Below are 50,394 nucleotides of genomic sequence, written 5' to 3'. Positions count from 1 at the left end.
GGGTCTCCCCATGTGAGAGTAGGGAACTGCCAGGCATCAAACACGGATTATTAGAGTGACATCTGATAATCGACGGGCTCGAAAAATGAGTCTGAGCAACGGAATGCAGGCCCTGATGGGCAAAGTATCAGGAAGATACGCGTAAAAGAATCGGTGGAGCGGTAGTTCAGTTGGTTAGAATACCTGCCTGTCACGCAGGGGGTCGCGGGTTCGAGCCCCGTCCGTTCCGCCACCCTATTTAGGGGCGTAGTTCAATTGGTAGAGCACCGGTCTCCAAAACCGGGTGTTGGGAGTTCGAGTCTCTCCGCCCCTGCCAGATAAAAACCCTTCACCTTATTGTGAAGGGTTTTTTTTGCTGTGCTTTTCTCGCCCCATTCACATTATTTATCTGTTCGTAAAAGATTAAAACATGCTCAGGTTAACCGGAGCATGTTTAAAACCCCCACCGATTTCGTACTCAAACAAATATTATAATGCGACTTCGATGGGGTTTTTTAGTAGCTGCCGAATCAGCGCCTGCTGGTCGCTGTTTTGCAACCAGACCGCATAAAACGGACGAACAACCACAGGGGTATCCTCTAATACTTTCAGGTGAGTGTATTGTTGTGCCCAGTGGCTGGGTAAAAAGGCACAGCCACCGATTGTTGCCAGTAACTGACGGGTCAGATGGGCTGATGTTGTAGTGAGTGTTGGGAGCTGCTCACTGGCCAACAGGCGACTTTCCTGCTGATTGAAATCAGCTCCCCATTCTAGTTTGATGTAAGACAACTCCTGATTTGTCTCGTTTTTTTCTGAAGCAAAAAGGGATAATGAGAAATTTCCGAGAAGCTGGCTCGCTAGCTCCTCCATTTTGGGTTGTTCGGTTGTGATAAGCAGATCCAACTGACGTTCATGCAGTTGCTTTACCAGCGAATGGCGTAGTGCAATACGTGCTTCCAACTGTAGTAATGGCCGTTGTTTATAAAGCGCCTGCAACCACTGTGTTAGATACGCTTCCCACAACGAGGCGGTTGCTCCAATCGAAAGGAGGCTATGCTGCTGCGATCGAACGACCTCTTTTTTGGCAAGCTGCCAGGTGCCAATCAGGCTTTCTGCATAGGGTAAAAGTCGCTCTCCTGCTGGCGTTAGGCGAATGTTGTTGCGATGACGGGTGAATAAATTTGCACCAAGTTGAGTCTCTAACTGACGGATGCGAAAACTGACCGCTGACTGTGTCAGGTAGAGTGATTCTGCGGCGCGACCAAAGTGTCTTGTCCTGCTGACTTCCAGAAAGGTTTTCAGTAATTCGGTATCCACGCCTATCTCCAAAAAAATTTGTCGTAATGATTTAAATGTTTTGTTTTACACAATGTCAAGCCTATCTAATACTCCGCGCCATAAACAGCACGACCATAAGAGAATTAGGAGCGTGTAAGATGGCGGAAAGCTTCTTTACCAATAATCGTTTTTTTGATAACAAGTTTTACCCACGTGGTTTTTCCCGGCATGGCGACTTTACTATTAAAGAAGCACAATTGCTGGAACGACATGGTTATGCTTTTAACGAACTTGATCTGGGTAAACGCGAACCAGCCACTGAGGAAGAAATACAGTTTGTTGCGATGTGCCGCGGTGAACGTAAGGCTGAAACGGACATGGAAAAGATATGGTCTAAGTATATGGATCGTATTCGTCGTCCTAAGCGCTTCCACACGCTGTCAGGCGGTAAGCCGCAAATGGATGCGGTTGAAGAATACACCGAGAGTGATGATTAATGAAAATGGGGCGAAAGCCCCTTTTTACTGTCAGGTTACAATCCCCGCTCAATAAGGGTTTTGATTTTTGCTTTTTATGCCAGTTGCCAAACTGTGCTTGTCTTTATTCCAGATTTTTGTGGAGTTGAATGAGCAGGCGATCCATACATCGGTAACTCAGTGCTTCCGCAAGATGTTTTCGATGTATATCCGTTTGCCCGCCAAGATCGGCGATGGTACGGGCGACCTTCAGTATTCTGTGCCAGGCACGTACGGATAACCCCAGTTTGCTCATCACCTCTTCCAGATAGACCGCATCATCCGGCCCTAGCTGACAATATTTTTCTATTTCACTGGGTTTTAACAGTGCGTTAATTTTATTGGCCCGCTGAAGTTGTTTCTGTCGTGCGGCGAGTACACGTTCCCTCACGGCTGCGCTGCTTTCGCCCTGACAAATCTGCTGGCGTAATATACCGGGTGGCAACAAAGGAACTTCAATAGAAATATCAAAGCGATCCAAAAATGGGCCAGAAAGCTTACTGAGATAGCGTAAAATCTGCCGTGCAGGCAGACGATTATGAATTCCCTGATAATGGCCGGAAGGACTGGGGTTCATCGCAGCAACCAATTGAACTCTGGCTGGGTAGCATACTTTTGCCCGGGTACGGGAGATGATGATTTCTCCTGCCTCCAATGGTTCGCGCAGTGAGTCTAAAACTCGGCGCTCAAATTCGGGTAGCTCATCGAGAAACAGTACGCCGTTGTGCGCCAGAGAAATTTCACCTGGTTTAGGCAGCGAACCGCCGCCAACCAGAGCCGCCATGGAGGCGCTATGATGAGGCGCCCTGAATGGCCTGGTTCGCCACCGTGTCATAGTGGCGTCAATATTTATCAGGCTATTGATCGCAGCGCTTTCCAGTGCCTCTTCATTGCTTAACGGAGGCATCAGGTTGCCAAGCCGGCTGGCTAACATCGTTTTCCCCGTCCCTGGCGGCCCAAGTAATAGCAGGTTATGACCGCCGGCTGCGGCGATCTCCAGTGCCCGCTTTGCCTGCTCCTGACCAATAATGTCTTTCAGGTCAGGTTCGTCACTATCTATCTGCGCTTCCTGTGGAATATTGCTGCAACGGGTCAGTTCTTCTTCACCTTGTAAAAACGCACAAACTTGCAGCAGATGTCCTGCCATTAGTGCTTCTCCATGAGGGATCAGTGTCATTTCCTGCTTATTGCCGTCGGGCAGGATTAACTGGCGGCCTGATTTTATGGCTTCCAACGCTGCCGGAATGGCTCCGTTGACCGATCGTAGAGCGCCTGAGAGGCCCAGTTCGCCGAGAAACTCATAGTGCTTTAACCTTTCCCCTTTGATTTGTTCTGAGGCCGCGAGAATGGCTAAGGCGATGGGGAGGTCATAACGGCCTCCTTCTTTTGGAAGGTCGGCAGGAGCCAGATTGACGGTAATACGTTTGGCCGGGAATGAAAACCCACAATTGATGAGTGCGCTGCGTACGCGATCGCGAGCCTCTTTGACGGTGGTTTCTGGCAAGCCGACCAGCGTGAGGGCAGGTAATCCGTTGCTGATATGTACCTCAATGGATACATCCGGTGCCTGTACGCCTATCATTGCCCGTGTGTAGGTAACTGCCAGTGACATACTGTTCCTCCTTAACCAAGGGTAGGCATGATGCGTAATAACTGACAAAGAAGGGATAAGACGATTGTGCTTTTGTGCAGCGGTATTGGAAAATAGTCTATTTTCTCAATATATTGCCTGTTGAGTGCGTAGCTTATCGCAAAAGCAGCTTATGGCATTGGCCTATTGGGGCGACTTGCTTCTATTGCACTGCCCGGAAATTGGCACCTACGCTGAAAGAACTGATATAATAATCAGACACCGCTCTGGCCAGCTGATAACGTTCGCTGACAGTGAAACGTTGTTACCATCAGCTTGCTAGTTAATCGCCGAACTGCCCAAATTTACGGTTGTGACGAAATTAACCAGAATATCTGCTACCTTATGATTACACTCTATTTTTTAGCAGTTATTATTCTGCGTTATAGAAAAATGCCGAAAATATTGTTGTCATATCGTGCCTGACTGTGATAACTCTGTAGGCATTCGTTCGACAGTAGATTAATGAACACTCTATTTATGAAAGCATTCTCTCTAGTGATTAGCCTAGTCGTGATTAGCGTGGTGGTGATTATTATCCCACCGTGCGGGGCAGCACTTGGACGACGAATGGCTTAGAAATCAGGCCCGAATTCAAGAAACCCCCCGCACCGAAAGGTCGGGGGTTTTTTTGTTGGGTATAATATATAAGGTAAGGGAACAGAAGATGGTTAGTAGTAGAGAATTTTGTTATTCGCACAAGATGTTGGGGAAATAACGATGAATGGGGCTCAGTGGGTGGTACAGGCGTTGCATTCGCAGGGAGTGGAGACCGTTTTTGGTTATCCTGGAGGCGCGATAATGCCGGTCTATGATGCACTTTATGACGGAGGCGTAGAACACCTGTTGTGTCGCCATGAACAAGGTGCTGCAATAGCAGCGATTGGCTATGCCCGTGCAACCGGCAAGGTTGGGGTATGTATCGCGACTTCTGGCCCTGGCGCGACGAACCTGATCACCGGGCTGGCTGATGCGTTATTGGATTCTGTTCCCATTGTTGCTATTACGGGGCAGGTGGGTTCTGCCCTTATCGGCACGGATGCGTTTCAGGAGATAGACGTATTAGGTTTGTCTCTGGCCTGTACGAAGCACAGTTTCCTGGTTGAATCGCTGGAGTCTTTGCCGGATGTGATGGCTCAGGCGTTTGCTATTGCCAGTAGCGGGCGTCCGGGGCCTGTTCTGGTTGATATTCCTAAAGATATTCAACTGGCGGTGGGGGATTTTGCTCGGCATTTTTCGCCTGTTGAAAACGGCGTTGATTTCCCCAGACAGGGTATTGAACAGGCCCGCGATATGCTGGTGAAAGCGCAGAAGCCGGTGTTGTACATTGGCGGTGGTGTGGGTATGGCGCAGGCGGTTCCCGCTTTGCGTGAGTTTATTTCCACGACCGAAATGCCTTCCGTCGCCACGCTGAAAGGGTTAGGTAGCGTAGATGCCAATCATCCCTATTATCTGGGTATGATTGGTATGCACGGTACAAAAGCGGCAAACCTGATGGTTCAGCAATGTGACCTGTTGATTGCCGTAGGCGCCCGTTTTGACGATAGGGTGACGGGTAAACTGAATACGTTTGCGCCGAATGCCAAGGTGATTCACATGGATATCGATCCTGCCGAGCTGAGTAAACTGCGTCAGGCGAATGTGGCGCTGCAAGGGGATTTGAAAGCGTTGTTGCCTGCTTTGCAGCAGCCGCTGAACATTAAAGTATGGCAACAGTGTGCTGTTATGATGAAAGCCGAACACCCCTGGCGCTACGATCATCCCGGACAGGCGATTTATGCCCCTGCATTATTGAAAGCTATCTCTGATCGCAAGACGGTGGATACGGTTGTGACGACGGATGTTGGTCAGCACCAAATGTGGGCGGCTCAACATATGACATTCAGCCGTCCCGAAAATTTCATCACCTCCAGTGGCCTCGGCACCATGGGGTTTGGCGTACCCGCCGCCGTGGGGGCGCAGGTTGCCCGCCCTGATGATATGGTCATCTGTATTTCGGGGGACGGTTCTTTTATGATGAATGTTCAAGAGTTGGGCACCATCAAGCGAAAACGGTTGCCGCTGAAGATCGTTCTGCTGGATAACCAACGATTAGGCATGGTTCGACAGTGGCAACAACTGTTTTTTGATGAACGCTATAGTGAAACCAACCTCTCCGATAACCCTGATTTCTTGACGCTGGCCAGTGCTTTTGATATTCCCGGCCAGCGTATCACCCGTAAAGATCAGATTGATGCCGCACTGGATGCCCTATTTAACAGCAAAGGGCCATATTTACTGCATGTCTCCATTGATGAATACGAGAATGTCTGGCCGTTGGTGCCACCCGGCGCCGGTAATGAAACGATGTTGGATAAAACAGAATAATAGCCGGAGAAAACACAATGACACACCATCAGCTTTCGATTCAGGCCCGCTTCCGCCCAGAGATTCTGGAGCGTGTATTGCGCGTAGTCCGTCACCGTGGCTTCCAGGTTTGTGCTATGAACGTGGCACAAACCACCAGTACTGACGATCGCATTAATATTGAGCTGACCGTCGCCAGTCATCGTCCGATAGATTTATTGTCGGCGCAATTGAGTAAATTGCTGGATATTGCTTATGTTGAAATTCAGCCAATGACAACATCACAGCAGTTCAGCGCCTAACATAGAGAGTAAGGAAAATAAAAAATGACCAAGAAAGCTGATTACATTTGGTTTAACGGGGAAATGGTTCCGTGGGCGGAAGCTAAAGTTCATGTTATGTCACATGCCTTGCATTATGGGACATCCGTATTTGAAGGCGTTCGTTGCTATAGTTCTCACAAAGGGCCGGTGGTGTTCCGTCACCGTGAACATATGCAGCGCCTGCATGACTCGGCGAAAATCTACCGTATGCCACTGCGACAGAGCGTTGATGAACTGATGGAAGCGTGCCGTGAAACGCTGCGCCGGAACAACCTGTCCAGCGCCTATATTCGTCCGCTGGTGTTTGTTGGTGATGTCGGTATGGGCGTAAACCCGCCGGACGGCTATGAAACGGATGTGATCATCGCCGCGTTCCCGTGGGGGGCTTATCTGGGTGAAGAGGCGCTGGATCAGGGGATCGACGCTATGGTGTCGTCATGGCACCGTGTCGCGGCGAATACGATTCCGACTGCGGCGAAAGCCGGGGGGAATTACCTTTCATCGCTGCTGGTGGGGAGTGAAGCCCGTCGTCATGGCTATCAGGAAGGAATTGCGCTGGATGTGCATGGTTACGTTTCCGAAGGCGCGGGTGAAAACCTGTTTGAAGTGAAAGACGGCATCATTTTCACGCCGCCGTTTACCTCTTCCGCGCTGCCAGGTATTACGCGTGACGCCATTATCAAGCTGGCAAAAACGTTAGGTTTCGAAATCCGTGAGCAAGTGCTATCGCGTGAGTCGCTATATCTGGCTGACGAAGTCTTTATGTCCGGCACCGCCGCTGAAATTACGCCGGTGCGCAGCGTTGACGGTATTCAGGTCGGTATCGGCAAATGCGGCCCGGTAACGAAAAAACTGCAACAGGCATTCTTTGGTCTGTTTACCGGTGAAACCGAAGATAAATGGGGCTGGCTGGATCCAGTGAACCGTTAATCGACCCATTATGGCAGACAGATTCAGGTGATGGCGCGTTTTGCCATCACCCATTAAGTTAATACTGGAGTAATAAGAGAATGCCTAAGTACCGTTCAGCCACAACCACGCACGGACGTAACATGGCCGGTGCCCGAGCTTTGTGGCGAGCCACCGGAATGACCGACGACGATTTTGGCAAGCCGATTATCGCGGTGGTTAACTCATTCACCCAGTTCGTTCCTGGCCATGTGCATTTGCGCGATATGGGAAAACTGGTTGCAGAGCAAATCGAAGCGTCCGGCGGCGTGGCGAAAGAGTTCAATACTATTGCGGTTGATGACGGTATTGCGATGGGGCATGGCGGTATGCTCTATTCTCTGCCTTCGCGTGAACTGATTGCCGATTCGGTTGAATACATGGTTAATGCGCACTGCGCCGATGCTATGGTGTGTATTTCCAACTGCGACAAAATTACCCCAGGAATGCTGATGGCTTCGCTGCGCCTGAATATTCCGGTGATCTTTGTCTCCGGTGGGCCGATGGAAGCCGGGAAAACCAAGCTTTCCGATCAGATAATCAAACTCGATCTGGTGGATGCCATGATTCAGGGGGCGAACCCGAACGTCAGCGATGCCGACAGCGATCAGATTGAGCGTTCAGCCTGTCCGACCTGCGGTTCCTGTTCCGGTATGTTTACCGCCAACTCCATGAATTGTCTGACCGAGGCGTTGGGCCTTTCGCAGCCGGGCAATGGCTCGCTGCTGGCGACTCACGCCGATCGTAAGGATCTATTCCTGAATGCCGGCAAGCGCATTGTCGAACTGGCTAAACGCTATTACGAACAGGATGACACCCGGGTGTTACCGCGCAACATTGCCAATAAAGCCGCGTTTGAGAATGCCATGACGTTGGATATCGCTATGGGCGGCTCGACTAACACCGTACTGCATTTGCTGGCGTCGGCGCAGGAAGGGGAGGTCGATTTCACCATGGAAGATATTGACCGTTTGTCGCGCAAGGTTCCGCATCTGTGCAAAGTTGCGCCGAGTACGCAGAAATATCATATGGAGGATGTGCACCGTGCCGGCGGGGTGATTGGCATTCTGGGCGAGCTGGATCGTGCCGGCCTGCTGCACCGTGATGTATACAATGTGCTGGGCAAAAACCTGCCGGAAACGCTGGCGGAATATGACGTGATGCTGACCCGTAACGACGATGTGAAAAAGATGTTCTCTGCGGGGCCAGCCGGTATCCGCACCACGCAGGCGTTCTCGCAGAATTGCCGCTGGGATTCGCTGGATGTCGATCGGCACGAAGGCTGTATTCGTTCCCGTGAGTTCGCCTATAGTCAGGATGGCGGTCTGGCCGTGCTGTACGGTAATCTGGCGGAAAACGGCTGTATTGTGAAGACGGCGGGTGTGGATAAAGGCAGCCTGGTGTTCCGTGGCCCGGCCAAAGTGTATGAAAGCCAGGATGATGCGGTAGAGGCGATTCTCGGCGGTAAAGTGGTGGCGGGCGACGTGGTGGTTATCCGTTACGAAGGGCCGAAAGGCGGGCCGGGAATGCAGGAAATGCTTTATCCCACCAGCTTCCTGAAATCGATGGGGCTGGGTAAGGCCTGTGCGCTGATCACCGACGGTCGTTTCTCTGGCGGGACGTCCGGCCTGTCTATTGGTCATGCTTCCCCTGAGGCTGCCAGTGGCGGCACCATCGGTCTGGTGGCGGATGGAGATATGATTGCCATCGATATTCCTGGTCGCAGCATTGTACTGGACGTGGCGGAAAGTGAATTGGCACGCCGTCGTGAAATTGAGCTGGCGCGTGGAGACGCGGCCTGGACGCCACGTCAGCGCGATCGTCAGGTGTCTTTTGCGTTGCGTGCTTATGCCAGCCTGGCAACCAGTGCCGATAAAGGCGCAGTTCGTGATAAGAGCAAGCTGGGAGGCTGATAATAATGGCTGTGTCACAACCTCTTCCTTCCGCCCCCTGTGGCGCGGAGTACCTGCGGGCCATCCTGCGCTCGCCGATTTATGAAGTTACGCAGGTTACGCCGCTGGAGAAAATGGACAAACTTTCTTCACGGCTGGGTAATGTCATTCTGGTCAAGCGTGAGGATCGTCATGCGGTGCACAGCTTTAAGCTGCGCGGTGCTTACGCGATGATGGCCGGATTGAACGACGAACAGAAATCACACGGCGTGGTGACCGCATCCGCCGGTAACCATGCGCAGGGCGTGGCGCTTTCCGCCAGTAAACTTGGTATTAACGCATTGATTGTCATGCCGGTCGCCACGGCAGATATCAAAGTCGATGCGGTGCGTGGTTTTGGCGGTGAAGTGCTGTTGCATGGTGAGAACTTTGATGAAGCAAAAGCCAAAGCGATCGAACTGTCCCGGCAGCAGCATATGACTTTTTTGCCGCCGTTCGATCACCCGGCAGTCATTGCCGGGCAGGGCACGCTGGCGATGGAACTGCTACAGCAGGACGCGCATCTGGACCGGGTTTTTGTGCCGGTCGGCGGCGGCGGTCTGGCGGCGGGGGTCGCGGTGTTGATCAAGCAGCTTATGCCGCAGATCCAGGTCATCGGTGTGGAGGCGGAAGACTCTGCCTGTCTGCGGGCGGCGTTGGACGCCGGTCATCCGGTTGATCTGGCGCGTGTGGGGCTGTTTGCCGAAGGGGTGGCGGTTAAGCGTATTGGTGATGAGACGTTCCGTCTCTGCCGGGAATATCTGGACGATGTGATCACCGTGGACAGCGACTCTATCTGTGCGGCGGTAAAAGATCTGTTTGAAGATGTGCGTGCCGTTGCCGAGCCGTCTGGCGCACTGGCGCTGGCGGGGATGAAAAAGTACATCCAGCAGCATCAGATTCAGGGTGAGCGTTTGGCGCATGTGTTGTCTGGCGCCAACGTCAATTTTCACGGTTTGCGCTACGTTTCTGAACGCTGCGAGTTGGGCGAGCAGCGGGAAGCCTTGCTGGCGGTCACTATCCCGGAGGAAAAAGGCAGCTTTCTGACATTCTGCCAACTGCTGGGCGGTCGTTTCGTCACCGAGTTTAACTACCGCTATGCAAATGCCAAAGATGCCTGCATTTTTGTTGGCGTGCGCCTGACGCGTGGCCACCCGGAACGCAAAGAGATCATTGCCGAGTTGTCTGCGGGCGGCTATGAAGTGGTGGATTTATCCGATGATGAAATGGCTAAACTGCATGTGCGCTATATGGTGGGCGGACGGCCATCGAAACCGCTGACGGAAAGGCTGTATAGCTTCGCATTTCCTGAATCGCCGGGGGCACTGTTGAAATTCCTGCATACGTTGGGTACACACTGGAATATTTCATTGTTCCACTATCGCAGCCACGGCATGGATTTTGGTCGGGTGCTGGCGGCATTTGAGCTGGGAGCGCGCGATCCAGAATTTGAGCAACATTTACAGGCGCTGGGCTATGAGTGCCATGATGAAACCAGCAATCCATCATTCCGCTTCTTTCTGGCGGGCTAATGGTTGACGTTGTTCCGATAACGCTCTTTTCCGTGGATAAATGGTTTGAACGCCAGGCAAGGAGCGATTCCTGTTCCATTTAGTGCGTCTGGCGGTATACCCAGGGGGCTTGAGGATGGGGGTGACGCCACAGGCCCAGCCGTTGCTGGCGAGCCGCGTTTTCATAGCGCATTAACTCGCGGTTGTGGCGGTGTTGTTTGTATACCCACACCTCGCCGTTGCGCAGCAGGTTAAGGTTGATATTGTTATTCCGGTAATAGACCGTACCCAAATAGCGATCGTACCGATCCTTTTCATCATATTGTACCGTCACCCGTTTCCCGCCAATCTGCCTATCTAGCGCCCGGCGGGAATCCTTACCGTAAGGCTGATGATATTCCGGCGCATCAATGCCCAACATACGGATACGATAGCTGACGCCGTTTTGACGCACCACGATGGTGTCGCCGTCAATGACTTTCACCACCTTGCCGTTGAGCGTGGCCGCCAGGCCGGGGCCGGAGAACAACAATATCACTGCCAGTAAATACGATTTCATCCATACTTTCCCGCAAAGCGATCCGACCACCAGCGTGTGCAGTCGGGCTGATAAATATCACGATTTACCCGGTAGCGTTTCCCAGAAGGCGGCGATTAACGGTTCGTTTAGCCGTTTTTTCTGCACGCAGACGCCCAGCGCCAGCGGTTCCATTACATGTTCGGCAAAAACAGACACGCGGTTACGCACCGGTTCCGGGCTGTTCTCCAGCACCACATCCGGGATCAGCGCAATGCCGCAGCCCAGCGCCACCATTGACACCATTGCCTCATGGCCCGATACGGTGGCATAGATTTGCGGGTTAGTAAGATGCTGACGACGAAACCACAGGTCGATGCGCTTACGTACCGGACCGTGCTCCGGCAGAATAAACGGAATTTCCGCCCAGTCAGGGTGAGGTTGCTTCACCTGTGCCTGAACCGGGCAGGGTAGCGCAGGGATAATGAGCACCAGCGGAATTTTACCGATCGGCATGAACTCTACGCTGGCTGGCAGGGTTTCAGGGTGCCCGGCGATCCCCAGATCAGCATCGTTTGACTGGACTTTCTCGACGGCATCGGCGGCATCGCCGGTCGTCAGCTTGATCTCTACCAGTGGATGTTCGGCCCGAAAACGATCCAGAATCGGCGGTAAATGGCTGTAAGCGGCGGTGACAGAGCAAAAAATACGCAATTCGCCGCTGAACGATGGCCCGCGCTGGCCAATGGCGTGCCGCAATTGCTGGTATTGCAGCAGCGTTTGCTGGGCGAACAGTTTCAGGTGTTCTCCCGCATCGGTTAATAGTACGGTGCGGTTGTCGCGTTGAAACAGGGTTTGGCCAATCTCTTGCTCCAGCCGTTGAATTTGCCGCGACAGCGTGGACGGACTGATATGCATCGCTTTGGCCGTGCGGCCAAAGTGCCGACTTTCGGCCAAATGGAGAAATAATTTGAGATCACGTAAATCCATGCAATGCGAGCCTCATTTTAACCTTGCAGATCTTGCAATATGACGTTGTTAATATATCAATTTAAGCAATGCATTTCCTGTCATATCATGACGACATAATAGTTTCCCGCTAGTGGGGAACCTTTTTCTGCCTAACAGACAAACAAAACATTATACGGAGTACCACATGGCTAACTATTTCAACACATTGAACCTGCGTCAGCAGTTGGCGCAATTAGGTCAGTGTCGTTTTATGGGACGTGACGAATTTGCCGATGAAGCGGGCTACCTGAAAGGTAAAAAAGTGGTGATCGTCGGCTGTGGCGCACAGGGCTTGAACCAGGGACTGAACATGCGCGATTCCGGCCTGGATATCGCTTATGCACTGCGTCAGGAAGCGATTGCCGAGAAGCGTGCCTCATGGCGTAAAGCAACCGAAAATGGTTTTACGGTCGGCACCTATGAAGAACTGATCCCACAGGCGGATCTGGTGGTTAACCTGACGCCGGACAAACAGCACTCCGCCGTGGTTCAGGCCGTTCAACCGCTAATGAAACAAGGCGCTGCGCTGGGTTACTCGCACGGTTTCAACATTGTTGAAGTGGGTGAGCAAATTCGGAAAGACATCACTGTCGTCATGGTGGCGCCGAAATGTCCGGGCACGGAAGTGCGTGAAGAATACAAACGTGGATTCGGCGTACCGACGCTGATCGCGGTTCACCCGGAAAACGATCCGAAAGGTGAAGGTATGGCGATTGCCAAGGCCTGGGCTGCGGCGACCGGCGGTCACCGTGCTGGCGTGTTGCAATCCTCTTTCGTTGCCGAAGTGAAGTCTGACCTGATGGGTGAACAGACTATCCTGTGCGGTATGTTGCAGGCGGGTTCGTTGCTGAGTTTTGATAAACTGGTGGCTGATGGCGCGGATGCCGCCTACGCGGAAAAACTGATTCAGTTTGGTTGGGAAACCATTACCGAAGCGCTGAAACAAGGCGGTATTACGCTGATGATGGACCGGCTGTCCAACCCGGCCAAGCTGCGTGCCTATGCGCTGTCTGAGCAGTTGAAAGCGATTATGGCGCCGCTGTTCCAGAAACATATGGATGACATCATTTCTGGTGAATTCTCCAGCGGCATGATGGCAGATTGGGCGAACGATGACGTCAAATTACTGACCTGGCGTGAAGAAACCGGCAAATCGGCATTTGAAAATGCGCCGCAGTTTGACGGTAAAATCTCTGAACAGGAGTATTTTGATCACGGCGTGCTGATGATTGCAATGGTCAAAGCCGGGGTTGAACTGGCGTTTGAAACTATGGTCAGCGCAGGTATCATCGAAGAGTCCGCCTACTATGAATCACTGCATGAACTGCCGCTGATTGCCAACACCATTGCCCGTAAGCGTCTGTATGAAATGAACGTGGTTATCTCTGATACGGCGGAATACGGCAACTACCTGTTTGCCAACGCCGCCGTACCATTGCTGAAAGAGAAATTCATGGCATCACTGCAACCGGGCGATTTAGGTAAAACCGTTGCGGCGACAGACGTGGATAACGCGCAACTGCGTGATGTCAATGAAGCCATCCGCAACCACCCGATCGAAACCGTTGGCCGCAAACTGCGCGGTTATATGACTGATATGAAACGTATCGCCGTCGCTGGTTGATTTCCCTGTAGTTATACTCTAAATAATTCGAGTTTCAGGAACGCGGCCAACGCACATGCAACTTGAAGTATGACGAGTTATATATGCCAAAAAGGCACAGCGTCGCGCTGTGCCTTTAATTTTATTAGACGGTTTTGAATTCCGCTTCCGCCTGGTGGAAACGTTCGGTGACCGCGTTTGATGGTGAGCGGTCCAGCAGGCTGACGACAAAAATAGTCAGGCTACCAAACAGGAACCCGGGGATGATTTCATACAGATCCAGCCAGCCATATTGTTTCCAAACCAGCACGGTCATGGCGCCGACCAACATACCCAGCAGTGCGCCGTTACGCGTCATTCTTGGCCAAAGTAAGGAGATCAGGATCACCGGGCCAAAAGCGGCGCCAAAACCCGCCCAGGCATAGCTCACCAGGCCAAGAACGCGGTTTTCTGGATTCGCCGCCAGCACAATGGCAACGATTGCGACTAACAACACCATTCCCCGGCCTACCCACACCAGCTCTTTCTGCGTGGCTCTTTTACGCAAAAATGGACGGTACAAATCTTCGGTGATGGCGCTGGAGCACACCAGCAACTGGCAACTCAGCGTACTCATTACCGCCGCCAGAATCGCCGACAGCAATACGCCGGCAATCCACGGATTAAACAACAGCATGGATAGTTCAATAAACACCCGCTCGCTGTTATGCGACACGTTGCCAGCCTGTTCCGGGTGGTTGGTGAAATAGGCGATGCCGAAGAAGCCGACGGCCACCGCGCCTGCCAGACACAGGATCATCCAGGCCATACTGATACGGCGCGCGTTATGAATGGTGTGGTGTGAATCTGCCGCCATAAAGCGGGCCAGAATATGTGGCTGACCGAAATAGCCCAGCCCCCAGCCCAAAAGAGAAATAATGGCGATCGCATCCAACCCTTTAAACATATTCAGGTTGGCCGGGTTTTTTGCTTCGATGACGTTTACGGATAAATCCAGGCCGCCCAGCGACAGAATCACCATGACGGGCGCTAAAATAAGGGCGAAAATCATCAGGCTGGCCTGAACGGTGTCCGTCCAACTGACAGCCAGATAGCCGCCGATAAAGGTGTAGGCAATGGTCGCGGTGGCGCCCGCCCATAATGCGCTGGTGTAACTCATGCCGAAGGTGCTTTCAAACAGGCGTGCGCCTGCCACCACGCCGGAGGCACAATAAATGGTGAAAAACACCAGAATGATCAGCGCCGAAATGATCCGCAGCAGGTTGCTTTTGTCCTCAAAGCGGTGGGTAAAGTAATCGGGCAGGGTGAGGGCATTGTGGTTGACCTCGGTATGTACGCGCAGGCGTCCCGCTACCAGCTTCCAGTTCAGATACGCCCCGGCAATCAGCCCGATGGCGATCCAGCTTTCAGAAATACCGAAAAGGAAAATGGCGCCGGGTAACCCCATCAATAGCCAGCCGCTCATATCCGAAGCGCCGGCGGATAGCGCGGTGACCACGCTGCCCATTCTGCGTCCCCCCAGGATGTAATCACCAAAGCTGTTGGTGGCCCGGTAAGCAAATAAACCGATGAGAACCATCCCGAAAATATACACCAGAAAAGTCACCAGCATTGGTGTGTTCATTGTCATTCAACTCTCCGTTTTCATTATTATTCGCGCCGCCCTTTGTGGCGGCTCCAGGTTTTTATCTTCCCCATGACTGGCCGTAAGAATCTAACTTAATGACTTCATCTATACTGAAAATACACATGAAAAAGGCAAAACCTGTGCCGCGACGGTGGATTAAAAATAAAGGGAATGGTGTTTTTAACCCTTTTATTAGCAACCTGGCGGATACGGTTGTCTCTCTGGTGCGTACTTTTCAATCACAGGAGTGGAATGTATGGGCACAACCGCGCTGGGCGTGAAACTCGACGAGGCAACAAGTGACCGCATCAAAGCCGCTGCGCGGCGTCTCGATCGGACACCGTACTGGCTTATCAAACAGGCCATTTTTAGTTATCTCGAACGCCTCGAAAGCGGCACCGACACTCCTGAAATACCACAACCGGCTGTGTCCAGCCAAACTGAAGCGGAAGAGATTATGCCGCAATCTCAGCAAGAAGAAACCTATCAACCTTTCCTGGTGTTCGCTGAACAGGTCATCCCGCAGTCGGTTATCCGCGCCGCGATAACCTCGGCTTATCGCCGCCCTGAAACCGAAATGGTGCCGAAATTACTTGAAAAGGCGAGGTTGTGCGGAGAATTGTCGCAATCTATAGATAAAATGGCCAATCGCATTGCAGAACGGCTCCGGGCGGGAAAAGGCGCTAATGGGGAGGCGGGAATGGTTCAGGGGCTGCTGCAAGAATTTTCACTTTCTTCTCAGGAAGGGGTGGCGTTGATGTGTCTGGCTGAGGCTTTACTGCGCATTCCAGACACCCCGACCCGTGATGCCCTGATTCGCGACAAGATCGGCGCGGGTCACTGGCACGCGCATATTGGCCACAGTCCGTCACTGTTTGTTAATGCAGCCACCTGGGGATTATTGCTCACCGGCAAGCTGGTTGCCGCACAGGTAGTGGATAAAAACCATAAGGTTGGTTTATCGGGTTCCCTCAGTCGAATTATTGGCAGAGGCGGAGAACCGCTGATCCGCAAAGGCGTTGATATGGCAATGCGTCTGATGGGGGAGCAGTTTGTCACCGGCGAGACAATAGCACAGGCGTTGACCAATGCCCGTAAGCGGGAAGAGCAGGGGTTCCGCCATTCCTACGATATGCTGGGCGAAGCCGCGCTGACGGAGAACGATGCCGCCGCCTATCTGGAGGCTTATCAGCAGGCCATTGATGCGATAGGGAAAGCTTCCAATGGCCGCGGGATTTATGAAGGGCCGGGAATTTCCATCAAACTGTCTGCCCTGCATCCCCGCTATGGCCGGGCGCAGCATGAACGGGTGATGGAAGAACTTTACCCGCGCCTGCTGTCGCTCACGCTACAGGCCAGACATTACGACATCGGTATCAATATTGACGCAGAAGAGGCTGATCGGCTGGAGATCTCGCTCGATCTGCTGGAAAAACTTTGCTTCGAATCGCAACTTTCCGGCTGGAACGGGATTGGGTTTGTCATTCAGGCCTATCAGAAACGCTGCCCGTTGGTCATTGATGCGGTGATTGAAATAGCGCAACGCAGTCAGCGGCGGCTGATGATACGTCTGGTGAAAGGGGCTTATTGGGACAGTGAAATCAAGCGGGCGCAGGTGGAGGGGCTGGAAGGCTACCCGGTCTACACGCGGAAGGTCTATACCGATGTGTCCTATCTGGCTTGCGCACGCAAGTTGCTGGCGGCGCCTACGTTTATTTATCCTCAGTTCGCCACGCATAACGCCCATACGCTAAGTGCGATTTATTATCTGGCCGGTAACAACTACTATCCGGGGCAGTATGAGTTCCAGTGCCTGCATGGTATGGGCGAACCGTTGTACGAACAGGTGGTGGGAAAAGTGGCCGATGGCAAACTGAATCGCCCATGCCGCATTTATGCGCCGGTAGGGACGCACGAAACACTATTGGCCTACCTGGTTCGCCGACTGCTTGAAAATGGCGCCAATACCTCTTTTGTCAACCGTATTGCTGATACTTCCTTGCCGTTGGATAAGCTGGTGGCGGATCCGGTCAGTGAGGTTGACGCACTGGCGGCAATGGAAGGAAGGATAGGTTTGCCGCATCCCCGTATCCCGTTACCACGCCACTTGTACGGTGATTCACGCCGTAATTCCAGGGGGCTGGATCTGTCAAATGAACATCATCTGGCTTCGTTATCCAATGCGTTACTGAACGGTGCAACATCGCTGTGGCTGGCGGCGCCTGTCATGGAGGCCGAATCTGAAGCGAACGAGGCAAAACCGGTGATTAACCCCGCTGAATCGCGGGATATCGTCGGTTATGTTCGTGAAGCCAGTGAGCCGGATGTAGGGCGAGCGGTTGAGGCGGCGGTGCGTGCGGCGGCGGGTTGGCGAGCCACCCTGCCCGCGGAACGTGCGGCGGTGTTGAATAAGGCCGCCTCGCTGATGGAACGCCAATTGCCAAGCCTGCTGGGCTTGCTGGTTCGGGAAGCGGGTAAAACTTTCGGCAATGCGATCGCAGAAGTTCGTGAAGCGGTTGATTTTTTGCGTTATTACGCCAGTCAGGCGCATGAATTTACCCATGATGCCCATCGTCCATTAGGCCCCGTGGTTTGTATCAGTCCGTGGAACTTCCCGTTGGCGATCTTCACCGGGCAGGTGTCTGCGGCGTTGGCGGCGGGCAATAGCGTATTGGCAAAACCCGCCGAGCAAACGCCTTTGATCGCCGCTCAGGCGGTAGGTATCCTGCTGGAAGCGGGTATTCCCGCTGGCGTACTGCAACTTCTGCCGGGGGCGGGGGAAAGCGTCGGCGCGGCGTTGGTGAATGACAGCCGGATACGTGGCGTGATGTTCACCGGCTCAACTGAGGTCGCCGGTCTGTTACAGCGCAGTATTGCCGGACGGCTCGATTCGCAGGGGCATCTTATCCCGCTCATTGCCGAAACGGGAGGGCTGAATGCAATGATCGTGGATTCTTCCGCTCTGACCGAGCAGGTGGTTAGTGATGTGATTGCCTCGGCGTTTGACAGCGCCGGCCAGCGTTGTTCGGCGCTACGACTTTTGTGTGTTCAGGAGGACATAGCGGAACACACGTTGCAAATGCTGCGTGGCGCGATGGCCGAATATCGGATGGGAAATCCGCACCTTCTTGCGACCGATATCGGCCCGCTGATTGATGCGGAGGCGAAAAACACCGTTGAACGTCATATTCTGGTGATGCGGGCTAAAGGGCTTAAGGTTTTTCAGGCCGCACGACGACTGGCGCAGCAGGATGAGCAGGAATGGGCGCGTGGCACGTTTGTTATGCCGACATTGATCGAGTTGAACAGCGTTAACGAGCTACAAAAAGAGGTATTCGGTCCGGTACTGCATGTGGTGCGTTATCAAAGTCAGAACCTGAATAACCTTATCGATCAGATCAATGCCGCAGGATATGGTCTGACGCTGGGTATCCACTCCCGTATTGATGAAACCATCAGGCGCATTACCGCCAATGTCAGGGTGGGCAATCAGTATGTCAATCGCAATATGGTCGGCGCCGTGGTCGGGGTTCAGCCTTTTGGTGGCGAGGGGCTGTCTGGCACGGGGCCGAAAGCGGGTGGACCACTCTATTTGTATCGTTTATTGGCACATCGCCCGGAAGATGCGCTGTCGCAGGGATTGGCACGGCAGGATCACGACCTGGCGTTAGATACCACGGTTCGCACCGCGTTATTGCCTGCCTTGTATGCGCTGGAAAAATGGGCGATTACTGAACATCATGGCGATCTTGTGGTGTTATGCCAGCGCTATGCTGAACTGGAGTTAGGAGGAACCACGCGTCTGCTGCCGGGGCCGACGGGCGAGCGTAATACTTATACGCTGGTGCCTCGCGGGCGTGTGCTGTGTCTGGCGGATAATAACGATGATGCATTAACTCAGGTGGCGGCGGTGCTGGCGGTCGGCGGGCGAATTCTGTGGGAAGAAACGGCATGGCTGCGCGGGTTGTACCGCCGCCTGCCTGATGTCGTTCAGGCACGTATCGACTTCAGTAAAGACTGGCATAATCCTAAAGCAATGTTTGACGCTATTATTTATCATGGGGATGCCGACAACCTTCGTAACCTGAGTAAACAGGTAGCCGAGCGCCGTGGGCCGATTATTTCGCTACAGGGCTTTGCCCGTGGCGAAACGAATATTTTGCTGGAACGGTTGCTGAATGAACGCACTCTGAGTGTCAACACCGCTGCGGCGGGTGGTAACGCCGGTCTGATGACGCTCGGATAAGCCACGATATATCGGCGCCTTCCCATTGTCGGGGGGAAGGCCTGGGAATATCCTAATTACGGTACAGCACTTTAATCAGGTGATAGCCGAACTGGGTTTTCACCGGCCCAAAGGGTTTCAGCAACTCACAGGAAAAGACCGCTTTATCAAAGGCGGGTACCATGTCGCCTTTACGGAACTCGCCTAAATCGCCGCCATTACGCTTTGACGGGCAGGTTGAGTGTTGCTGCGCCAATTTCTGGAAATCTGCGCCTTGCTCCAACTGAGCCAGAATGTCGTTGGCCTGTTGCTCGGTATCCACCAGAATATGAAGTGCTGCTGCGGTATTCGCCATGTCGTTACCTTTTATGATAGAGATTCCTGTACGCAATGTAACACCTGTAACGCAGGATGTGGACTGCGGCGTGCTTTCCTGAAGTAAAAATCCCCGATCAGGATCGTGGAGGCTTTCTGCTACAATCGCCTCTTGTTTTATGAGTGAGCCATGCCGTTATGCGTTTAAATCCCAGCCAACAACATGCTGTCGAATTTGTTACTGGCCCCTGTCTGGTACTGGCAGGGGCAGGCTCAGGTAAGACTCGCGTCATTACCAATAAAATTGCTTATCTGATTCGACAGTGTGGTTATCAGCCCCGGCACATTGCTGCTGTGACCTTTACCAACAAAGCGGCGCGGGAGATGAAGGAACGTGTATCGCAAACGCTGGGGCGTAAAGAAACCCGCAGATTGACGATCGCCACATTCCATACGCTGGGGCTGGAGATCATTAAACGGGAATATGCCGCGCTGGGAATGAAAGCCAATTTTTCTCTGTTCGACGATCAGGATCAAATGGCTTTGTTGAAAGAGCTAACCGAGCAATGGCTGGAAAATGACAAAACGCTGTTGCAGCAGTTAACGTCAACGATCTCTGGCTGGAAAAATGATCTTATCGATCCCGCCGGTGCGGCAGCGGCGGCACGATCCGAGCGTGACAAACTGTTTGTTCATTGTTATGCGCTGTACCACGATCATCTTCGTGCCTGTAATGTGCTCGATTTCGACGATCTCATTCTGCTGCCTACTCTGTTATTAAAACATAACGATGAGGTACGCGAACGTTGGCAGAATCGCTTGCGCTATCTGCTGGTGGACGAATATCAGGACACCAATACCAGCCAGTATGAACTGGTTAAATTACTGGTGGGAAACCGTGCCCGCTTTACGGTGGTGGGGGATGACGATCAATCTATTTATTCCTGGCGGGGCGCACGTCCGCAGAATTTAATGCTGTTACAGCAGGACTTTCCGAAATTGGAAGTTATCAAGCTGGAGCAAAACTATCGTTCCTCCGGGCGTATTCTGAAAGCCGCCAATATTCTGATCGCCAATAACCCGCATGTCTTTGAAAAACGGCTTTTTTCAGAACTGGGCTATGGTGATGAGCTAAAAATTATCACGGCAAACAATGAAGACCATGAAGCCGAACGCGTGGTTGGCGAACTGATTGCCCACCATTTTATTAAAAAAACTCAGTATGGTGACTATGCCATTTTGTATCGTGGTAATCATCAGTCCCGTCTGTTTGAAAAAATGCTGATGCAAAACCGTATCCCTTATCGGATTTCTGGCGGCACCTCATTTTTCTCACGCCCTGAAATTAAGGATCTGTTGGCCTATCTGCGGGTATTAACTAATCAGGACGATGACAGCGCCTTTTTGCGCATCGTCAATACCCCCAGGCGAGAGATTGGCCCTGCGACACTGAAAAAACTGGGCGAATGGGCGAATCAACGCAATAAAAGCCTGTTCAGCGCCAGCTTTGATCTGGGGCTGGGCCAGTCCCTGACCGGGCGAGGTCTGGAGTCGCTGCAACGCTTTACTCAATGGATGACGGAGGTTGCCCGTTTGGCTGAACATGAACCGGTGGCGGCGGTGCGTGACCTTATCCGCGGGCTGGATTACGAAAGCTGGCTATACGAAACCTCACCCAGCCCAAAAGCCGCCGAAATGCGGATGAAAAACGTCAATCAGCTTTTTAGCTGGATGACGGAAATGCTGGAAGGATCGGACCTGGATGAGCCAATGACGCTGACCCAGGTGGTCACGCGTTTTACCCTGCGGGATATGATGGAACGGGGTGAAAATGAAGAAGAGCTGGATCAGGTGCAGTTAATGACATTACATGCTTCGAAAGGGCTGGAATTTCCCTACGTTTTTTTGGTGGGCATGGAAGAAGGGCTGTTGCCGCACCAGAGCAGCATTGATGAGGATAATGTCGATGAAGAGCGCCGTCTGGCGTATGTCGGCATTACCCGTGCCCAGCGCGAGCTTACGTTTACCCTGTGCAGGGAACGGCGTCAGTTCGGCGAACTGGTTCGTCCTGAACCGAGTCGGTTCCTGCTCGAATTACCGCAGGATGACTTGATCTGGGAGACCGAGCGTAAAGTCGTCAATGCGCAGGAGCGAATGCAGAAAGGACAAAGTCATCTGGCGAATATTCGTGCGCAACTGGCCAAGGCTAAAGATATCAGCAAGTAATTACCCAGGGCGGGGAGACCGCCCTGAACAGCGTTATGGATTGATTGCCATACCGTCGATGCTTACATTTTCCGTTGAGGTAAAATTCCACGGTGTTTCACTGCCTCGCAACTGGCTAAACACGATGCGATCGAACTGACTGTCGCGTAAGTCGCTGATCGCCACAGGTGGAACGTTATCCAATTTAACGTTATCGAAACGGATTTTACTGTGCCAGGCGTTTTTGGCGCTGTCTCCTTTGATTTCAATGGACGGCGCGTTGCCAGTTGTGCCCTGTACCGTGACATTCTTTATCAAGAAATCATGGAACTGGGCGGGCGTGTTTGACGGTGGATAATCGATTTTAGCATTGGGATCGGAGTAGTTTAGCGTAATCACCACCGCCTGCTTGGCAATGTCCTTCATGGCGTTGTTCCGAAACAGGATGTTGCGGGCGCCTCCGCCAATATCGGTAGTGCTTTTCGCCCGTAAGCCGACATCGGTGAAGTACATGACGTTATTTTCTGCGACGATATTCTCAATCCAGGCACCGGTGTGGCTGCCTGTCACAATCGCGCCATGCCCCATACGGAAGTAGTTATTGAACAGCCAGGCACCGTTCATGGGTTCCTGTTGACGGGCTTCTTCGCCCGTCCCGGCGGCGAAGTTAATGCTGTCGTCGCCGGTGTCGAAAAAATTATTAAAAACCATGACGTTTTGGCTATTGCCGAATTCTATACCATCACCATTGTTGGCATCATAGGTTTGATGGATCAAACCGTTGGCGACCACGTTATGGTTTTCCAGATTCATGATGCCGTGAAATGCGGGGTTACGAACCGTGAAGTCGGCCAGGTAGACATTTTCCACCCCGCGTAAGGTGATCAGGCTGGAGCGTTGTTGTCCATAAGCGGTCTTGAGATCCATTCCGTTGGCTACGGCCTGCGCGACCTGATTTTTAGCCAGAATGCCGTCTTCATGTACCTTGCTGTTTTTACTGGCGATATATTGCGGCAACGCATTGCCTGATTCGTCTTTGATTTCACCTTGTCCGGCCCGCTGCCAGCCATTGCCGTCAATCATTCCTTTACCGACGATACGAATATTGCGAAACGTGCCGGGGTGTGAACTGTTGGCATCAATGGCATTAATTAACGATGCCGGGCGTTCGCTGGTGGAGTAAGGGTAGAGCCGATAACCAGCCGGATAGTCGGCGGGATTATCTGAACCCAGCAGAACAGCACCTTCTTTCAGGTTCAGCGTCATATCGCTTTTTAACCAAATCGCGCCGGTTTTATAGGTTCCTGCGGGAATATCGACCCGGCAACCGGGTTTACAGGCATCAATGGCCTGCTGAATGGCCATGGTGTTAAGCGTTTTACCATCTGGTCTTGCGCCAAACTCATCGATATCAATAATCTGAGAGAATGTGGCGGTTTTAGCGCTCACGCGGTTACTGTCGGCAGAAAGCGAGCCATCTGCATATACCGCTTTAACGGTGAAATGGTATAACGTGCCGGGTTGCAGTCTCTCAACCTTAAAATTGTGTATCACGATGTTATGATGAAAACCGGCGCTATCGTTGGCGTAAAACGCATTGATATACGGCTTGGCTGGTGAGTATTTATCGTTATTTTGACGGGCAAGTCCTAAGGACTGCCCATCCTGATAAACGTGATAATCAATGATATTGTTTGTGTTTTCTGGTGGTTCCCAAACCAGAACGACACTGTGATCGTCATAGGCAAGAGTGGGGACCTGTAAATTCTGTGGCGCGGATAGCGGATCTGCTGCGAAAAGGGTAATGGGCGCAGCCATCAGGCTTAACATCACTGCAAACATACAGATATGGTAACGGATAGGAGATCGCATATTATTATCCTTAATGTCTTAGATGATATCTATTTTATAATGGGAACGATTTTTTATAAAAATACATCCATCGTTTCTTTTTTAATTGGAAGGGGATCACGGAATAACGGATGATCTTGAAAAGGGAGGGGAAATGCGGGCAGAGAGGATACTGCCCGGCGAGCATTAAAGACTATTTTCTTCCAGAGTCAGCGGCCAATGGACATAGCTTTGCCAGCGGCTCTCCTGTTCCAATGTTTCTGCCCGTAACGGATGCTGCGCCATCCAGCCCACAGGCAGAATCACGTTTAAGCTATCACCATTAGCCCGCAGGCGCACGGCGGGGAGCGTGTCGTCACGGCGGCGGCTGGCAAAAATAATCGCCAGACGCAGTAACCGGCATAAGCGCTGGGTCTGTATCACCGGCAGCGCGTTTTGCTGGTTGAGCAGCACCAGGTCGACTGGGTTGCTCTGGTTTTGCAGCAAGGTGGCTAACAGTTTCTTTTGGGCGGGGGTAAAGCCGGGGAGATCGCTATTGCGGATCAGATATGCCGCATGTTGAGGTGACTGGCGAAAATCGATACTCAGACCAATTTCATGCACCAGACAGGTATTTTGCAGGAGTTCACGACATCGGTTGTCCAACTGCCAGTCTCGGGCAACCTGCTGTAAAAAATTATCGGCCAGCGAACTTACCCGCTCGGCCTGTTCAATATCCAGCAGGTAACGGCGTTGCAGATTATGCAGCGTCCGGTGGCGAATGTCCCGTTCAATAGGCAAATGCAGCATTCCATACACTAAACCTTCGCGCAGTGCGCCACCGGCCAGCGTCATGGTTGTAATGCCGAGTTCCTGAAAAATCGCCAGCAGAATAGCAAGTCCACTGGGGAAAACCAGCGCCCGCTCCAGGGTCAGACCTTCAATTTCAAGCTCTTCCAACTTACTGCACTGAATTGCATGTTGTTTTAACTGCTGGAGTTTCGCCAGGGTAATATATTCATCCATGCCCTGAGCGACCATGATCTCCTGTAACGCCTGTACGGTGCCGGATGCCCCCACACAGATTTGCCACCCTTGTTCACGTAAGGTTGCGGCAACTGGCCGCAACATCTCGCGGGCGGCCTGTTCAGCCCGATCAAAATTACCGGCTTCCAGATTACGATCGCTGAAATAGCGCTCCAGCCAGGTTACGCACCCCATAGGCAAGCTGAATAACTGTGTGGCTTGTGCGCCGATACCGGTAGCCAGTTCGGTACTGCCCCCGCCAATATCGACCACCAGACGTTTTTCCGGGCCACCGGTGGTATGGGCAACGCCTTGATAGATAAGCCGGGCTTCTTCTTCACCGCTGATAACCTGAACCGGTAAGCCCAGTATCTGTTGGGCCTGCTGCAGAAATTCGTCAGCATTGGTGGCCAACCGCAAGGTTGCGGTTGCAACAACGCGCACCTGTTCACGGGGGATATCCTGCAACCGTTCTGAAAAAAGTTGCAGGCATTGCCAGCCTCGTTGCATCGCATCCAGCGATAACCGGTTTTGCTTATCCAGCCCTGCCGCAAGTCGGACTTTCCGCTTTATTCTTGCCAGTGTCTGAATGCTACCTGCGGTTTTCCTGACCACCAACATATGAAAACTGTTGGAGCCGAGATCGATGGCTGCATAAAGTGAAGAAGAGCTTGGCATTAGCGATCAACTCGGTCGTTTACGATTATTACGGGGCGCCCCGCTACGACGCTGCGAATTATGTCGGCGCGGGCCGTTACTCGAACGCGGAGGACGCGTTAAACGTTTCGGTGCCGGTAAATCGTTAAGCAAGGCATCACTGTTGTATTTACTGACCGGAATACCATGACCAATGTAGGTTTCAATGGCTGGCAGGTTCAGCGCATACTCTTCGCAGGCAAGGCTGATGGAGAAACCACTTTCGCCGGCACGGCCAGTTCGGCCAATACGGTGAACGTAATCTTCACAGTCATCCGGCAGATCGTAGTTGAATACATGGGTAACTAATGGGATATGCAGGCCGCGCGCCGCGACATCCGTCGCAACAAGAATGTCCAGATTACCATTAGTGAAATCATCCAGAATACGCAGCCGTTTTTTCTGCGCCACGTCACCGGTTAACAGACCAACACGATGACCATCGGCGGCTAAATGGCCCCAGATGTCTTCACAACGGTGTTTAGTGTTGGCGAAAATAATGCAGCGATCCGGCCACTCTTCCTCAATAAGTGTCTGCAACAGACGCATTTTTTCTTCATTAGACGGATAGAACAGTTCTTCTTTAATACGGTGGCCGGTTTTTTGGTTCGGTTCTACTTCCACGTATTCCGCATTATTCATTTGTTCAAACGCGAGTTCACGTACGCGGTAAGAAAGTGTGGCGGAAAAGAGCATATTCAGGCGCTGCGTCACGGGCGGCATTCGGCGGAACAGCCAGCGGATATCTTTTATAAAGCCAAGATCGTACATACGGTCGGCTTCATCCAGAATAACTACCTGGATCGCACCCAGGTTAATATGATTTTGTTTGGCATAGTCGATCAGGCGACCCGTAGTGCCAACCAGAATATCGACGCCGTTTTCCAGCACCTTGAGTTGTTTATCATAACCATCGCCGCCATAGGCAAGACCGAGTTTTAGTCCGGTCAGGCGGGAAAGGGCTTCTGCATCAGAGTGAATCTGCACGGCCAATTCACGGGTCGGCGCCATAATTAACGCACGTGGCTGATTGGTCTGACGCTCTGCATTGGCAGGGTGTGAAAGCAAATAATGGAAAGTAGACGCGAGAAAAGCCAGCGTCTTGCCGGTACCGGTTTGCGCCTGACCTGCTACATCACGCCCTGATAAAGCCAGCGGCAATGCTAACGCCTGGATCGGCGTACAGTTATGAAACCCTTTACTTTCAAGGGCTTCAATAACCTGCGGGTGCAGGGCGAAGTCGGAAAACTTCTGTTCAGTTAAGTGTGTTTTGCTCATAGTGTGGTAGAATATCAGCTAACTATTGCTTTACGAAAGCGTATCCAGTGAAATAAAGTCAACCTTGTTGTTGGTTAATGCTACACCAACAAGGCAGAGATAATACTGTGGAGTAAAACATGAGCGATAAAATAATTCACCTGACTGACGGCAGTTTCGATACGGAAGTATTGCAGGCTGAGGGAGTGACTCTGGTTGATTTCTGGGCTGAGTGGTGCGGTCCCTGTAAAATGATCGCTCCTATTCTGAATGAAATTGCCGAAGAGTTTGACGGTAAATTAACCGTTGCCAAGCTCAACATTGATGAAAACCCGGCGACGGCGCCGAAATACGGCATTCGCGGTATTCCTACTTTGTTATTGTTCAAGAATGGCGAAGTCGCGGCAACCAAAGTGGGCGCTCTGTCTAAAGGACAATTGAAAGAGTTCCTGACGGCCAATCTGTAAATCGCCGGGGGGTGGCAATCGGACAATGATCAATTCTCATATTGACTGCTTGCCGCCCGTCAGGAAGCATGCTAGATTCTTCAGCACTGCATATCGTACTTGCCTATGTTTAAGCTCGTGAGCTTAAGCCTGAAAGTTTGAATCTAAAGCAATACTCTGTGTCAAAATCGGAAAGTCATTGATTTACAAAAATGTTCGTTATCTGGTTTGGGCAATCTAATAGTTTTAAAATAATTGGTTTTATGTGTCTTCGATCTCTTGCCGTCGTTTTGTGCAGATTCTGCGCGTCTTACGTGTGAAACAAAACGCATACCCAGTGGTTGAAGGCCGTTATAAGAGGCACGGATGACCCTGCCATACCATTCACGTTAATAGTTCGAGATTTACCCCGAGTTTAAGAACCCACCATTATGAATCTTACCGAATTAAAGAATACGCCAGTTTCTGAGTTAATTACTCTTGGCGAAAATATGGGGCTGGAGAATCTGGCCCGTATGCGTAAACAGGATATTATCTTCGCTATCCTGAAGCAACATGCTAAAAGTGGCGAAGATATTTTCGGCGATGGTGTGCTGGAAATATTGCAGGATGGTTTCGGTTTTCTCCGTTCTGCTGATAGTTCCTATCTAGCCGGCCCCGATGATATCTACGTTTCTCCCAGCCAAATTCGCCGTTTTAACCTTCGTACCGGTGACACCATTTCCGGCAAGATTCGCCCGCCAAAAGAAGGTGAACGCTATTTTGCGCTACTGAAAGTTAACGAAGTTAACTACGATAAGCCCGAAAACGCCCGCAACAAAATCCTGTTTGAAAACCTGACGCCATTACATGCGAATTCGCGTCTGCGTATGGAACGTGGTAATGGTTCAACAGAAGATTTAACCGCCCGCGTACTGGATCTGGCATCACCGATTGGCCGTGGTCAGCGTGGCCTGATTGTTGCGCCGCCGAAAGCGGGTAAAACCATGCTGTTGCAGAACATTGCGCAAAGCATCGCATACAACCATCCTGACTGTGTATTGATGGTGCTGCTAATTGACGAACGTCCTGAAGAAGTGACCGAGATGCAGCGTCTGGTTAAAGGTGAAGTTATCGCTTCTACCTTTGATGAGCCTGCTTCCCGCCATGTTCAGGTTGCCGAGATGGTGATCGAAAAAGCGAAGCGTCTGGTTGAGCATAAAAAAGACGTCATCATTCTGCTGGACTCCATTACACGTCTGGCTCGTGCCTACAACACCGTTGTACCGGCGTCCGGTAAAGTGCTGACGGGGGGGGTGGATGCCAATGCCTTGCATCGTCCTAAACGTTTCTTTGGTGCGGCGCGTAATGTTGAAGAAGGCGGTAGTTTGACTATCATTGCAACAGCGTTAGTGGATACCGGCTCCAAGATGGATGAAGTCATTTACGAAGAGTTTAAAGGCACCGGCAACATGGAGCTGCACCTCGCACGTAAAATTGCTGAAAAACGTGTTTTCCCGGCTATCGACTACAATCGTTCCGGTACGCGTAAAGAAGAATTGCTTACCACTTCTGAAGAACTGCAAAAGATGTGGATCTTGCGTAAGATTATCCATCCAATGGGTGAGACTGACGCGATGGAGTTCCTGATTAATAAGTTGGCGATGACCAAAACCAACGATGAATTCTTCGATATGATGAAGCGTTCATAAATCACGGATGAACTCGGGGAACGCCACGCTGGGTCGTGGCGTTTTTTATTCTGTGTTTCTTGGTTACGCAACGCGTTAATCTTATAAACAGCGTTTCTTTTATGCTATGTCGTCTGTTGAAGCGGTGCGGCTGGTTATCCCCCGATGAGTCAGCGTATTTCAAGGCGGCCAATAAAATGAAGACGCAAACCGGGCATACATTGAACAGTGTTAGTAGTGTGAGACGCTGTGAACGGTGAACTTACTCACTATGAGTACCGAATTATTAATCATTTTTCTATTTTCTCTGTGTTTTCTGTTTTGTGCTCGCCAGGTGGCGAGAAAAACAGGGCTTGTTGATCGCCCCAATTACCGCAAACGTCATCAGGGACTGATCCCTCTTGTCGGCGGTATCTCCGTATACGCTGGGATCTGCTTTACTTTTCTTATTACCGATCAATACATCCCCAATTTCCGGCTTTACCTGTGCTGCGCCGGTGTGCTGGTGTTTGTCGGCGCGCTGGACGATCGCTTTGATATTAGTGTGAAAATCCGTGCAATCGTGCAAGCTTGCGTCGCTGTCATCATGATGGCGTTTGCTGGTCTCTCTTTACATAATCTCGGGTATATTTTCGGTCCGTGGCAAATGGCGCTGGGTCCGTTTGGCTATCTGGTGACGTTATTTGCCGTCTGGGCTGCCATCAACGCATTTAATATGGTTGATGGCATTGATGGGTTGCTGGGAGGATTGTCCTGCGTCTCTTTTGGCGCGATGGGCATAATGCTGTATCTGAGCGGTCATACCAATCTGGCACTGTGGTGTTTTGCCATGATCGCCGCCACCTTACCTTACATCCTGCTTAACCTTGGCGTTTTTGGTAAACGGTATAAAGTTTTTATGGGGGATGCGGGGAGCACCATGCTCGGTTTTACCGCGATCTGGATCCTGATTCAAACGACGCAGGGAGAGCAACATCCTATTAATCCAGTCACCGCGTTGTGGGTTATCGCTATCCCCCTGATTGATATGATTGCGATCATGTACCGCCGTTTGCGTAAAGGGATGAGCCCGTTTTCACCTGATCGCCAGCACATCCACCATTTGATAATGCGGGCGGGTTTTACTTCCCGTCAGGCTTTTGTGCTGATTACGTTGGCAGCCGCGTTTCTGGCTGCGATCGGCATATTAGGGGAACGTCTCTATTTTGTTCCTGAATGGGTTATGTTGGCATTATTTTTGCTTGCATTCTTGCTGTATGGCTACTGCCTTAAGCGTGCATGGCGAGTTGCTCGTTTCATTAAGCGAATCAAACGCCGTATGCGGCAAACCGATGAGCAAAAGCAGTCGTCTTGACCAAATAACATTGGGGAAGTAATGAAATCAGAGAACCTATCCACCGGGAATGCGTTGGTTGACAATGAGTTGGATATCCGTGGTTTATTCCGCACACTGTGGCGTGGGAAGCTCGGGATCCTGTCTATTGCTCTGCTGTTTAGCGTTATCGCGTTACTCTATTCTTACCTGGTAAAACAGGAGTGGAGTGCGACGGCGATTACCGATAAACCGACGGTAAACATGCTGGGAGGATACTATTCGCAGCAGCAGTTCCTGCGCAATCTGGATGCTAAATCCTTCTCCACGCCGCAGCCTGAGCAGCCTTCCATCTCTTCGGTTGCTTATGATGAATTCACCATGCAGTTAGCGGCTTACGATACCCGCCGCGATTTCTGGCTACAGACCGACTATTATAAGCAGCGTCAGGAAGGGGATGCCAAAGCCGATGCCGCCTTGCTTGACGATCTGGTGAATAATATTCAGTTTACGCCGCATGATGATGCCAAAAAGACCAATGACAGCGTGAAGCTGGTGGCTGAAACTTCTGCTGACGCCAATTCGTTGCTACGTCAGTATGTTACGTTTGCCAGCCAACATGCGGCCAGCCATCTGAACGAAGAGATTAACGGTGCATGGGCGGCCAGAACCATTTTTATGAAATCGCAGATTAAGCGACAGGAAGCGGTGGCGAAGGCAATTTACGAACGTGAGGTTCGCAGTGTCGAGCTGGCGCTGAAAATTGCTCAACAGCAAGGTATCAGCCGTAGCCAAACGGATACACCCGCAGATGAATTGCCGGCATCCGAAATGTTTTTACTGGGAAGGCCAATGCTACAGGCGCGTCTGGAGTCCTTACAGACCAGCGGGCCGCACTATGATATCGATTACGATCAGAACCGTGCGATGCTGGCTACCTTGAATGTAGGACCAACACTTGACGCCAATTTCCAAACCTACCGTTATTTGCGCACGCCGGAAGAACCGGTTAAGCGCGACAGTCCTCGCCGTGCTTTCCTGATGGTAATGTGGGGAGCCATCGGTGCTTTAGTGGGCGCGGGGGTTGCTTTGGTTCGCCGTCCACGCTAATCATTCAGTTGGTTAGCGTCCGATTCGCAGCACAATAGTCTGCGTCAAACCTGATTAAAGAGATTCACTGTGAAAGTGTTGACTGTTTTCGGCACCCGGCCGGAGGCCATTAAAATGGCTCCGCTGGTTAATGCGCTGGCTCAGGATGGAGCCTTTGAATCAAGAATTTGCGTGACAGCCCAGCATAGGGAGATGCTCGATCAGGTACTGCGCTTGTTCAGTATTACTCCTGACTATGACCTGAATATCATGCAGCCAGGCCAGGGACTCAGTGAAATATCCTGCCGGATCCTGCAAGGTCTTGAGCCGGTCATGGCGGAATTTAAGCCTGATCTGGTGCTGGTTCATGGTGATACCACCACCACATTGACGACCAGTCTGGCCGCTTTTTATCAGCGTATTCCAGTTGGGCATGTTGAAGCCGGGTTACGTACCGGAAATCTGTATTCCCCCTGGCCGGAAGAGGCTAACCGTAAGTTGACCGGACATCTGGCAATGTTCCATTTCGCGCCAACCGAAAATTCCCGCCAAAACCTGCTGGGTGAACACTTGTCAGACCGGCATATATTCGTCACTGGCAACACGGTGATAGATGCCTTGTTCTGGGTAAGAGATCGCATTATTAGCGACGAGGAACTGCGCCGCAGCCTGGATGAAAAGTATGCTTTTCTGGATGAAACCAAAAAACTGATTCTGGTTACCGGGCATCGGCGTGAAAGTTTTGGCGGCGGTTTTGAGCGCATATGCAGCGCGCTGGCGGATATCGCCCGGCGGCATCCTGAAACACAGATAGTTTATCCCGTCCATCTTAACCCTAACGTCAGCGAACCGGTGAACCGCATTCTGAGCGGTATCGACAATGTGATGCTTATCGCGCCGCAGGATTACCTGCCCTTTGTTTATCTGATGAATCGTTCTTATATGATCCTGACGGATTCCGGCGGCATTCAGGAAGAGGCCCCGTCGTTAGGCAAGCCTGTATTGGTCATGCGTGATACCACTGAGCGGCCCGAGGCAGTCGAAGCCGGTACGGTCAGGCTGGTGGGGACGGATGTGGTGAAAATTGTTGATGCCGTCTCTCAACTTCTGACGGATGAAAATGAATATCAGGCTATGAGCCGGGCACATAACCCTTATGGTGACGGCCACGCCTGCCAACGAATTGTTGATGCGATCAAGAATTATCAGGTGACGCTATGAGTTTTGACACAATTTCTGTTATCGGACTGGGTTATATCGGTTTACCGACTGCCGCCGCTTTTGCTTCACGTAAAAAGAAAGTGATTGGCATTGATGTGAATAGACAGGCGGTCGAAACCATTAACCGGGGCGAAATTCACATTGTTGAGCCAGATTTAGATACGCTGGTCAACGCTGCGGTTAAGAACGGCTATTTACAGGCGCTGAGTAAGCCGGTAGAGGCTGATGCATTTTTGATTGCTGTCCCGACGCCCTTCAAAGGCGACCATGAGCCGGATATGGCCTATGTGCAGGCGGCGGCGGAGTCGATAGCGCCGGTGCTGAAGAAAGGCGATCTGGTTATTCTGGAGTCGACATCGCCGGTTGGCGCAACAGAGCAAATGGCGCAGTGGCTTGCTCAGGCGCGGGCAGATTTAACCTTCCCACAGCAGGTGGGAGAAGCCGCCGATATCAATATCGCGTACTGTCCGGAACGTGTGCTGCCGGGGCAGGTGGTAATTGAACTGATTAAAAACGATCGGGTGATCGGCGGGATGACGTCAGTGTGTTCAGCGCGTGCCAGCGAACTGTATAAGATCTTTCTTGAAGGTGAGTGTGTGGTTACTAACTCCCGAACCGCCGAAATGTGCAAGCTGACAGAAAACAGTTTTCGTGATGTAAACATCGCCTTTGCCAATGAACTGTCGCTGATTTGTGCTGAACAAAATATTAACGTATGGGAACTTATCCGATTGGCAAACCGCCATCCTCGCGTCAATATTCTGCAACCCGGTCCTGGCGTCGGCGGGCACTGTATTGCGGTTGATCCCTGGTTTATCGTGGCGCAGAACCCACAACAGGCACGACTGATCCACACCGCCAGGCTGGTGAATGATGGTAAACCGCTATGGGTTGTCGATCGGGTGAAAACCGCTGTGGCCGATTATCTGGTACAGACAGATAAACGCGCCAGTGAGGTAACGGTGGCCTGTTTTGGTCTGGCATTTAAGCCGGATATTGACGATCTGCGTGAAAGCCCGGCGGTAGACATCACGGGAATGATCGCGCAGTGGAATGCGGGCGCGACGCTGGCGGTAGAGCCTAATGTCAGGCAATTGCCAGCGGCATTGGTGGGGCAGGTTAAATTAGTTGATACAACTACTGCGCTGCAAGAGGCGGATGTATTGGTCATGCTGGTCGATCACCGTCAGTTCAAGGCAGTTAACCCCGATGATGTTAAACAAAACTGGATTATTGATACGAAAGGAGTATGGCGTTGAAACGTATTTTGATCACCGGTGGCGCCGGATTCATCGGTTCAGCTTTAGTCAGGCATATTCTAACTGCAACGCCGGATAGCGTGGTGGTGGTGGATAAACTCACCTATGCTGGCAACCTCTCTTCTCTGGCTCCGGTAGCGGACAGCCCCCGTTTTGCTTTTGAGCAGGTCGATATTTGCGATCGGGCGGCGTTGGACAGGGTATTCGCCGAATATCAGCCCGCCGTGGTGATGCATCTGGCAGCGGAAAGTCATGTCGATCGTTCAATAGACGGCCCGGCTGCGTTCATTGAAACCAACATAGTGGGTACTTACAATCTGCTGGAAGCCGCCCGCCATTACTGGCAAAGCATGGGGGCCGTTGAAAAAGAGGCGTTCCGTTTTCATCATATTTCCACGGATGAAGTGTTTGGCGATCTGCATGGCTCTGAGGATTTGTTCACCGAAACCACGTCCTATGCCCCCAGCAGCCCTTATTCGGCGTCGAAAGCCTCCAGCGATCACCTGGTGCGGGCCTGGTTGCGTACCTATGGACTGCCGACCATCATCACCAACTGTTCCAATAACTACGGCCCCTACCACTTCCCTGAAAAACTGATCCCGCTGGTGATCCTGAATGCGGTTGCGGGTAAACCGCTGCCGGTTTATGGCGATGGCGCGCAGATCCGTGACTGGCTGTTCGTCGAGGATCACGCCCGTGCGCTGCACAAAGTGGTGACCGAAGGCGAGGTAGGGGAAACCTACAACATCGGCGGCCATAACGAACGTAAAAATATCGAAGTGGTGCAGACAATCTGCGATTTGCTGGAAGAGCTGGCGCCGAACAAACCGGCGGGCGTGCGGCACTATCGTGATTTAATCACCTATGTCAAAGATCGTCCCGGCCATGATATGCGTTACGCCATTGATGCAGGAAAAATCGAACGCGAGCTTGGCTGGCGACCAGAGGAAACCTTTGAAAGCGGTATGAGAAAAACCGTGAGCTGGTATCTGAATCATGAAAAATGGTGGCGTAGCGTACAGGATGGCTCCTACACCGGCGAACGTTTAGGTCTGACTAACTAAGATTATCCGCACGGGTGAGCGTGGCAAATATGACAGACATAATGCTTTCGACAGGAACTCGCCCGCCAGCGTGCATTCACGCCAGTATTGAACCGTTACGCTGGGAAAGTGAGTTTTTCAATCTTACCAGCGGCATGCTGAGTTTTTCACCGACCGCGCCAGTGCTCACGCTGGACAAGCTGAATAGTGTTGCGCTGACGCAGGCTAAAATACCGGCGGATAATATGCGGTTGGCCGATGCGCTGGCGGATTTTGGCTTTCGTCTGGTTGAGGGAGAGGTCGAGCTTTGCTTGTCGCTGGATGATACGCCACAGGCGGATAATCTTTCTCATCCGCGTATTGCTGGCAGCGCCGATATCCCGGCGTTGCGCGAGGCCGCTTCTCAGGTTTTCGCCCTGAGTCGTTTTCGTGCTCCCTGGTATCAGCCCGAAGACAGTGGACGTTTTTATGCGCAATGGGTAGAAAATGCCGTGCGCGGCACCTTTGATCATCAGTGTCTGTTGCTGGAGAACCAGGCCGGACAACCGCAGGGATGGGTGACGCTGCGTCAGTTGAACGAGTGTGAAGGCCGTATCGGGCTGCTGGCCGTCTGGCCGGGCGTCACTGCCCGCGGCGTCGGCACACAATTGATGTCGGCGGCGGAAATGTGGTGCCAGCGGCAGGGGTTGCAACGTTTATGGGTCGCGACACAGGCAGGCAATGTGGCGGCTCTCCGTCTTTATCTTCGTCGCGGTGCCAGAATTGAGCGCACGGCCTATTGGTTATACAGGTGATCACATGATTCCGTTTAATGCGCCACCGATTGTCGGTACTGAACTCGATTATATGCAGGCTGCTATGAGCAGTGGCAAACTGTGCGGAGATGGCGGTTTTACCCGCCGCTGCCAGCAGTGGCTGGAACACTATTCCGGCAGTAAAAAAGTGTTATTGACACCCTCCTGCACCGCCTCGCTGGAGATGGCGGCGATTTTGCTGGATATCAAACCCGGCGATGAAGTCATTATGCCGAGTTACACCTTTGTCTCCACCGCCAATGCCTTTGTGCTGCGCGGGGCCAGGATTGTGTTTGTCGATATTCGCCCGGACACCTTGAATATCGATGAAACGAAAATTGAAGCGGCGATCACCGATAAAACCCGCATTATCGTACCGGTTCACTATGCCGGTGTGGCCTGTGAGATGGATGTCATCATGGCGCTGGCGAAAAAGTACGATTTGTTTGTGGTAGAAGATGCCGCCCAGGGCATGATGTCGCGCTACAAAGGCCGGGCGTTGGGATCAATCGGTCATATTGGTTGTTTCAGTTTCCATGAAACCAAAAACTACACCTCCGGTGGAGAGGGCGGCGCGACGTTGATTAATGACCCGCGGTTGATCGACCGGGCGGAAATTGTGCGTGAAAAAGGCACTAACCGCAGCCAGTTTTTTCGCGGCCAGGTAGACAAATATACCTGGCGCGATATCGGTTCCAGCTATTTAATGGCGGATATCCAGGCCGCTTATCTGTGGGCGCAGCTGGAAGCGGCAACGCCGATTAACCAACGCCGCCTGAACCTGTGGCAGAACTATCATACGGCTTTCAAACCGCTGGCGGACGCAGGGCGTATTACCTTGCCGACAATACCGGTAAATTGCGTCCACAATGCGCATATGTTTTATATCAAACTGCGCGACGCTGAAGATCGCGCTGCATTTATCAGTTATATGAAAGAGGCTGAGATCCTGACCGTCTTTCATTATATTCCGTTGCATAGCTGCCCTGCCGGGCTGAATTTTGGCCGATTCTCGGGTGAAGATCGCTACACCACGCAGGAAAGCGAACGTCTGGTGCGTTTGCCGCTGTTTTATAACCTGCCTGACGTCAATCAGCGTACGGTAATCAATACCATCCTGAGTTTCTTCTCCTGATATGTCGCTGGCAAAAGCATCAATCTGGACGGCAGGCTCCACGCTGATAAAAATCGGCGCGGGGCTGGTAGTCATCAAACTGCTGGCGGTGGCATTCGGCCCCAGCGGTGTCGGGCAGGCGGGAAATTTCCGGCAGTTGATCACGGTGCTAGGCGTCCTGGCCGGCGCGGGTATTTTTAATGGCGTCACCAAATATGTCGCGCAATATCAACAGCAGCCGGATCGGCTGAAACCCTTACTGGGCACGTCGGTTTCGTTGGTGTTAGGGTTTTCTACGCTGTTGGCCGCGGTGTTTGTGTTAGCCGCCGCGCCGATCTCCCATGCGCTATTCGGACATGATGAGTACCGTGATGTTATCCGCGTACTGGCGCTTATCCAGATGGGTATCGCTTATGCCAACCTGTTTCTGGCGATCCTGAAAGGCTATCGTGATGCAGTAGGCAATGCGCTGGCGGTTATCAGCGGGAGCCTGATCGGGTTAGCCGCCTATTGGCTATGCTTTATGCTGGGGGGATACCGTGGCGCGCTGGCCGGGTTGGCGCTGGCGCCGGCGTTGGTGGTGTTGCCGGCAGGCGTGTTGATACTGCGGCGAACGCCGCTGTCCTGGCCGGCATTAAAACCGGCCTGGGATAACGCCATTGCCGGACAGCTTGGCAAATTTACCCTGATGGCGCTGATGACGGCGGTCACTCTGCCGGTGGCCTATATCATGATGCGTAATCTGCTGGCGGAACACTATAGCTGGGACGATGTCGGCATCTGGCAGGGGGTCAGCACTATTTCAGATGCCTATCTGCAATTTATTACCGCGTCGTTCACCGTTTATCTGTTACCGACGTTATCGCGCCTGAAGGATAAAACCGCGTTGGCGCAAGAGATCGTCCGGTCGCTGAAGTTTGTGTTGCCCGCCGTGGCGGGCGTCAGTTTGTGTGTCTGGCTGCTGCGTGATTTTGCCATCTGGCTGCTGTTTTCCAGCCAGTTTACGGCGATGAGAGATCTGTTTGCCTGGCAACTGGTGGGCGATGTGATGAAAGTAGGCGCTTACGTTTTTGGTTATCTGGTGATTGCCAAAGCGGCGTTGCGTTTTTATCTGCTCACCGAGGTCAGTCAGTTCGTATTGCTCACCGGGTTCGCGCACTGGCTGATCCCGGTTAACGGCGCATTGGGCGCCGCGCAGGCTTATATGGCGACCTATCTGGTCTATTTTTTGCTTTGTTGTAGCGTATTCATTATTTACCGTAGGCGAGCATGACGACACTGATTCATGTCCTGGGATCTGACATCCCGCACCATAACCAGACGGTTTTGCGTTTCTTTAACGACACGCTGGCGCCTGAGTTGCCTGCGCCGTTGGTCGGTAATTTTATCGTGGCCGCCGGTGAAGCATTGCCGCAGGCGGATTTACCCGCGCTGAATATTGAAACTTATGCGGATAAAAAAACGCTGGCGCAGGCGGTGATCGCCAAAGCGAAGGCCGATCGGAATACGCGTTTTTTCCTGCATGGACAGTTTAATTCAACGCTATGGCTGGCGTTACTGAGCGGAAAAATCAAGCCTTCGCAGGTATATTGGCATATCTGGGGCGCAGACTTGTACGAAGCGTCAAGCAGCCTGAAGTATCGTCTGTTTTATCTGTTACGGCGCATTGCTCAAAACCGCATCGGGCATGTGTTCGCCACGCGCGGCGATCTGGCTTATTATCAACAGCGGCATCCTCATGTGCCAGCGTCGTTGCTTTACTTTCCCACGCGAATGGACCCGGCTCTGACTGGCGTTAAAGCGGATAAGCCGCTGGCGGGGCCGCTGACCATTCTGGTCGGGAACTCCGGCGATCGAACTAACCGTCATCAGGAAGCGCTACGCGCCATCCATAAGCAGTTCGGCGCCAATGTGCGGGTGATTGTGCCGATGGGATATCCCGCCAATAATGAGCATTATATCGGGCATGTGGAGAAAGAAGGACTGGCGCTGTTTGGCATCAAAAATTTTCAGTTACTGAAAGACCAGCTGGCGTTTGATGACTATCTGAACATGCTGCGCACCTGTGATGTAGGTTACTTTATTTTTGACCGCCAGCAGGGAATTGGCACGTTGTGCTTATTGATTCAATTTGGCGTACCCTTTGTTATCAGCCGCCAAAATCCTTTCTGGCAGGATCTTACGGAGCAAAATCTGCCGGTGCTGTTTTATGGCGATAGTCTGGATGAAGCCCTGGTGCGCGAGGCCCAGCGCCAGTTGGCTTCTGTTGATAAGTATCAGATTGCGTTCTTTAACCCTAATTATCTGCATGGCTGGCGGCAGGCTCTGGCTCTGGCGGCGGGAGAACCAACATGACGCTGGGACAATTTGGCGGCCTGTTAGTGGTTTACCTTATTTCAGTCATTTTTATTCTGACGCTGACCTGGCAGGAATTTCGTCGTGTACGCTTTAACTTTCACGTATTGTTTTCGATGCTTTATTTATTGACGTTTTACTTCGGTTTTCCGTTTACCTGCATACTGGCGTTTCGCTTTGGCGTCGATGTGGTTCCCGTGGCGTATTTGCTCCAGGCGCTGCTTTCCGCCACGGCGTTTTACGCCATCTATTATGTCAGCTATAAAACCCGCTTACGCAGGAACACGGTATCAACCCGCCCGCCGTTGCTTACCATGAACCGGGTGGAGGCCAATCTGACCTGGATATTACTGGCGCTGATTGCTATCGCCACCGTTGGCATGTTTTTTCTCAACAACGGTTTTTTGCTGTTTAAATTACGGTCTTACAGCCAGATTTTCTCCAGCGACGTTTCCGGCGTGGCATTGAAGCGCTTCTTCTACTTCTTTATCCCTGCCATGCTGGTGGTGTATTTCCTGCGGCAGACGCAGCGTGCCTGGCTGCTGTTTCTCATCGGCACGGTGGCGTTCGGTCTGCTGACTTATGTCATCGTCGGCGGCACCCGGGCGAATGTCATTATCGCTTTTGCGCTGTTCCTGTTTATCGGCATTGTGCGCGGCTGGATCACCCTATGGATGCTGGTCGCCGCAGGCGCGTTTGGTGTGGCGGGGATGTTCTGGCTGGCGCTTAAGCGTTACGGTATGGATGTCAGCGGTGATGAGGCGTTTTATACTTTCCTGTATCTGACCCGCGACACCTTCTCCCCCTGGGAAAATCTGGCATTATTGTGGCAGAACTACGATAAAATCGAGTTCCAGGGGCTGGCGCCGATCGTGCGTGATTTCTATGTGTTTATCCCTTCCTGGCTGTGGCCGGGGCGTCCGAATTTGGTGTTGAACAGCGCCAACTACTTTACCTGGGAAGTGCTGAATAATCATTCCGGGCTGGCCATTTCCCCAACGTTATTAGGTTCGCTGGTGGTGATGGGCGGCGTGCTGTTTGTTCCGTTAGGGGCGATTGCGGTTGGATTGATTATTAAATGGTTCGACTGGGTTTATGAGCTGGGTAAAAACGACGATAACCGTTACAAGGCCGCTATCCTACAGGCGTTTTGTTTCGGGGCGGTGTTCAACATTATTGTGCTGGCACGTGAAGGCGTTGACGCCTTCGTTTCCCGCGTGGTGTTTTTCTGCCTCATCTTTGGTCTGTGTCTGCTGATAGCGAAACTACTTTATTGGCTGCTGGAAGGCGCCGGATTGATCAGGCAGCGTTTATTACGCCCCCGGCCTGATGTGGCGTCTCCTGCTCCGGCATCTCCCACGAACGGCGTACTGTAAAGGATTCAATATTGGAAGAAAAAGCGCTTATTCCGACTTATTCAATTCGTGGTTTATCTATTTTCGGGTTCCGTCATAGGGCGCAGTTTGTTGATTACCTGTTTACCGGCGATCGGGTAAAAACAGGCACGCTGGTCGCCATTAATGCCGAAAAAGTGTTAACGGCGGAGAAAGATATGGCCCTGCGGGCGCTGCTGGATCAGGCTGAATATAAATATGCGGATGGCATCAGTATTGTACGCTCCATCCGTCGTAAATATCCCCAGGCTGATGTAACCCGCATTGCCGGAGCAGATTTATGGGAAGCGTTAATGCAACATGCGGGCAAAGAAGGCACGCCAGTCTTTTTGGTAGGCGGCAAGCCTGCGGTATTAGCCCAGACGCAAACCAAACTTCAGGCACAGTGGCAGGTGAATATTGTTGGCAGTCAGGACGGTTATTTCACACCAGAGCAGCGTGAGGCATTGTTTGAACGTATTCGTACCAGCGGCGCGCAAATTGTCACCGTGGCGATGGGCTCGCCCCGGCAGGAGATCCTGATGCGTGACTGTCGCCAATATTATCCAGACGCGCTCTATATGGGCGTCGGTGGTACTTATGATGTGTTTACCGGGCAGGTAAAACGTGCGCCACTGGCCTGGCAGAATAGGGGGCTGGAATGGCTTTATCGCCTGCTGTCCCAACCAAACCGTATTTTTCGCCAGCTTAAATTATTAAAATATCTTGCTTATCACTATAGCGGGCGCTTATAGCTTTTCTTCATTGGAGCGAGGCTCGCTCCAGTCTTCCTTCTCAACACCTAACAACCGTAACCGGTATCGGCATTTTTAGCGTAGGTCAGCCTTTGTTATTTCACGCTGGGATTGGGTAAAAAACCGGTAATAATCAGGGTTGAACCGTGGTTTTTCGCAGGGGGGAGATCGGATTTGTTCGTTATTTAACGCGAAATGAGCAAAGCATAAGCAAACGCATCATTTCAACAAAAAAGCACTAGACAGGCACCGGTTAAATCCGTAGTATCCCCTCCCGCAACGGCGCTATGCGCCCGTAGCTCAGCTGGATAGAGCGCTGCCCTCCGGAGGCAGAGGTCTCAGGTTCGAATCCTGTCGGGCGCACCACTAAGTTGTGTGCAAGAGCTGCGGTGGTACATTTACCCCGTAAAGGAAGTACCGCGTAATATAGCAGTGAAAGAGCAAAAAGCAGTAAAGCGTGGTGTATGGTGGCTATAGCTCAGTTGGTAGAGCCCTGGATTGTGATTCCAGTTGTCGTGGGTTCGAGTCCCATTAGCCACCCCAGATTCAGATGTTTGTGAGTTATGCGAAGGTGGCGGAATTGGTAGACGCGCTAGCTTCAGGTGTTAGTGTCTTAACGGACGTGAGGGTTCAAGTCCCTCTCTTCGCACCACACAAACGAAAGCATCAGTGATGCTCAAGCAGTAAAGCAGTATATTCGGCGAGTAGCGCAGCTTGGTAGCGCAACTGGTTTGGGACCAGTGGGTCGGAGGTTCGAATCCTCTCTCGCCGACCAATTACATATTCCGTTAGTATCGGTTACTACCGGAAACCCCACAGAAACCCGCATTCTCACTGAGTTTGCGGGTTTTTTGTTGCTTGTTATCTCCCGGCATCCACCGTTGACAGCCGGAAAGTTTAGTTATACCGCCCCATATAACTACAAAATCGTATAACTACACCACTGACCAATACCGAGATCAAAGCCGCCAAGATCCGCAAAGCGTTTCAGACGCCGGTTAAAACTCATATGCCGACCATCCACCAGAGGCATTGGAGCGTCGTCAGGCAAAGTTAAATTCGGGGCACAATCAGCGCTAAAAATCAGCGTATCAAACGAAACGCTACTGTCATACGCAGACTATTTCCCATTATGACTTTTCGTTTTAGTTATGCGTTTAGTTATATGAACACGGAACGTTAACGGGCGTTTTCACAATGATTCTGCCGATCGGATTTTTTGATCTATAATAGATCCCGAAGTTATAAGGCACCTAATTACCACATATGATATTTTAAAAATTAAAAAGACGATATAAATCCCGCCTGATAAATCCAACACTAACGAGTAAATTATGGCATCACATCTTATTGATTTTCTTCTTATAGGGAATAATTTTGGCACGCCTGAAATGCGCGACGTGTGGTCGGAGCATAATCGCCTGACCAAACAGGTCGAAGTAGAGGTGGCGCTGGCGCTGGCTGAAGGTGAGCTTGGCGTGATTCCGCAGGACGCGGCAAAAACAATTGCAACAAAAGCAGACGCCAGCGCGCTGGATGTAGAAGAGATCGCCAGGGATGCGGTGCGCATGAAGCATTCCCTCATGCCCACCATCACCGCGATCCAGAAACAGTGTGGCGCCGCGGGTGAATTTATCCATTACGGCGTAACCACGCAGGATATTGTCGATACTGCCACGGTTTTACAATTAAAACAGTCATTTGACATCGTCGTCAGAGATACCCAACTGCTGGCCGTTGAGCTAAAACGCCTGGCGAAAAAGCATCAATACACAGTGATGACGGGCCGTACCCACGGTATGCAAGCCTTACCCACTACATTTGGTTTTAAGCTCGCCGTTTGGTTGGATGAGTTTGTCCGCCACCTTGAGCGCCTGAGCGAAATCAAAGAACGCGTACTGGTCGGCAACATTAATGGCGCCATTGGCACCTATGCTTCCTTTGGCGGGCAAGGGCCGGAAATTGAGCGCTTGACGCTGGATAAACTGGGCCTGAACACACCTAATATCGGCTGGCAGTCCGCCCGCGATCGTTTTTCCGAATATGCTTCAGTCGTTGTGCTTATCAGCGGTACGTTAGGCAAGATTGGCAACGAACTGTATAACCTGATGCGTACTGAAATTAACGAAATCGAAGAACCTTTCTCGGAAGGTAAAATCGGATCGACAACGATGCCGCACAAACGAAATCCGGCTGCGCTTGAAGGTTTGGCCAGTTTAACGTCTCCGGTATTCAAAAGCGCGGCGCTGATCCATGAGTCGATGAAAGTGGAACATGAGCGTGATGCAATGAGCTGGCGTGCGGAATGGATCGCTTTACCGGAAATCAATATTTATCTGTCTGCCCAGCTCCAGAATGCGTTAGGTATTCTGCGTGGCATGTCGGTGAATGAAAAGCAGATGCTGACCAATCTGGAACTGCAAAACGGTTTGCTGCTGTCTGAAAAAGTGATGTTTGAAATTGGCAAACGCCTGGGCAAACAGACTGCACATCACTTGGTTTATGAGTGCTCTATGCAGGCATTTGAGAAAAATCAGTCATTTAAATCCGTCTTACTGGAACACCCGTTGCTGTCTGCTCAACTGACATCAACTGAGCTGGATGAGTGGTTGAACCCGGCTAACTATCTGGGCAGTGCGCCACAGAAAGTGGATGAGGTGATCCGTTATGCGGATAACTCGGGTCTGTTGCCTGCGTAAAAGGTAAAATCATGAGTATTGTATTTCGCCAGGCCATACTGGAGGATGACGAGGCGTTTCTGGCATTGGCGTTGGCGGCGTTTGAGCCTATACGCCAGTTGGGCATTAATTTCTCCGCGGCACACGCAGACATTGAGATGGTGCGTAACCATATCGCTTCTCATGGTGTGTATGTGATGGAAAAAGATGGCCGTATGGTTTCGTCATTCACTATCCGTTATCCCTGGGGGCCTGAGCCTGGCCCATACGGTTTGCCGCATCTGGGGTGGTTTGCTACCCATCCTGACTATAAAAAGCAAGGGTTGGGCAAGAAAATGATGGCCTGGCTTGAGCAGAATATTTTGATTGCCCAGCTTAAGGCGCCCGCGGTGTCGTTAGGTACTGCGCAGAACCATCCCTGGCTGATTGAAATGTATAAGCATTATGGTTTCAGGGAAGTCGGGCAGGCTAATCTGGGGAAAGGGCACCTGACGATTTTTATGGAAAAAATCCTGGATGCCCAATTATATAACCACTGGAAAAAGAAAAACTCAAAATGAGAGGCATGAAAATGGTAATGAAAAAATTAACTTTGTCCGTTTTAGCGTTGGCGACTGCTTTTCTTGTAGCTGGCTGCGATTCTCAGGATAAAGCAGCGGCGCAGAGCGAAAAAGTATTGAAAGTAGGCTCCACCGGGCAAAGTTATCCAAGTGGTTTCAAACAGGACAACAAGCTGGTTGGTTTCGATATTGAAGTCACGGAAACCATTGCCAAGGATCTGAACTATAAAGTTGAATGGGTTACGGCTGATTTCAGCGGCCTGATGGGGCAGTTGGAAGCCGGTAAGCTGGATACGGTGGCCAACGTGGTGGCAATCACGCCTGTCCGTCAGGAAAAATATAACTTTGCGCAGCCATACAGCTACTACGGTAGCCAGATCGTGACGCACAAAGATAATGCTGATATCAATACGCTGGATGATCTGAAAGGGAAGACGGTGGCTGGTGTGCTGGGGTCGAACCATATCAACAATCTGAAGAAGGCGTTTCCTGACGGTAGCGTGACGATCCGTACCTATGAAACCCGTGATGGCGCGATGAACGATGCGCTGTCTAAACGTGTGGAAGGCTACGTGAATTCCCGCCCGATTCTGCTGGCGGAAATTAACAAGCGTAATCTGCCGTTCAAGTTGGTTGGCAATTCGCTGGTGGTGGAAGAAGTCAGTTTCCCATTCCATAAAAACGAACAGGGTGATGTGTTGCGTAAACAGTTTGATGAAGAGTTGAGTAAAATGCGGGCCGATGGGCGACTGAAAGCGCTGGCGATTAAATACTTTGGTGATGATATCACCACGCCACCGACTGCGCAGTAATGCGCGGCACTCTCTAGACAATCTTAATGCCATCGGCGCGGTGTCAGCCGCACGATGGCGGTATCAATGGTATCACTCATGAATATCGATCTTGCCTACCTGTTAAAAGTGTTTCCCCAGGTTTTACTCTATCTGCCGATGACGCTGCTACTGGCAGTGGTTTCTATGTTTTTTGCCATGATCATCGGTTTGCTGTTGGCGTTGGTCAGGGAAAGCAAGATCACCCCGGTGGTCAAACTGGTTGAGCTTTATATCTCGCTGTTCCGCGGCATACCGTCGCTGGTGCAGTTGTTTATCATCTATTTTGGCTTACCGCAGCTTTTCCCGGCGTTATCCGATCTTAGCGCGATGTCGGCGGCGATTATCGGTTTCAGTTTGAAAACATCGGCTTATATGGCGGAGATATTCCGTGCGGCGCTGGCGTCGGTAGATTTCGGTCAAACGGAAGCCGGGCTATCGATAGGGATGAATAAATCACAGATTTACCGCCGGATTGTGCTGCCTCAGGCGATGCTAAATGCATTACCTGCAACGGGCAATACGTTTATTTCTCTGATTAAAGATACCTCCGTCGCGTTTGCGCTCGGTGTTTCCGAACTGTTTGCCGAAGGCAAGATGATTGCCGCAGAGTCACTGCGTTTCTTTGAGACCTTCCTGGTTGTTGGTCTGATTTACTGGCTGGTGATCATTGTTTATGCCTGGCTGCAAAAGCAGTTGGAAAAGAAACTGAATCACTCGTTGCTGCGATAAGGGGCTGAAATGATCAGTGTAAAGAATCTTACTAAAAGTTTTGGCAAGCAGGTGGTGCTGAATGATATCAGTCTGGATATCGCCAAAGGCGAAGTGGTGGCGATTATCGGGCCATCAGGCTCAGGTAAGTCGACCTTACTGCGTTGTCTGAACCTGCTGGAAACACCGGAGGCCGGGACGATTGAGATTGGCGAGCAATTGCTGGACACGCGCCATTACTCAACCAAAGACGCGTATGCGCTGCGCCGCCAGACCGCTATGGTGTTTCAGAACTACAACTTATTCAAGAATAAAACGGCGTTGGAAAACATTACCGAAGCGCTGATTGTGGTGAAGAAAATACCGAAAAAGCAGGCCAATGAGCGGGGTCTCGCGCTGCTGGAACAGGTCGGTCTGTTGCCCCAGGCGGCACAATATCCGGTGACGCTGTCCGGTGGGCAGCAGCAGCGCGTAAGTATTGCCAGGGCGTTGGCGGTGGAACCGAAAGCGATCCTGTTCGATGAACCGACGTCAGCGCTGGACCCGGAACGGGTACACGAAGTGTTGCAGGTTATTCAGAAGCTGGCGAAGAACAATACCACGATGGTGATCGTCACGCATGAGATGCAATTTGCTCAGGAAGTGGCGGATCGGGTGATCTTCATGGCCGATGGTCATATTGTGGAAGAGGGGCCGGCGGAAAAAGTGATCAGTTTCTCTGATAACCCGCAGACACAGCGCTTCTTACGGCAGCTCACCAAAATGCCCGAGCCGGTTGAATACGATATCTGACCGGAAAATAAAAATACCTGCGCGCCTGTAAAATGGGCAACCCTGTTAATCAGGGCAGATAATGTGGAGTAAGAATTAATGAAAGTCGCACCGCAGCATGAGCCTCTGGCTCAGTTTATTCAGGCATTTCGACACGATCTGCATCAGCACCCTGAGTTATCGAATCAGGAATTTGAAACCACCAGGAAAATCAGAGCGGTATTGGAAAAGGAAGGTATTCGTGTTCTTGATTTACCGCTGAAAACCGGTCTGGTGGCCGAAGTCGGCGGGCAACAGAACGGGCCGCTGGTTATTGTCCGATCGGATATTGATGCTCTGCCGATTGAAGAAGAATCGGGTGTTGAATTCACGTCAACCCGTTCTGGAGTCATGCATGCCTGTGGGCATGATTTCCACTCTTCCGCCGCATTGGGCGCCGCCATTTTGCTAAAGAAGATTGAAGCGGAATTGCCGGGCACCGTGCGTATTTTGTTCCAGGCTGCCGAAGAAACGGGGCTGGGTGCGCCAGAGGTTATTGCGACCGGAGCATTGGACAACGCGGCGGCTATCTTTGGTATTCATAACGATCCGACGCTGCCCGTGGGGGTGATTGGCGGTAAAGAGGGCGCACTGACGGCAGGTGTCGACCGCTTTGAAATCAAAATTGCAGCGAAAGGCTGTCATGCGGCGAAACCGCACGAAGGCAACGATCCGATCATTATTCTGGGTCAGTTGATCTCTTCGGTACAAACTATCATCAGCCGTACCGTCCCCTCTGATAATAACGCCGTGGTGTCTATCACTCAGGTTCACAGCGGCAGTACCTGGAACGTTATTCCCGATACCGCGTATGTGGAAGGCACGGTAAGAACGTTCAGCCAGGATGTTCGTGAGTTGATTGAACAGCGCTTTCGTCAGATTGTGGCTGGTATTGCCAGTACATTTGGCGCAGACATTGAGTTTATCTGGCATTCCGGCCCGCCATCGGTGATTAACACCGCTGAGTGGGTCGACTTTGCGCTGCAAGTGGCGGATGAAGAAGGGTTTGAGGCGCGGCGTATTGAGGCCAGCCCCATCGGTGAGGATTTCGCCTTTTACCAGCAGAAGCTGCCAGGCACCTTTATGATGGTGGGTTCTGGCGGCCCTTATGCCTTGCATCACCCCAAATTCCGCGTGGATGATCGCGCGCTGTTCCCAACGGCTCACTATCTTTACCAGATGGCGAAGCAGAGTCTGGAACGGCTTTCTGCTCGTTAAGCCTGAAATGCCGGTGCAACGCCGGCGTCAGACTGCAATGTGTACGTGCGCAATCGTCGGGCGTACAGCCGGGTCGGAAATTCCTGGGCTACTACTTCTGGCTGGCGCAAACGCCAGCACTGATGACGGTAAGCGAGCTACAGACGCAGCCCGGTTTCATGATCGAAAACTGTAACGTCCCGCGATTCAAACCATAGCTCAAGCACTTCATCTGGCCGGGCGTCATGGCTGCGGAATGCCAGTAGAACATCTTCTCCCCGGCACCAGACCGAGCGACATGTTCTGTCTGACGGTTATTCGCGGGTAGAGTGCGCAGGATTGAAACACCATAGCGATATTACGATCGCACGGTTCTTCCCATTTGACATCCTTGTCGCCAATCCAGATCTCGCCGGATTGAATATCGGTAAGGCCAGCGGTGGCGTTAAGCAGCGTGGATTTACCACACCCGGAAGGCCCGAGCAGGACTAAAAATTCACCATCGTTAATCTCCAGGTTCAGATCGCGCAGAATATGCTGTGAGCCGTAGGTAACGGTGATGTGTCTGAAAGACAGCGATGCCATATTTATCCTTTTACTGAGCCGGATGTGATACTGCGGACTAACCAGCGACCACAGACCAGATAGAGCGCCAGTGGCACCAGCGCCGTTAATAATGCGGCTGCCATATTGACATTGTACGCCTGGTTACCCTCCGTGCTATTAACGATATTGTTAAGTTGCACGGTCATGGGATAGTTGTCGCATCCGGCAAATGTCAGGCCAAACAAAAAGTCATTCCAGATACCTGTTGCTTGCAGCAACGTCGCCACGACCAGCATCGGGGTCGATATTGGTAAAATAATACGCCGGTAAATGGTCACGATGCCCCCGCCATCAATCCGGGCGGCATTAAATAATTCCACGGGCAGAGAGGCATAGAAATTGCGGAATAACAGCGTGACGATGGGTAAACCAAAGATGATATGCACCATCACCACGCTGGTGAGCGAATTATAAATGCCGCTGTAAGAGAAGATTCTGACCAGAGGATATAAAAACACCTGATAAGGGATAACCGATGCAGGAAGTCGCCTGCCAGCATATCAGAAATGGCTATCGCGCTCGTCTGGGTATTCTGAGCCAGCTGGATTTTTGAACTGTTGGTATTCAACGACAGGCGTGATATTGATTGTCTCTAAATGGAGACGCCTAACATGTTGACATATATCAATAGATTATTTATTTGATTTATCTGTCTCTGAATGGCGACGATTAGCATGGATCAAATATGGTTTTTCCATTAGTTCGCCGGATGATGAATCACAACATAATCATGTTATTTTTCAGTGAAAACGCGTTTTCGCGCTAGCGTCGTTGAAAATATGGCGTGAAAAATGCATCATTCTAACCGTAGATGCTCATTCCACCTTCTATGCTTGCTTCGGCTTCATAATCCTGGGAATGACGCAGAGCCAATTTAAGGTGCCTATGGTCCAATTCCAGATGAAGGTATTGTCTCTTCATCGGATTTCCCGGACATAACGTTGAGTGAGGCACCACACTGTTGTCTTAGAGACCTGATTTTTTTCAACGCTTACCGCTAATCGGTAAGCGTTTTTTTTAGTGCGCCCTGCATGGGCGCACTCTTGCGGGTGCAAGTCCTGTCGTAAGTTAGTCATAGCGGACAAAGTGGAACGTAATCTGCGAGTTGGCGGGCAAGAACCAGATAAAAGGCGCCGCCGAACAGGACAAGGGGGTAACAGCCAACATCAGCGGCCGATTAAAATAGTCTTTGGCTGTTAAAAATCAAATGATTAATCGTTAATCGCGTGAATTTCTTCAGATTAAATCCCCCTAACTCAAATTATCAGAATAACTTCGTATTCTGTACAACTTATTTGCTCAACTGCGACTTAAAGAAAATTTGATGTAAAACAATATTTAATAAAAACAATGTGATACAAGTCGACACTGTAAACAGTGAAGTTAATACACACGTTAAACAACAAGGAGCAAGACCGTGCCAACCCCAAGTTATATCAGCACCTCCGGCTCCGATGACTGGCGCGCGCCGGTCGAAGCGTAATCGTGATGTAACCCGGCCGGCGTGCCGGGTTTTTTTGCGTGTGTTGGGGTGTGAGCGGACTCAGACCCCAACACAGCGGTTTCATTTTTTCATCAGATAATTGCATGTCGCACCGGGCGGTAACGGGGCGTGCGGTAGCCATGGCAGAGGGAGGAAGAACAAGGTGGCAAACAGTACAGGATTGCAGTTCACCGTGGCGCTTGGCGGGTTGGCGGAGAGCACGTTCGCGGTGGTGGATTTCCAGTTACAGGAAATGCTGAACCAGCCGTTTCATCTGTCGCTGAATCTGGCGAGCGCGTTGCCGGATGTGGATTT

41 protein-coding genes and 6 tRNA genes are annotated in these 50,394 nt (G+C 51.6%); 36 read left to right on the top strand and 11 right to left on the bottom strand.

The window, feature by feature from the left end:
• The first annotated feature begins 155 nt into the window (after nt 1-155).
• Together BIY29_RS14015 and BIY29_RS14010 are read left to right on the top strand one after the other, a co-directional pair.
• Nucleotides 156-232: transfer RNA gene (locus BIY29_RS14015), tRNA-Asp, on the top strand.
• 8 nt (nt 233-240) lie between these two features.
• A tRNA-Trp gene (locus BIY29_RS14010) sits at nt 241-316 on the top strand.
• A gap of 152 nt (nt 317-468) precedes the next feature.
• Here BIY29_RS14010 and hdfR read toward each other — a convergent pair.
• On the bottom strand, nt 469-1,296 hold the full coding sequence (gene hdfR / locus BIY29_RS14005) for an HTH-type transcriptional regulator HdfR (RefSeq protein WP_121575720.1): 828 nt from the start codon (nt 1,294-1,296) through the stop codon (nt 469-471).
• A gap of 119 nt (nt 1,297-1,415) precedes the next feature.
• Between hdfR and BIY29_RS14000 the strand changes: the two genes are divergently transcribed.
• Nucleotides 1,416-1,754 (top strand): MaoP family protein, encoded by a 339-nt coding sequence (locus BIY29_RS14000; RefSeq protein ID WP_121575719.1) that lies wholly within the window; start codon nt 1,416-1,418, stop codon nt 1,752-1,754.
• A 103-nt stretch (nt 1,755-1,857) separates the two neighbouring features.
• On the opposite strand, the gene BIY29_RS13995 is transcribed toward BIY29_RS14000, so the two are convergent.
• Nucleotides 1,858-3,384: a YifB family Mg chelatase-like AAA ATPase gene (locus BIY29_RS13995; protein ID WP_121575718.1), complete on the bottom strand. Its 1,527-nt coding sequence runs from the start codon at nt 3,382-3,384 to the stop codon at nt 1,858-1,860.
• A gap of 498 nt (nt 3,385-3,882) precedes the next feature.
• Here BIY29_RS13995 and ilvL point away from each other — a divergent pair, with 498 nt between their 5' ends.
• The 6 genes from ilvL (at nt 3,883) to ilvA (ending at nt 10,482) form a co-directional block, all read left to right on the top strand.
• Nucleotides 3,883-3,981 (top strand): ilv operon leader peptide, encoded by a 99-nt coding sequence (ilvL, locus tag BIY29_RS13990; protein ID WP_071778504.1) that lies wholly within the window; start codon nt 3,883-3,885, stop codon nt 3,979-3,981.
• A 141-nt stretch (nt 3,982-4,122) separates the two neighbouring features.
• The gene (ilvG, locus tag BIY29_RS13985) at nt 4,123-5,769 is read left to right on the top strand and encodes an acetolactate synthase 2 catalytic subunit (protein ID WP_121575717.1); all 1,647 of its coding nucleotides are present in this window, start codon (nt 4,123-4,125) and stop codon (nt 5,767-5,769) included.
• Nucleotides 5,770-5,786: 17 nt separating this feature from the next.
• The gene (gene ilvM / locus BIY29_RS13980; protein WP_121575716.1) at nt 5,787-6,050 is read left to right on the top strand and encodes an acetolactate synthase 2 small subunit; all 264 of its coding nucleotides are present in this window, start codon (nt 5,787-5,789) and stop codon (nt 6,048-6,050) included.
• 24 nt (nt 6,051-6,074) lie between these two features.
• Entirely contained in the window at nt 6,075-7,001 is a 927-nt protein-coding gene (locus BIY29_RS13975; RefSeq protein WP_121575715.1) for a branched-chain amino acid transaminase, read from the top strand.
• 80 nt (nt 7,002-7,081) lie between these two features.
• On the top strand, nt 7,082-8,932 hold the full coding sequence (gene ilvD, locus BIY29_RS13970) for a dihydroxy-acid dehydratase (protein WP_121575714.1): 1,851 nt from the start codon (nt 7,082-7,084) through the stop codon (nt 8,930-8,932).
• Between the two features lie 5 nt (nt 8,933-8,937).
• The gene (gene ilvA, locus BIY29_RS13965; RefSeq protein ID WP_121575713.1) at nt 8,938-10,482 is read left to right on the top strand and encodes a threonine ammonia-lyase, biosynthetic; all 1,545 of its coding nucleotides are present in this window, start codon (nt 8,938-8,940) and stop codon (nt 10,480-10,482) included.
• A 79-nt stretch (nt 10,483-10,561) separates the two neighbouring features.
• Here the strand turns inward: ilvA and BIY29_RS13960 are convergent, their stop codons facing one another.
• A complete protein-coding gene (locus tag BIY29_RS13960) occupies nt 10,562-11,020 on the bottom strand; it encodes a thermonuclease family protein (RefSeq protein ID WP_121575712.1) in 459 nt (152 codons plus the stop codon).
• Nucleotides 11,021-11,077: 57 nt separating this feature from the next.
• The gene (ilvY, locus tag BIY29_RS13955) at nt 11,078-11,968 is read right to left on the bottom strand and encodes an HTH-type transcriptional activator IlvY (RefSeq protein ID WP_121575711.1); all 891 of its coding nucleotides are present in this window, start codon (nt 11,966-11,968) and stop codon (nt 11,078-11,080) included.
• A gap of 166 nt (nt 11,969-12,134) precedes the next feature.
• Here ilvY and ilvC point away from each other — a divergent pair, with 166 nt between their 5' ends.
• On the top strand, nt 12,135-13,613 hold the full coding sequence (gene ilvC, locus BIY29_RS13950; protein WP_121575710.1) for a ketol-acid reductoisomerase: 1,479 nt from the start codon (nt 12,135-12,137) through the stop codon (nt 13,611-13,613).
• Nucleotides 13,614-13,737: 124 nt separating this feature from the next.
• Here the strand turns inward: ilvC and putP are convergent, their stop codons facing one another.
• Nucleotides 13,738-15,222 carry a sodium/proline symporter PutP gene (gene putP, locus BIY29_RS13945; RefSeq protein ID WP_121575709.1) on the bottom strand — a complete coding sequence of 495 codons (1,485 nt, stop codon included), beginning with the start codon at nt 15,220-15,222 and terminating at the stop codon, nt 13,738-13,740.
• Between the two features lie 119 nt (nt 15,223-15,341).
• Here putP and BIY29_RS20250 point away from each other — a divergent pair, with 119 nt between their 5' ends.
• Together BIY29_RS20250 and putA are read left to right on the top strand one after the other, a co-directional pair.
• On the top strand, nt 15,342-15,500 hold the full coding sequence (locus tag BIY29_RS20250) for a hypothetical protein (protein ID WP_170158946.1): 159 nt from the start codon (nt 15,342-15,344) through the stop codon (nt 15,498-15,500).
• Nucleotides 15,476-19,465 (top strand): trifunctional transcriptional regulator/proline dehydrogenase/L-glutamate gamma-semialdehyde dehydrogenase, encoded by a 3,990-nt coding sequence (gene putA / locus BIY29_RS13940; RefSeq protein WP_121575708.1) that lies wholly within the window; start codon nt 15,476-15,478, stop codon nt 19,463-19,465. The genes BIY29_RS20250 and putA overlap by 25 nt, the downstream gene beginning before the upstream one ends.
• 52 nt (nt 19,466-19,517) lie before the next feature.
• Here putA and ppiC read toward each other — a convergent pair whose 3' ends face one another.
• Nucleotides 19,518-19,799 carry a peptidylprolyl isomerase PpiC gene (ppiC, locus tag BIY29_RS13935; RefSeq protein ID WP_121575707.1) on the bottom strand — a complete coding sequence of 94 codons (282 nt, stop codon included), beginning with the start codon at nt 19,797-19,799 and terminating at the stop codon, nt 19,518-19,520.
• Between the two features lie 158 nt (nt 19,800-19,957).
• On the opposite strand from ppiC, the gene rep reads away from it, so the two are divergent.
• Nucleotides 19,958-21,985: a DNA helicase Rep gene (rep, locus tag BIY29_RS13930; RefSeq protein WP_121575706.1), complete on the top strand. Its 2,028-nt coding sequence runs from the start codon at nt 19,958-19,960 to the stop codon at nt 21,983-21,985.
• Between the two features lie 33 nt (nt 21,986-22,018).
• On the opposite strand, the gene BIY29_RS13925 is transcribed toward rep, so the two are convergent.
• The 3 genes from BIY29_RS13925 to rhlB form a co-directional block, all read right to left on the bottom strand.
• Nucleotides 22,019-23,836 carry a glycosyl hydrolase family 28 protein gene (locus tag BIY29_RS13925; RefSeq protein WP_121575705.1) on the bottom strand — a complete coding sequence of 606 codons (1,818 nt, stop codon included), beginning with the start codon at nt 23,834-23,836 and terminating at the stop codon, nt 22,019-22,021.
• 165 nt (nt 23,837-24,001) lie between these two features.
• Entirely contained in the window at nt 24,002-25,498 is a 1,497-nt protein-coding gene (gene ppx, locus BIY29_RS13920) for an exopolyphosphatase (RefSeq protein ID WP_121575704.1), read from the bottom strand.
• 6 nt (nt 25,499-25,504) lie between these two features.
• Nucleotides 25,505-26,794 (bottom strand): ATP-dependent RNA helicase RhlB, encoded by a 1,290-nt coding sequence (rhlB, locus tag BIY29_RS13915; RefSeq protein WP_121575703.1) that lies wholly within the window; start codon nt 26,792-26,794, stop codon nt 25,505-25,507.
• Nucleotides 26,795-26,913: 119 nt separating this feature from the next.
• Between rhlB and trxA the strand changes: the two genes are divergently transcribed.
• The 23 genes from trxA (at nt 26,914) to BIY29_RS13800 (ending at nt 48,011) form a co-directional block, all read left to right on the top strand.
• Nucleotides 26,914-27,240: a thioredoxin TrxA gene (gene trxA, locus BIY29_RS13910; protein ID WP_009111024.1), complete on the top strand. Its 327-nt coding sequence runs from the start codon at nt 26,914-26,916 to the stop codon at nt 27,238-27,240.
• Nucleotides 27,241-27,650: 410 nt separating this feature from the next.
• The gene (rho, locus tag BIY29_RS13905) at nt 27,651-28,910 is read left to right on the top strand and encodes a transcription termination factor Rho (RefSeq protein WP_121575702.1); all 1,260 of its coding nucleotides are present in this window, start codon (nt 27,651-27,653) and stop codon (nt 28,908-28,910) included.
• A 235-nt stretch (nt 28,911-29,145) separates the two neighbouring features.
• A complete protein-coding gene (wecA, locus tag BIY29_RS13900) occupies nt 29,146-30,243 on the top strand; it encodes a UDP-N-acetylglucosamine--undecaprenyl-phosphate N-acetylglucosaminephosphotransferase (protein ID WP_121575701.1) in 1,098 nt (365 codons plus the stop codon).
• A gap of 21 nt (nt 30,244-30,264) precedes the next feature.
• Nucleotides 30,265-31,311, top strand: coding sequence for an ECA polysaccharide chain length modulation protein (wzzE, locus tag BIY29_RS13895; RefSeq protein WP_121575700.1), 1,047 nt, complete (start codon nt 30,265-30,267; stop codon nt 31,309-31,311).
• A 69-nt stretch (nt 31,312-31,380) separates the two neighbouring features.
• Entirely contained in the window at nt 31,381-32,511 is a 1,131-nt protein-coding gene (gene wecB, locus BIY29_RS13890) for a non-hydrolyzing UDP-N-acetylglucosamine 2-epimerase (protein ID WP_121575699.1), read from the top strand.
• Nucleotides 32,508-33,770, top strand: a complete 1,263-nt coding sequence (gene wecC / locus BIY29_RS13885; protein ID WP_121575698.1) for a UDP-N-acetyl-D-mannosamine dehydrogenase — start codon at nt 32,508-32,510, stop codon at nt 33,768-33,770. Before wecB ends, wecC begins: the two co-directional genes overlap by 4 nt.
• Nucleotides 33,761-34,834, top strand: coding sequence for a dTDP-glucose 4,6-dehydratase (rffG, locus tag BIY29_RS13880; protein WP_205680347.1), 1,074 nt, complete (start codon nt 33,761-33,763; stop codon nt 34,832-34,834). Before wecC ends, rffG begins: the two co-directional genes overlap by 10 nt.
• Nucleotides 34,835-34,863: 29 nt before the next feature.
• Nucleotides 34,864-35,607 carry a dTDP-4-amino-4,6-dideoxy-D-galactose acyltransferase gene (gene rffC, locus BIY29_RS13875; RefSeq protein WP_121575697.1) on the top strand — a complete coding sequence of 248 codons (744 nt, stop codon included), beginning with the start codon at nt 34,864-34,866 and terminating at the stop codon, nt 35,605-35,607.
• A 4-nt stretch (nt 35,608-35,611) separates the two neighbouring features.
• Entirely contained in the window at nt 35,612-36,742 is a 1,131-nt protein-coding gene (rffA, locus tag BIY29_RS13870; protein ID WP_121575696.1) for a dTDP-4-amino-4,6-dideoxygalactose transaminase, read from the top strand.
• A 1-nt stretch (nt 36,743) separates the two neighbouring features.
• Complete coding sequence (wzxE, locus tag BIY29_RS13865; RefSeq protein WP_121575695.1) at nt 36,744-37,994, top strand: lipid III flippase WzxE; 1,251 nt, start codon at nt 36,744-36,746, stop codon at nt 37,992-37,994.
• A complete protein-coding gene (locus BIY29_RS13860) occupies nt 37,991-39,076 on the top strand; it encodes a TDP-N-acetylfucosamine:lipid II N-acetylfucosaminyltransferase (protein ID WP_121575694.1) in 1,086 nt (361 codons plus the stop codon). Before wzxE ends, BIY29_RS13860 begins: the two co-directional genes overlap by 4 nt.
• Nucleotides 39,073-40,452, top strand: coding sequence for an ECA oligosaccharide polymerase (wzyE, locus tag BIY29_RS13855; RefSeq protein WP_121575693.1), 1,380 nt, complete (start codon nt 39,073-39,075; stop codon nt 40,450-40,452). Before BIY29_RS13860 ends, wzyE begins: the two co-directional genes overlap by 4 nt.
• A gap of 11 nt (nt 40,453-40,463) precedes the next feature.
• Nucleotides 40,464-41,204, top strand: coding sequence for a lipopolysaccharide N-acetylmannosaminouronosyltransferase (gene wecG / locus BIY29_RS13850; RefSeq protein ID WP_121575692.1), 741 nt, complete (start codon nt 40,464-40,466; stop codon nt 41,202-41,204).
• 289 nt (nt 41,205-41,493) lie between these two features.
• Nucleotides 41,494-41,570, top strand: a tRNA-Arg gene (locus tag BIY29_RS13845).
• Between the two features lie 101 nt (nt 41,571-41,671).
• Nucleotides 41,672-41,747, top strand: a tRNA-His gene (locus tag BIY29_RS13840).
• A gap of 22 nt (nt 41,748-41,769) precedes the next feature.
• A tRNA-Leu gene (locus tag BIY29_RS13835) sits at nt 41,770-41,856 on the top strand.
• A gap of 46 nt (nt 41,857-41,902) precedes the next feature.
• Nucleotides 41,903-41,979: transfer RNA gene (locus tag BIY29_RS13830), tRNA-Pro, on the top strand.
• A gap of 559 nt (nt 41,980-42,538) precedes the next feature.
• Complete coding sequence (gene purB, locus BIY29_RS13825; protein WP_121575691.1) at nt 42,539-43,903, top strand: adenylosuccinate lyase; 1,365 nt, start codon at nt 42,539-42,541, stop codon at nt 43,901-43,903.
• A gap of 11 nt (nt 43,904-43,914) precedes the next feature.
• The gene (locus BIY29_RS13820) at nt 43,915-44,442 is read left to right on the top strand and encodes a GNAT family N-acetyltransferase (RefSeq protein ID WP_121575690.1); all 528 of its coding nucleotides are present in this window, start codon (nt 43,915-43,917) and stop codon (nt 44,440-44,442) included.
• Between the two features lie 11 nt (nt 44,443-44,453).
• A complete protein-coding gene (locus BIY29_RS13815; protein ID WP_121575721.1) occupies nt 44,454-45,254 on the top strand; it encodes an amino acid ABC transporter substrate-binding protein in 801 nt (266 codons plus the stop codon).
• A gap of 78 nt (nt 45,255-45,332) precedes the next feature.
• A complete protein-coding gene (locus BIY29_RS13810) occupies nt 45,333-46,004 on the top strand; it encodes an amino acid ABC transporter permease (RefSeq protein ID WP_170158944.1) in 672 nt (223 codons plus the stop codon).
• Between the two features lie 9 nt (nt 46,005-46,013).
• Nucleotides 46,014-46,775, top strand: a complete 762-nt coding sequence (locus BIY29_RS13805) for an amino acid ABC transporter ATP-binding protein (RefSeq protein WP_121575688.1) — start codon at nt 46,014-46,016, stop codon at nt 46,773-46,775.
• Nucleotides 46,776-46,853: 78 nt separating this feature from the next.
• Entirely contained in the window at nt 46,854-48,011 is a 1,158-nt protein-coding gene (locus BIY29_RS13800) for a M20 peptidase aminoacylase family protein (protein WP_121575687.1), read from the top strand.
• Nucleotides 48,012-48,233: 222 nt separating this feature from the next.
• Here BIY29_RS13800 and BIY29_RS13795 read toward each other — a convergent pair whose 3' ends face one another.
• Both BIY29_RS13795 and BIY29_RS13790 read right to left on the bottom strand, forming a co-directional pair.
• Entirely contained in the window at nt 48,234-48,575 is a 342-nt protein-coding gene (locus BIY29_RS13795; protein WP_121575686.1) for an ATP-binding cassette domain-containing protein, read from the bottom strand.
• Nucleotides 48,576-48,577: 2 nt separating this feature from the next.
• Complete coding sequence (locus BIY29_RS13790) at nt 48,578-49,066, bottom strand: carbohydrate ABC transporter permease (RefSeq protein ID WP_121575685.1); 489 nt, start codon at nt 49,064-49,066, stop codon at nt 48,578-48,580.
• Nucleotides 49,067-50,394: the final 1,328 nt, after the last annotated feature.

The sequence above is a fragment of the Brenneria alni genome, from assembly GCF_003666245.1.
GTDB classification, from domain to species: Bacteria; Pseudomonadota; Gammaproteobacteria; order Enterobacterales; family Enterobacteriaceae; genus Brenneria; species Brenneria alni.
The sequence above is the reverse complement of the archived record's forward strand: the minus strand, read 5'-3'. Positions and strand labels throughout refer to the sequence as shown.

What these genes read in the sequence shown, in the direction of transcription:
- ilvM (WP_121575716.1), top strand. Translation starts at nt 5,787, where the DNA reads ATGACACACCATCAGCTTTCGATTCAGGCCCGCTTCCGCCCAGAGATT.
- BIY29_RS13860 (WP_121575694.1), top strand. Translation starts at nt 37,991, where the DNA reads ATGACGACACTGATTCATGTCCTGGGATCTGACATCCCGCACCATAAC.
- rffC (WP_121575697.1), top strand. Translation starts at nt 34,864, where the DNA reads ATGACAGACATAATGCTTTCGACAGGAACTCGCCCGCCAGCGTGCATT.
- ilvA (WP_121575713.1), top strand. Translation starts at nt 8,938, where the DNA reads ATGGCTGTGTCACAACCTCTTCCTTCCGCCCCCTGTGGCGCGGAGTAC.
- ilvL (WP_071778504.1), top strand. Translation starts at nt 3,883, where the DNA reads ATGAAAGCATTCTCTCTAGTGATTAGCCTAGTCGTGATTAGCGTGGTG.
- purB (WP_121575691.1), top strand. Translation starts at nt 42,539, where the DNA reads ATGGCATCACATCTTATTGATTTTCTTCTTATAGGGAATAATTTTGGC.
- ilvY (WP_121575711.1), bottom strand. Translation starts at nt 11,968, where the DNA reads ATGGATTTACGTGATCTCAAATTATTTCTCCATTTGGCCGAAAGTCGG.
- BIY29_RS13960 (WP_121575712.1), bottom strand. Translation starts at nt 11,020, where the DNA reads ATGAAATCGTATTTACTGGCAGTGATATTGTTGTTCTCCGGCCCCGGC.
- BIY29_RS13925 (WP_121575705.1), bottom strand. Translation starts at nt 23,836, where the DNA reads ATGCGATCTCCTATCCGTTACCATATCTGTATGTTTGCAGTGATGTTA.
- BIY29_RS13820 (WP_121575690.1), top strand. Translation starts at nt 43,915, where the DNA reads ATGAGTATTGTATTTCGCCAGGCCATACTGGAGGATGACGAGGCGTTT.
- rffA (WP_121575696.1), top strand. Translation starts at nt 35,612, where the DNA reads ATGATTCCGTTTAATGCGCCACCGATTGTCGGTACTGAACTCGATTAT.
- ilvG (WP_121575717.1), top strand. Translation starts at nt 4,123, where the DNA reads ATGAATGGGGCTCAGTGGGTGGTACAGGCGTTGCATTCGCAGGGAGTG.
- BIY29_RS14000 (WP_121575719.1), top strand. Translation starts at nt 1,416, where the DNA reads ATGGCGGAAAGCTTCTTTACCAATAATCGTTTTTTTGATAACAAGTTT.
- BIY29_RS13810 (WP_170158944.1), top strand. Translation starts at nt 45,333, where the DNA reads ATGAATATCGATCTTGCCTACCTGTTAAAAGTGTTTCCCCAGGTTTTA.
- BIY29_RS13995 (WP_121575718.1), bottom strand. Translation starts at nt 3,384, where the DNA reads ATGTCACTGGCAGTTACCTACACACGGGCAATGATAGGCGTACAGGCA.
- ppiC (WP_121575707.1), bottom strand. Translation starts at nt 19,799, where the DNA reads ATGGCGAATACCGCAGCAGCACTTCATATTCTGGTGGATACCGAGCAA.
- putA (WP_121575708.1), top strand. Translation starts at nt 15,476, where the DNA reads ATGGGCACAACCGCGCTGGGCGTGAAACTCGACGAGGCAACAAGTGAC.
- BIY29_RS20250 (WP_170158946.1), top strand. Translation starts at nt 15,342, where the DNA reads ATGAAAAAGGCAAAACCTGTGCCGCGACGGTGGATTAAAAATAAAGGG.
- BIY29_RS13815 (WP_121575721.1), top strand. Translation starts at nt 44,454, where the DNA reads ATGGTAATGAAAAAATTAACTTTGTCCGTTTTAGCGTTGGCGACTGCT.
- rhlB (WP_121575703.1), bottom strand. Translation starts at nt 26,794, where the DNA reads ATGAGCAAAACACACTTAACTGAACAGAAGTTTTCCGACTTCGCCCTG.
- ilvC (WP_121575710.1), top strand. Translation starts at nt 12,135, where the DNA reads ATGGCTAACTATTTCAACACATTGAACCTGCGTCAGCAGTTGGCGCAA.
- wzzE (WP_121575700.1), top strand. Translation starts at nt 30,265, where the DNA reads ATGAAATCAGAGAACCTATCCACCGGGAATGCGTTGGTTGACAATGAG.
- wzxE (WP_121575695.1), top strand. Translation starts at nt 36,744, where the DNA reads ATGTCGCTGGCAAAAGCATCAATCTGGACGGCAGGCTCCACGCTGATA.
- ppx (WP_121575704.1), bottom strand. Translation starts at nt 25,498, where the DNA reads ATGCCAAGCTCTTCTTCACTTTATGCAGCCATCGATCTCGGCTCCAAC.
- BIY29_RS13795 (WP_121575686.1), bottom strand. Translation starts at nt 48,575, where the DNA reads ATGGCATCGCTGTCTTTCAGACACATCACCGTTACCTACGGCTCACAG.
- putP (WP_121575709.1), bottom strand. Translation starts at nt 15,222, where the DNA reads ATGACAATGAACACACCAATGCTGGTGACTTTTCTGGTGTATATTTTC.
- ilvD (WP_121575714.1), top strand. Translation starts at nt 7,082, where the DNA reads ATGCCTAAGTACCGTTCAGCCACAACCACGCACGGACGTAACATGGCC.
- BIY29_RS13805 (WP_121575688.1), top strand. Translation starts at nt 46,014, where the DNA reads ATGATCAGTGTAAAGAATCTTACTAAAAGTTTTGGCAAGCAGGTGGTG.
- BIY29_RS13975 (WP_121575715.1), top strand. Translation starts at nt 6,075, where the DNA reads ATGACCAAGAAAGCTGATTACATTTGGTTTAACGGGGAAATGGTTCCG.
- rho (WP_121575702.1), top strand. Translation starts at nt 27,651, where the DNA reads ATGAATCTTACCGAATTAAAGAATACGCCAGTTTCTGAGTTAATTACT.
- trxA (WP_009111024.1), top strand. Translation starts at nt 26,914, where the DNA reads ATGAGCGATAAAATAATTCACCTGACTGACGGCAGTTTCGATACGGAA.
- rep (WP_121575706.1), top strand. Translation starts at nt 19,958, where the DNA reads ATGCGTTTAAATCCCAGCCAACAACATGCTGTCGAATTTGTTACTGGC.
- wecC (WP_121575698.1), top strand. Translation starts at nt 32,508, where the DNA reads ATGAGTTTTGACACAATTTCTGTTATCGGACTGGGTTATATCGGTTTA.
- rffG (WP_205680347.1), top strand. Translation starts at nt 33,761, where the DNA reads ATGGCGTTGAAACGTATTTTGATCACCGGTGGCGCCGGATTCATCGGT.
- BIY29_RS13800 (WP_121575687.1), top strand. Translation starts at nt 46,854, where the DNA reads ATGAAAGTCGCACCGCAGCATGAGCCTCTGGCTCAGTTTATTCAGGCA.
- wzyE (WP_121575693.1), top strand. Translation starts at nt 39,073, where the DNA reads ATGACGCTGGGACAATTTGGCGGCCTGTTAGTGGTTTACCTTATTTCA.